This is a genomic window from Shinella sp. AETb1-6 (assembly GCF_009826875.1).
GTDB lineage: Bacteria > Pseudomonadota > Alphaproteobacteria > Rhizobiales > Rhizobiaceae > Shinella > Shinella sumterensis.
Genome location: NZ_WUMM01000001.1, coordinates 57,271 through 112,003, shown reverse-complemented (window position 1 = coordinate 112,003; position 54,733 = coordinate 57,271). Strand labels below are relative to the sequence as shown.

Sequence of the window (54,733 nt, the reverse complement as noted above, 5' to 3'; positions counted from 1 at the left end):
ATGATCGTCGCCGATGCCATCCTGCGCGGCAATCGCGAGCGGCTGCTCGGCTTCGACGCGATCGAACATCCCGTGGCCTTGCAACTGGGCGGCAACAGTCCGGAAAAGCTGGCGGAGGCCGCGCGGATCGGCGAGGGTTTCGGCTATGCCGAAATCAACCTCAATGTCGGCTGTCCGTCGGACCGGGTGCAATCGGGCACCTTCGGCGCCTGCCTGATGCGCGAGCCGGATCTGGTGGCCGAGTGCGTGGCGGCGATGCGGGCGGCGGTGTCGATCCCGGTCACTGTCAAATGTCGCATCGGCGTTGACGACCAGGACCCGGAGGTGGCGCTGCGCGACCTCGTCTCCCGCGTGACGGCAGCCGGCACGGATGCGGTCTGGGTCCATGCGCGAAAGGCCTGGCTGCAGGGCCTGTCGCCGAAGGAGAACCGGGACATCCCGCCGCTCGACTACGGCCTCGTGTACCGGCTGAAGGCCGAAAACCCGAACCTTTTCATCGGTCTCAACGGCGGGCTTCAGACTTTGAATCAGGCCGTGGAGGCGATGGACGGGCTGGATGGGGTCATGCTCGGACGGGCTGCCTACCAGGATAGCGGTGTTCTCACGGGCGTGGACCGGTTTTTCCCGCATCCCCTGTCGGAAGGCCTGCCCTCCGGTGTCTTCTCCGGTCCGCAGGACCTGTCGGGCGAGGACTGGGAGGCGGTGCGCGATGCGATGGTCGCCTATGCCGGCGAGGTGATCGCGCGCGGCGGGCGCGTGGCGCATGTCACGCGGCACATGGTCGGCCTGTTCCAGGGCTTTGCGGGCGTGCGCCGCTACCGGCAGATCCTGTCCAACGACGCCACGAAGCCGGGGGCGGGGCCGCAGGTGATCGCCGATGCCTTCGCGGCGGTGCTGTCGGCACGGGGTGCTGCGCAGGATGCGGCGGAGTAGCGCTTTCTGTGCATCGGCCCCGGCATGACCACAATTTCGTCCCCTCGGGGTCGGAAAACGGCGTAAAAGAACCGACGACGCAATGAGAGACGAACAGGTGCCCGCGTGATCGATCCCTACGCCATGCTCGGACTGGAGCGCGATGCAGACGACAACGCGGTCAAGGCCGCCTATCGTAAGGCCGCCAAGGGCATGCATCCCGATTCGGGCGGCGATGCCGACCAGTTCGCCCGCCTGCAGGCCTGCTACGACCTGCTGCGCGACCCGGTGCGCCGCAAGGTCTTCGACGACACCGGCTTCGACCCGCAGCTCGCCGACCCGCGCGACCTCAAGGGCCTGATGCTGCTGGAACCGCTGGTCAACGACGTCATCCTCGACGAGCGCGAGCCGGGCAGCTTCGATCCGCTGGCGGCGATGCGCCGGAAACTCTCCGACGACATCGTCAAGAGCCGCTTCCACATCCTGGAGCTTGAACGCCACCGCAACCGGGTGCGCCAGCACATCGACCGCCTCGGCCGCAAGGGCGGCACGGATTTCCTCGGCTCCATGCTGCGCGCCCGCTCGCAGTCGATCACCGAGGCCATCCGCAATGCCGAGGGGCAGATCCAGGCGATCGAGCAGGCCTATACGATGCTGGAAGGCTATTCCTACGAACTGGCCGCCGCCCTCGACACCGCCGCGCTCGACGTGAAGGGCGAGGCGGCCGAATAGGCCGCGCCGCCGCCGTCATCCGCAATTCCCTACCAGCCCTTCGGCAGCGGCGGTTCCTCGCCGTCGTATTCGGCCGGCGGCTGCGCCGCGCGCATGGCTTCAAAGGCCCGGAACTCCCGCAGCGCCGCGCCGGATTTCACCGTGCGCGCCACCGCCATGCCGGCATCCTGGAGCGCGCGCGTGTCGCGATAGGGCGAGGCGAAGGTGAGCCGGCTGAAGAACCAGCTGTAATCGACGATGTCGCGTACCTCCTCCGCCACGGCGTCGAACTGCGCGCGTTGCCCGGCATCGAGGTTGCGCAGGCAGAAGGGCTGCTGCGTGTCGCGCGAGACCCAGCAGCACCGCCCGCGGCGACGGCAGCTGCGCAGGCGGCAGGCGCGCCAGGGCAAAGCCAGCATCTCGGCGATGCGGGCGAGCAGGAAGGGCGATAGCGGGGGAAGCTTGCTGCGGTCGAACATGAGGGCTCCTGTCGGTTGGGAAGGGCGCGGGCTGCGCGGCGCCGGGCCGCGACCGGCCGGGCGGACCGGCTCCGTTGCCGGTGGCGGCAGAGGACGGGGCGGCGGGTTTCGCAAGGCGGGCAGCCGCCCGCATCGCCGCGCGTGAGATCACGCCGGGTTGTGGGGCATCGGTATCGGACGGGGCGCTGAAAGCTGCCGCATCAGATAGTAAAAATGGCACCTTTCAGCGCCCCGTTCGGCGGTTTTTGCCCGCGACTCCGGTCTCTCTGCAAGGAACGGGTCCGGCGGCGCTTGCCGTCGGTTTCCGGGGTGGGCCCCGCCGGGGTTTTTCGCGCCAGATAGCGCTCACCTTCGAGCACCGTCCGGGCGGAAAGGCGTCACCGCCTTTCCCGGCAAGTCATCACTCCGGCGGACGATGCCGACGCACCCTCCGGCCCCGCTCCCCTTGTGTGCCGCACAGGCACGCCCGACGCGCCGTCCGGGGCATGAAACGGAGGAGCCGGTCCGACGCTCCGCCGCTTCCCCCGTGTCGCCGGAGGGAGACCATTTTCCGCGGACCCTCAAGATGCAGGCTTACGTCCGTCCCGCACCCCAAGCGCCGACCCCGCCTCGCCGCAACGCCTTGCGGTGTATCCGCGACGGGATGAGGGGATTATCGCATGGGTGGAGAGGGTGGGGAAAAACGGCCGAAAAATTTTTTCTGAGGCAACATTTTATGCGAACAGAAGCGCGATCAATTTCCCGCTGCACTCTAATCCTCAGTTGGATCAAAAAGCCCCGCAATACGATAAACCGTTAAAGCCGAAGCTAATACGAGAGAAAATGAATATACAAGCAGTAGATGCCCTACAAACGATCCTAAGTATTTCATCGGATGAAAAATATATAATAAATTAATGTTATGACGATTTGCTAAGTTAAACGCGTCAATAAGCCAAGTTCCGTCAAAAAGAAATGCCCAGGCGAGGCAAATGTTTTGAATAAATATGAAGTGAAGAAATGTAGCGTTTATCTCATTTAAAAATGGCGTTCCTCTAGGGTTTTTTAACGCTCGGAGCGCATTCTTTAGCCTGTTGTTCAGGAGGCTGAATAATATAGCATACGTTCCAAGGCTGAATCCTAGCAAGCTCGGGATTAGAGAGAGGCTTTGATCAACCCACTTGGGTTCGATCCAGTTTTTATAGCTCGCTAATGAAATGAAAAGTGAAATAAGAAAGAACGGGGAGGAAAGCATAACTCTCCAACCTCCATAGTCCGAAAAATATCGTGCTATGTTCCTTTTCAACCCTCGGAATTGTGAGCGATATAACACTATCCGTTGATCTCTGCTTCGTTGATAAGTTTTCGAAACGCCTGATCCTCGGTGGTTGTATCAGGATCATATTTGTCTTGAATTATGAGAGGACTGTCTTCCGTTGACATATGCACTGCATGTCCATTATCTCGGCCGTCAACTTTCACTGACCCGTTAGTAAGCGCTGCTCCTCCGAGCTTTTGTATGTCATCATTAGTGACTAGAGATTCACCGGGGTTTGCCTGATATGTTAGGGTAAGTTTCTTTGCATGAGACGCAAGAAGATGAGCCTCTATTTGCTCTTCAAAGTTGTCTACGAGAATATCTGCGTTTGGTTTTAGGATGCTTATAGTTATTCTATCTATTCTTTCGATGTTAAAGATTTTTTCCAGCGCCTTCTTGTCTTGGACTAATGTTATCGATGGGTAGTTGTATTTTTGTGTTATTTGTATCTGTTCTGATATTTCAGAAAATAATTTGAGCGCTTGCGGAGGCGTTAAAACTTTTCCTTTAGAGTAATTTTGAATATAAATCCTGTGTCGTTTGACATCAAAAATGAAATAGAACTGCGCTGAGTTTGGATGTAGGTTTTCGGGAATTTTTACTTCTGAAACTTGATTGTCTGTCGCCTCTTTTAGATTTTCTGTGTCAAACCAATTTCCGTCAATTTCTATATTAAGGAAAGTTGTAACTATTCCTCGAATAATACCTTCATCTGACCGCGTCATGTCGAGAAGAGACATCATTCCGTGCCGATCGCCGTGTAGACGTACAATTTTCTTTGTCCGATATATATCGCTGAAAAAATCTACGTATCTATCATCACTATGGGGGTGAAGCCTTATATTCAGGATGGATGATGCGATCTTTATTTTTTGGGCCATTAAAATTCTTCCCCCATCGGTAGAGTTGTTTGCAACTCTTACACGAGGAGTGTGGGGCTTGGAAGCATTTTAAACCATTGCCGCGCCGGTTGCGGCGTCAAAAAATGTTCCCCTTATGTTCTATAGCCAATAAGCTAAAAGGTAAAGAGCACCGACCTTTTCAAAGGTGCTACCGCCCAGGCCGCCCAGTCTTCCCCTTCGTCCGTCCCTTGCGCTTCGCCTCCGCCGGATCCTCATAGCTTCCGACGCCGATCTTCCCCCGCCGAACCGGTTTCGCGTCGTCGGCGCCGGTGGCGCGTTCGGGTTGGCCTTCCAGCAGGGGGGAATGGCGCTTCTTGGTGGAGAGGGTTTCCGGCGGGCGTTGGGGCAGGTCGCCGGTGACGGGTTTTTCGGTGCGGCCGACGGTCATTTCGTCGAGGCTGTTCTTGCGGAACAGTGATTTGCCTGATGGCGTGGCGACGTCGCGGCCCATCTCATCCAGCTTCGGCTTTCGGAAGAGGGGGCGTTCGATGTCGGTGCCCGGGCCCATGTCGTCGAGCGAGGGTTTCTGGAAGAGGGATTTCGAGGTGTCTGCGTCCGCCGCTGTGGATCCTCGGGTCGAGCCCGAGGATGACGGAGGAGTGATGGTGCCGGGGGCACCCCCCTCTGTCCTGCCGACGTTCGTCGCTGCAATCGATTCACTGGATCGATTGCTCCGCTGCGCGGACCGCTCTTCACCCCCCACAAGGGGGGAGATCGACTCGTGGCTGGCGCCGGTTTTCTTCCCGTTGCCGCCTTGTGTCTTTGCAGCGCTTTTTGGCTTGCCGCTGCCACCTTCCTGACTTCTCGCTTCTTCGCGCGCCATCGGGTCGTCCATGACGGCGAGTTCGGCGGCCTTGAGACGCTTGATCTCGTCGCGCAGGCGGGCGGCCTTTTCGAAGTCGAGATCGGCGGCGGCGTCGCGCATGGCTTTTTCCAGCGCGTTGAGATGGGCCTGGAGGTTGTTGCCGACGAGGTTGCCGCCGTCCGCAAAGCCCTTGCCGGCGACGCCGGAGATATCGGCACGGACGTGATCGCGCTCGTAGACGCTGTCGAGGATGTCGGAAATCCTGGCCTTCACGGATTCCGGGGTGATGCCGTGCGCCTCGTTATAGGCGACCTGCTTTTCGCGGCGGCGGGTCGTCTCGTCCATGGCGCGCTGCATGGAGCCGGTGATCTGGTCGGCATAGAGGATGACCTTGCCGTCGACGTTTCGCGCCGCGCGGCCGATGGTCTGCACGAGGGACGTCTCCGAGCGCAAGAAACCTTCCTTGTCGGCATCGAGGATGGCGACAAAGCCGCATTCGGGAATGTCGAGGCCTTCGCGCAGCAGGTTGATGCCGACGAGCACGTCGAAGGCGCCGAGACGCAGGTCGCGGATGATCTCGATGCGCTCCAGCGTGTCGATGTCCGAGTGCATGTAGCGCACGCGAATCCCCTGTTCGTGCAGGTATTCGGTGAGGTCTTCGGCCATGCGCTTGGTGAGCACGGTGACGAGCGTGCGGTAGCCGGCCTGCGTGGTCTCGCGGATTTCGCCCAGCACGTCGTCCACCTGGCTTTTCGCCGGGCGCACCTCGACGGGCGGGTCGATCAGGCCGGTCGGGCGGATGACCTGCTCGGCGAAGACGCCGCCGGACTGCTCCATCTCCCAGGCGCCGGGCGTGGCCGAGACGGCGATCGTGTCCGGCCGCATGGCATCCCATTCCTCGAAGCGCAGCGGGCGGTTGTCCATGCAGGAGGGCAGGCGGAAGCCATATTCGGCCAGCGTCGCCTTGCGGCGGAAGTCGCCGCGATACATGCCGCCGATCTGCGGGATCGTGACGTGGCTTTCGTCGATGAAGATCAGCGCGTTGTCGGGAATGTATTCGAACAGGGTCGGCGGCGGCTCGCCGGGCTTGCGGCCCGTGAGATAGCGCGAATAGTTCTCGATGCCGGCGCAGGAGCCGGTGGCTTCCAGCATCTCGATATCGTAGCGCGTGCGCTGCTCCAGGCGCTGCGCTTCCAAGAGGCGGCCGGCCTTTTCCAGCTCGGCGAGGCGCAGCTTCAGCTCCTCGCGGATCGCCTTGATGGCGCCGTTCAGCGTGGGGCGCGGCGTGACATAGTGGCTGTTGGCGTAGATTTTTACCGATTTCAGGTCGCCGGTCTTCTGACCGGTCAGCGGGTCGAACTCGGTGATGGCGTCGATCTCGTCGCCGAACATCGAGATGCGCCAGGCGGCATCCTCAAGGTGGGCCGGGAAGATCTCGATCGTATCGCCGCGCACGCGAAAACTGCCGCGCTGGAAATCCATCTCGCGGCGCTTGTATTGCTGGGCGACGAGGTCGGCGAGCAGCTGGCGCTGGTCGAGCCTCTCGCCGACCTCCATCTGGAAGGTCATGGCGGTGTAGGTCTCGACGGAGCCGATACCGTAGATGCAGGAGACCGAGGCGACGATGATGCAGTCGTCGCGCTCCAGCAGCGAGCGCGTCGCGGAGTGGCGCATGCGGTCGATCTGCTCGTTGATCGAACTTTCCTTCTCGATGAAGGTGTCGGAGCGTGGGACGTAGGCTTCCGGCTGGTAATAATCGTAGTAGGAGACGAAATATTCGACCGCGTTTTCCGGGAAGAAGTTCTTGAACTCGCTGTAGAGCTGGGCGGCGAGCGTTTTGTTGGGCGCGAGGATGACGGCGGGGCGCTGCGTCTCCTCGATCACCTTTGCCATCGTGAAGGTCTTGCCCGAGCCGGTGACGCCGAGCAGCACCTGGCTGCGCTCGCCTGCGGACAGGCCCTCCACGAGGTCGCGGATGGCGGTCGGCTGGTCGCCGGCGGGCTGGTATTCGCTGATCATGCGGATCGGGATGCCGCCTTCCGACTTCGCCGGGCGGGCCGGGCGGTGCGGCGTCCAGAGCTTGCCGTCCTTGAACAGCGGGTTGCCGCTCTCGATGAGCGCCGAAAGCGCCTCCACAGTAGCGGTCACGGCCGTGCCGGCATTGAGCGAGGCGGCGTCCTCCAGCGAGACATCCATGCCCGACACCGGGTTGAGGCCGGCGGCGGCGCGCGTCCTGGGGTCGGACGAGCCGCCGATCGAGACGCCGCGGGAGGTCTTGCTGGCGGTGACGTTTTCCGTGTGGCGGCGGGCGGCGTTCTCCACCGACTTGCGGTGCTTGCCGGCCTTCGACGCCACCTCGCGGCGGCTTTCGACGCTTCCCGCCTCGGCTTCCGCCTCGAGCTGCTTCACCCAGTCGGAGACGCTGCCGGACAGGGGTTCGCCCTCGAAAGGCGACTGCGGGGCTTCCTCGAAACCGGGGTTCGAGGGCGGGGATTTTTTCGGGGTTCTGGCCATGCGGGGAATATGGAGAGAGTCATCGCGAAAAGAAAGGGGCGGCGAGTACAAAAGGGAAACGAATTTGCGTCGTTCCCGCCGGCGGCGGGTCAGGCCGGATGGCCGGCGAAGACGTCGCGCACGATATCCGCGACGTGGCGCACGGCGCGGTCCGTGTCGCGGCGGCGACACCAGGCGAGGTGGAGCGGAAAGCCCTCCACCGGCAGCGGCGGCGCGGCGATATGCAAGTTGCCGGCGGCGCCGGCGGGCACCGTATGGGCCGGCATCATGGCCAGGAGGTCGCTGTCCTCCAGCAACGGCGGAACCATCAGGAAGCTCGGCACGACGATGCCGATGCGGCGCGACCGGCCCAGCACGGCGAGCTGGTCGTCGAGGCCGCTGCGCGTATCGCCGCGCCCGGAGACGAGGACATGCGGGTAGGCGAGCCAGCGCTCCAGCGTGAAATCGGCGGCGGCCGGGTGGTCGCGCCGCATGGCCACGACATAGTGCTCGTGCAGCAGCGTCTCGCGATGGAAGGCCGTCTCGTCGATGGCGGGAAAGACGGAGATCGCGATGTCGCCCGTGCCGCGCGCGAGGGATTCGAGCGCCGCCGATGCGCTCTGCCACGGCTGGATGACGAGGTCGATGCCGGGCGCGGAGCGGGCCAGCGCGCGTTGCAGCGGGCCGGCGATGAGGATGCCGGGATGGTCGGCCGTGATGATGCGCACGGTCTGGCGGATCGCGGCCAGGGGCTCCTCGGGCGCGTCGACCACGGCCGCGATGCCGGCGAGCAGGTTCTTCAGGGGATCGCGCAGCGCCTGCGCCCGCGCCGTCAGCCGCATGCCGCCTTTGCCGCGTTCCAGCAGGGGATCGCCGAAGAGGTGGCGGCAGCGGTCGAGCGCGCTCGATGTCGCCGGCTGCGAAAGGTTCAGCCGGGCGGCGGCGCGCGACACGTGGGCCTCGTCAAGCAGGGCGTCGAGGATGACGAGGAGGTTGAGGTCAATGGATCTTAAATTCATCAGATCGATAATAGCATATACAAATCATCCATTGGAATGATTTCATTCGTCCCGGCATTGTCTGCCTGTCAACACAGGAGACGATGCCATGAGCAAGACCTTGATCCTTCTCTTTCACCCCGATCTTAGCCGTTCCCGCGCCAATGCCGCGCTCGCGACCGCGGCGGCGCGCCTGCCCGATGTCGAGGTCGTGGACATGCATGCCGTCTACGCGGATGGGCGGATCGATGCCGACCGGGAGGTTGCCCGGCTGCTTGCCGCCGACCGGATCGTGCTGCAGTTCCCCATCCAGTGGTATTCGACGCCGCCGCTGCTCAAGGCCTGGCAGGACGCCGTGCTGACGCGCATGGTCTACATGGCGTACGAGACCGAGGGGCGCCTGCTGGAGGGCAAGCCGCTTCTGGTCGCGGCGACGGCCGGCAATGTGCCGGAGGCCTATGCGCCTGCCGGCGCCAACCGGTTCACCATGGCCGAGCTGCTGCGCCCGCTGGAGGCGACCGCGCACCGCTGCGGCCTGCCATGGCAGCCGCCGTTCCTGCTGTTCCGGGCAGACAAGCTGGACGATCTGGCGCTGCATGGCGCAGCCAGGGATTATGCCGCTCGGATCGAAACGTGGCGCAGGGACGACGAGCGCCGCTATCTCGCGGAAGCCTGGGGCTGAGCCATGGCGCCGTGCGCGCCTCTCGTGGGGAGCGGCCGGTAAGCAGGCGCCGACATTGCCGTCAGCTCGCGTCCGGCGCCGGCTGGCGGGCGAACCGTTCGGCGTGCTGTGCGAGCCAGCCGGGAATGGTGGCCGCTTCCATCGGCCGGGCGTAGTGATAGCCCTGGGCTTGGCGGCAACCGAGGCTTTGCAGCATGCGCGCCTCGGCTTCGTTCTCCACACCCTCCACGACGATGTCGATGGACAGGGCTTTGCCGATGCCGATGAGGGCGGAGATGAGGGTCTGGTTCTGCCGGCTCGTCTCGATGCCGCGCACGAAGCTGCGGTCGATCTTCAGCCGGTCGATATGCAGGCTGACGATGTAGGCGAGGGAAGAATGCCCCATGCCGAAATCGTCGACGGCGAGGCGGAAACCGGCGGCTTCCAGCCGGGCAAGCTCGGCGCCGGCGGCCTCCGTGTCGAGCGTCGCTTCCTCGGTGATCTCGATTTCCATGCGCGACGGCGGGACGTCGTGCTGCTGGGTGATGTCGATGAGGAGACGCGAGAGCGTGTCGCCGGAAAACTCACGGGGCGAGACGTTGATGGCGACGGCGGCATCCGGCAGGCCGTAGCCGGGCAATGCCTGGAGCAGGCGCGCGGCGCGCGTCGCGACATAGGCGGTGAGGGCCGTCGACATGTGCAGGGCCTGCGCGGCGCGCACGATATCCGGCGGGCTCACCGCACCAAGGGTGTCATGGGGCCAGCGCAACAGCGCCTCGAAGCCCGTCACGCGGCCGCCGTCCAGTTCCACCTGCGGCTGGAAGAACACCTGCAACATCTGCTTCTCAAGGGCTTCGGCAAGCGTCGCCTCGATGAGGCGCTGGCGTTCGATGCGCGCTTTCAGCAGGGGGTTGAAGAGGCTGAGCTTGCGGCGGCCGCCGGCCTTGGCGGCATAAAGCGCGATGTCGGCGCTGGCGAAGAGCGCCTCGGCGCTCTCGCCGTGGGCGGGATAGAGCGCCAGGCCCGCGCTGGCGCCGACGGTGACCGAACGCTCGCCCACGATGATGGGCTCGCCGGCAATCCGGATGATTTCCTTGCCGATCAGGCGGGCGCGCGCCTCCGCGCCGGTGCCTTCTATGATCACGGCGAACTCATCACCGCCGAGCCGCGCCACCATGTCTTTCTCGCCGGTCAGGCCGGTGAGACGGCTGGCGATTTCGGTGAGGACCGCATCGCCCACGCCATGGCCCATCGTATCGTTGATCGCCTTGAAGCGATCGAGGTCGATTGTCAGCAGGGCCAGCGTATCGGCCGAACGGCTGGCGGCGAAGGCGTCGCGCAGCCGGTTGTTGAAGAGGGTGCGGTTGGCGAGGCCCGTCAGAGGGTCCGTGTTCACGAGAGCGGAAAGCTGCTGATTGGACTGGTTGATTTCCGCATTGGCATCCGACAGCGATGCGGCGAGCGCAATGGCATTCAGGCGGTCCATCTGGCTGCGGACGAACTCCCTTTCGTTGACCTGGCTCGTGCGGAACATCACGAGGCCGAACAGCGCCGTATCGGCGGCGATGACCAGCGAAGAGGGCGTGCCGATCGCCAACAGGGTTACAAAGGTCGCGAGGATGGGCGGGACGGCGAACATCATCGTCGTCTGGCTGTAGGCCGCACTCTGCATCATGGCGCCGGCGCAGATGCCGCAGATGATGAACACCACGTAGGGGTTGAGCCCGCCTTCGCCGATCACCGTGCCGAGAAATGGCGTCAGGGCCCATGTCAGGCCGCCGGCGAGCGCGCCGAGCGACAGGATCCTGAGCGCTCGCTTCGGCCTCTCGATCGCGATGTTCTGGCGCCTGACGACCCGTACCGTGATGTAGCGGGCGAGGTTGACGGCGAAGATCGCGGCCAGCCAGTAGAGCACGCTCGTATTCGGCGCATCGAGCCACAGGACGGCGACGATCGTGACGGCGATGAAGCAACTGGCCGGCAGGGTCAGGACGATGCCGTCCAGCACGGACACGGCCTGTGCGGACAGAATCTGGTGTCTCGTGGGTTCGTCGATCGGCGTCGGCCGGCTCGCATGCGTCATTCTCGGTCCCGGCCAACAGGCACTTCGTCGCGCCGGGATGGTGCGGCTCGCCCCATAAGATTGTCTTAACGCCAGACCGTCAGAATCAGCAAGTGGTGTCTCAGTCGATCAGGTCGAAGGCGCGGAAGATCCAGCTCAGCTGATAGGCGATGGCGGCGGTGACGAAGACGGCGTGGAAGCGGCGGTTCGCCGTCCAGGCCGCGATCAGGCACAGCGTGATGAAAGTGACGTTGCGGATGGGATATTCGTATCCGAAGGACTCGAAGTAATCGATCCCCTTCAGCGCCGTGTCGAGCAGATCGACCGCGAAGACCATCGTGAACACGCCGAAGAACCATTTGCGCCGCGAGAAGAAATAATCCTCGTAATCCCTGTAGTCGTCGAGCGTCGTCGGAAACAGCAGCACCGCCAGCATGAAGAACAGGCAGCAATAGCTGACGACGAAGAGGTAGACGCCGAAATCGATGGGCGTCAGCACCTGAAGACGGAACTCCCACCACCAGAAATGCAGCAGGTAGAGGATCAGGAAGCCCGCCCATGCGAGGTGGACCGGATAGACCTTCGTCTTGCCGGGATGCTGGATGAAGATGGCGATGCCGCTCAGGACGCGCGCGAGGCTGAGACTGACGACCATGCCGATGACCACGCGGACATGCGTGAACACGGTGGGATCCGGCGGCATGTTATGGTCCATCCTGCCCCTCCCAAGGCTGTCTAGTCGCCGGGAACCGGCGTCGGCTGGCCCTGGCTGTCGAGCGCGACCATGACGAAGGTCGCGGCCGTCACCTTTTCCAGCCGCGTGGTGAGATAACGCTGCGCCCAGGCTTCGACCGACAGGGTGATGGAGGTGCGTCCGACGCGGGCGATATCCGTGTAGATGCTGAGCGTGTCGCCGATCTTGACCGGCAGTTCGAAGGCCATCTCCCTGACCGCCGCGGTGACGACGCGGCCGCGGGCGCGTTCTGCGGCGCGGATGCCGCAGGCAAGGTCCATCTGCGCCATGACCCAGCCGCCGAAGATGTCGCCGGCCGCGTTGGCATCGCCGGGCATGGCGAGCGTGCGAAGGGTGAGCTGGCCGTTCGGGGTCTGCGTGTCGGTCATACGGGCTCCTCTGCGTCTGCCTTCCGGTCTAACCCATTGCGCGCGTGTCCGAAAGAGGGATGGCGGGCCTGCCGGGCGCCGCGCGCAGCGCAACCTTGCGTCGACAAGCTTTCCTTTACCATGTTGCGCGAAAATCCCCTGGAAATGCAGGCTCGTCGGCTTGCAAGCCGGTTTTGCGGGGACGGTGTCCGAATGTGGACAAACGCCGCCTGCACCATCGCCGGACAAGAATGTGCGTAACCGGGACCGCATCCTGCGACGCCGGGTGCCGGGCGGAAGTGACAATGGGTATTGCGTTCGTATCTCGTTTCCGCAGGCCGGTGGGGCTGCTTCTGATCCCGGCGTTTCTTGCCGCCTGTTCGGGTGGACTGACGCCGCCCGACGATGTCGACAGCGTCGGCGCCATCACGCCTGCCGCGGAGATCGGCGATACCGGCAATAGCGGCGACACTTCGTCTACCTACGGCATGGAAACGCCTGATACGGTCGTGGCCGCGCCCGAGCGCCAGACGCGCCGCCTGCCGAAGATCGACAGCGACGAGGCCATGGGCATCGGCGAACCGGTGCAGGCCTCGTCGGGCATGCTGACCGTGCCCGAGGGCGGGGTGAGCATGGACGAGGGGCTGGGCGTGGGCCGCGTCGAGGGGCTCGCCGAGGCGCAGGCCAACGAGATCGCGGAGGGCAATGCCAGCCAGGTCGTCGTCGGCGGCATCGGCACGGATACCCCGCAGCAGATGGGCGAGCCCGAGGTGATCCCGATGTCGGACGCCGGCATGGAGGCCGAAAGCGACGGCTATCTGCGCGTGCCCGACAAGGCGACGACGCGCCAGCGCCAGTCCCAGCAACAGTCCATACAGGGCGAACAGGTCGCCTTCCTGCCGCGGCTCAACAATCCCATGCAGATCCCCGAGACGATGGGCGGCATGCCGGCCTCGGAAAAGGCCTGCCGGCAGCGCCTCCAGAAGCTCGGCGTCAAATTCCGCGACGTGCCGCGCATCTCGCGCGGGCGCTCCTGCGGCATCGAATGGCCGGTCGAACTGTCGGGCCTTTCCGGCGGCATCCAGATCAAGCCGGCCGCACAGGTGAACTGCCAGATCACCGAAGCCTTCGCGCGGTGGGTGAAGGCCGAGCTCGTGCCGTCGGCGCGCATGCGCTACCTCTCGGGCGTCTCGGCCATCCACCAGATGTCGTCCTATTCCTGCCGCACGATGAATTCGCGTCGCGGCGCCGCCATGTCGGAACACGCGCGCGGCAATGCCATCGATGTCGGCAGGATCGTGCTGAAGAGCGGCAAGTCCATCGCCATCGAGCCGAAGGGCTTCTTCGCCTTCCGCGAGAAGGGACTGCTGAAGTCGGTGCGCGGCGACAGCTGCAAGTATTTCTCCACCGTGCTCGGCCCCGGCAGCGACCGCTATCACAAGGACCATTTCCACTTCGACCTGAGGGTGCGCAAATCGGGCTACAGGCATTGCAGCCTGTAGGCGCACAGCAGACGGAAACGGCGATCGAAGCGCTGCGCGGCGTCTTCGGCGACGGACTGCTGGCGGTGTATCTGCACGGCTCGGCGGTAAGCGGCGGCTTGCAGCCGCAGAGTGACATCGACCTGATGACTGTGGTGGACGGCGCCATGGACACGCAGCAGCGCGGCGCGCTGCTGTCGGCTCTGCTGCGCATTTCCGCCCGTTACCCGGCGCCGGTTGGCGGGCCGCGCTGCTTGGAGGTGATGGTGCTGCAGCGGGCCGATCTCGTTGTGCCGGCCTATCCGGCCCGGGCCGAATTTCTTTACGGCGAATGGCTGCGCGACGCCTTCGACGACGGCGAGCTGCCGATGCCGGTTTGCGACCCCGAGATCACGCTGGTGCTGGCGCAGGCACGGCAGGCGGCGATCGCACTCGCTGGCTCTCAGCCGGAAGATGTTCTCCCTGCCATTCCGTCCGATCAGATACGGTGCGCGATGGCCGACCTGCTGCCGTCACTCGTCGCCGGTCTTGAGGGTGATGAGCGCAACGGCATGCTGACGCTGGCACGCATGTGGCGGACGGCTGCCAGGGGAGACTTCGTGTCGAAGGATGAGGCCGCGACATGGGCGGCGGCAAGAATGCCCGAGCCCGAGTCGAAGACCCTGCTGGAGGCGCGCGACGCCTATCTGGGCCGCGGCGAGGACGCCTGGTGGGACCGCCCGCAGGCCGTGCGCGCGGTGACGGATTGCCTGCGGGTACGGGTAGAAGCGCTTTTGAAGCGGGGCTAAAGCCTGAAACGCACAAAAAAAAGACCGGCGGGGCGCCGGTCTGAAAGGAATGTCACATTTTAATCGCCAGCGCCGGGGGCGGCGAGGGCGCATGCGGGCTTCCACAGGGGAAGCGGGCGGCCGGACCGCCGAAAGCTCCCTCAGGGCCGGGAGCGAGGCCTCTGTCTGACAGTGGGAGCGGTGGGGGTGCGGGGTGCTGACCGTTCCCGTGGCCTCGTGCAGACCATGGTTGAAATCGGTCACGGTTTGATGACAGTTGGCGCATCTCCGCCGCGATTGTTTCGCGAGTCGTCCCTTTTATCCCGCCGGGAGAATTGCATGCCCCCCATCGCCGATCTTGCCCTGTTCGCGCTGGCGCTTGCCGCGGCGGGCGTCGTGTCCGGCCTGCTCGCCGGCATTTTCGGCATTGGCGGCGGGGCGATCCTGGTGCCGGTCTTCTACCAGGTGTTCGGCTATCTCGATGTGCCGGAAGCGGTGCGCATGCACCTGTCCGTCGGCACCTCGATCGCCATCATCGTGCCGACGTCGCTGAGGTCGTTTACGGCGCATCGCAAGCGCAGCGCCGTCGACATGGACCTGCTGAAGAGCTGGATCGTGGCGCTGCCGCTCGGCGCGATCCTCGCATCCGTCATCGCCGCCTTCATCTCCAGCGCCGGCCTGCGCCTCGTCTTCGTCGGCATCGCGCTGCTCGTTGCGCTGCGCATGCTGTTCAACCGCGAGACCTGGCGGATCGGCGACACGCTGCCCGGCGGCATCTCCCGGCAGATCGCCGGTGTCGTCATCGGCACGCTGTCGGGCCTGATGGGCATTGGCGGCGGCGTGCTCAACAACACCTACATGACCTCCTTCGGCCGGCCGATCCATCAGGCGGTCGCGACCTCCTCGGGCGTCGGCGTGCTCATCTCCATCCCCGGCATCTTCGGCTATATCTGGGCCGGCTGGGGCGAGCCCGGCCTGCCGCCCGGATCGACCGGCTTCATCAACTGGATCGCCGTCGCGCTGATCGTGCCCATCGCGCTCGTCGTCACGCCATGGGGCGTGCGGCTGGCGCATGCCATGAGCAAGCGGCAGTTGGAGATCGGCTTCGGCATCTTCCTCATCCTCGTGGCGCTGCGCTTCCTCTACAGCATCTACGGCTGAGAGATTTTTTTCGCCAGGCCGGATGAAAACCGGCAAGGGATACGCCATATAGGGTGTCCTTCCGCATGAATTTTCCCTTCTCCGGACCATCCCATGGCGCCCATCGTTTCCATTCGCAATCTCACCAAGAGCTATGCTTCGGGGTTCCAGGCGCTGAAAGGCGTCGATCTCGACATCGAGGAAGGCGAGATCCTCGCGCTGCTCGGGCCGAACGGCGCGGGCAAGACGACGATGATCTCGATCATCTGCGGCATCGTCACGCCGAGCGGCGGCACCGTCACGGTCGGGGGCCACGACATCCTGCGCGATTTCCGCCAGACGCGCTCCATCATCGGCCTGGTGCCGCAGGAGCTGACGCTCGATTCCTTCGAGACGGTCTGGAACACCGTGGCCTTCTCGCGCGGCCTGCACGGGTGCAAACCCGACCCGGCGCTGATCGAGCGCATCCTGAAGGACCTCTCGCTCTACGACAAGAAGGACACGATGCTGCGCCATCTCTCGGGCGGCATGCGGCGCCGCGTGCTGATCGCCAAGGCGCTGTCCTACGAGCCGAAGGTGCTGTTCCTCGACGAACCCACCGCCGGCGTCGACGTGTCCCTGCGCAAGGACATGTGGCACCTCGTCGAGCGGCTGCGCGCCTCCGGCGTCACCATCATCCTGACGACGCACTATATCGAGGAGGCCGAGGAGATCGCCGACCGCATCGGCGTGATCAATCACGGCCAGATCCTGCTCGTGGAGGAGAAGAAGGCGCTGATGGCCAAGCTCGGCCGCAAGCAGATGACGGTGGAGCTCGCCGAACCGGTCACCGCCATTCCCGACGCGCTGTCGCCGTTCGGGCTGACGCTTGCAGGCGAGGGCACGCGCCTCGTCTATGAATTCGATTCCGCCGGCGAGCGGACCGGCATTTCCTCGCTGCTGTCGGCCCTCTCGCATTGCGGGCTGAGGGTCAAGGACATCTCCACCGAGCAGAGTTCGCTGGAAGACATCTTCGTGGAGCTGGTGGGAGAGGGCAAATGAACTTCGAGGCGATCAAGTCCATCTATGCGTTCGAGATGGCGCGCACGCGCCGCACGCTGCTCCAGAGCATCGTCTCGCCCGTCATCACCACGTCGCTCTACTTCATCGTGTTCGGCGCGGCGATCGGATCGCGCATGCAGGAGGTGCAGGGCGTGTCCTACGGCGCCTTCATCGCGCCGGGCCTCATCATGCTGACGCTGCTCAACCAGTGCATCGGCAACGGCTCCTTCGGCATCTACTTCCCGAAATTCACCGGCACGATCTACGAGATCCTGTCCTCGCCGATCTCGATGATCGAGATCGTCATCGGCTATGTCGGTGCCGCGGCCACGAAGGGGCTGATCGTCGGTACGATCATTCTCGTCACCGCCTCGTTCTTCGTCGACATCTCGATACGGCATCCGTTCATGATGGTGCTGTTCTTCGTGCTGACGGCGGTCACGTTCAGCCTGTTCGGTTTCATGATCGGCATCTGGGCGAAGGATTTCGAGCAGCTGAACCTTTTCCCCATGCTGATCGTGCCGCCGCTTGTCTTCCTCGGCGGCAGCTTCTATTCGATCGACATGCTGCCGCCCTTCTGGCAGACGGTCAGCCACTTCAATCCGGTTCTCTACCTCGTCTCCGGCTTCCGCTGGAGCTTCTACGAGATCGCCGATGTCAGCCCGCTCATCAGCCTCGTGACGGTGCTGGGATTCCTGATCGTGTGCCTTTCGATCACGGCCTGGATCTTCAAGACGGGCTACAAGCTGAAGAACTGAGCCATGCAGAATGCGCCGCGACCGGTTGACCGGATCGCGGCGCATCCCTATCGCTTTCGCCAGCATTTTCCGCAGCGCGAGCGCCCCATGACGTCCAGACCGGTAAACGCCATCCCCAGAACAGTCTGGATACTGGGTATCGTCAGCCTGCTGATGGATGTTTCCTCGGAGATGGTGCAGACGCTGCTGCCCTTCTACCTCGTCAGCGGACTGGGCGCCTCGGCGGTCTTCGTCGGCTTCGTCGAGGGCCTGTCGGTCGCCATCGCCACCGTTACCAAGCTGTTCTCCGGCATTCTCGCCGACCGCATGGCGCAGCGAAAGCCGCTCGCCGTTCTCGGTTACGGGCTCGGCGCGGTTTCCAAGCTGCTGTTTCCGCTCGCCACCTCCACGGGCTGGATCGTCGCGGCCAAGGCCGTCGACCGTGTCGGCAAGGGCATTCGCGGCACGCCGCGCGATGCCCTGATCGCCGATGTCACGCCGCCAGAACTGCGCGGGGCGAGCTTCGGGTTGCGGAAATCACTGGATACGGTGGGCGGGTTCGTCGGGCCGCTGGTGGCCATCGGACTTATGATCCTGTTTGCCGGCGACGTTCTCACGATCTACTGGATCGCCGTCATCCCGGCGTTTCTGGCCGTCCTGTTGCTGATCGTCGGCGTGCGCGAGCCGAAGGCGCCATTCGCGGCAAAGGGCGGCGGGCTGCCGCGCCTGGCCGATGTCGTGCGGCTGAACGGGGCGGTGTGGATGGTCATCGGCGCGGCCGCGCTGCTGACGCTCGCCCGTTTCAGCGAGGCCTTCCTGCTTCTCAAGTCGCAGGAGGCGGGCTTCGCACCCGCCTGGATTCCCCTCACCATGGTGATCATGCACGCGGTCTACGGTCTGACGGCGTACCCGGTCGGCCGCCTGTCGGACCGTATCGGACGCTCGGGTCTGCTGGTCGCCAGCCTGTTCGTGCTCGTCTTCGCCTACGGAACGCTTGCCTATGCCGCAACGGTGCCGCTGTTCATCGCGGGCATCGTGCTGTGGGGGCTGCATATGGGGCTGTCGCAGGGGTTGCTTGCCACGCTGATCGCCGATACCGCGCCGAAACAACTCAAGGGCACCGCCTTCGGCGTCTTCAACCTCATGACCGGCATCGTCGTGCTCTTCGGCAATGTCGCCGCCGGTTGGATCTGGGACAATCACGGCTCCGGGGCGACCTTCCTGACCGGTGCCGTGCTTTCGGCAGCAACGATCCTAGTCGCCGCGCCCATGCTGATGCGGATCAAACACGCGGGCAAATGAGCTGTTTCCTTTGGCCCGTGGCCGGGCTAAGGTCCGCGCCGTAGGCACCGTCCTGCTCAGCCAAACAACAACGGGCAAACTTTCGACCGGCACCGTCCGGCGGGACGCGCACCGTTGCAAGCGGAGGTTCTGCGATGAATGACATCGCCGATCACGGTGTCCGGTTCGGACGAATAGCGGCCATGCTGCCGGTCAAGGACATGGCCAGGGCAGAGGCGTTCTATACCAATGTCCTCGGTTTCAGAAAAGTCTTCGAGAACGGGGCTCCCGTCGGCTTCATGATCATGAAGCGGGATGCGGGCGAGGTGCATCTCACCTTGCAGCCCACCTACAAGGCGCCCGCCTTCAACGTGGCGCATCTGATGGTGGATGATGTGGACGCGCTGCATACGCTTTGCCAGGAACACGGCCTGCGCATCATCAAGCGCCTTCAGGACAAGGACTACGGGCTGCGCGCCTTTGTTTTCGAGGATCCGGACGGCAACCGCATCGATGTCGGGCAGCCGATCTGACAAAAATGGAAACGGGGCGGGCGATGTCTGTTCCGTTGCCTCTTTGTGGAAAATCAGTCCTTCAGCCGCAGCTCGTCGCGGGTGATCTCGATGGAGCCCAGCGTTTCGAGGAAGCTCATGCCGAGCAGGCTCTGTTCCAGACGGCCTTCCTGGGCGACCATGCCGCGGATCGTGCCGCGCTGGATGGGGCCGATGGCGACCTGGCGCAGCGTGACGGGGGCGGCGAGCGCGCGGCCGTTGGCGGTCGACACGTCGATGGAGAAGACGAGGTTGTCCGGGTTGATGCCGAGGCGCATGGCATCCGCATAGGACAGCACGACCGAACTTGCGCCTGTATCGACCATCATGCGCAGCGGCGTGCCATCGATGGTGACATCGGTTTCGAAATGGCCCGACAGGCCCTTCTGGATGACGAGGATCTGTTCGCCGCTGGCATTGGTCGTGACGACCGCGCGGCCGGGAATGAGGCCTGCCGTCAGACGGTTGCCGACGTCCTGCAGGTCGAAGCGGTAGAGATAGGCCGTCGCGAGCGCCAGGATGAGCACGAGCCAGATGGCGGCCTGGCGCAGGCTTTCGCCCCATTGGCGACGCCCGGCCAGAATGCCGGCCGCCATCATCGTGCCGATCGCCGAGAGCGTCACGAGGCGACCGAAATCGTCATTGGCGATGCCGAGCGTGCGGCCGCTGTCATGGTTGAGGATCAGAAGCGCAAGGCCGCCAGCGAGAATGGCCAGAAGGACATAAAATCTCATGCGTCGCCACGCTCCCTTGCCATGCGGGCGCGGCGGGTCTCACGCCGCGGCTTGCGCTCGACGGTCTCAAGCCGCGCCGGAAGGGCGGCCATGATCGCGCGGCGCTCGTCGGACGTATAGAGCGTCCAGGCGCCGATTTCCTCGCGCGTGCGACCGCAACCGAAGCAGTAGCCGGTCACCATGTCGATCGAACAGACGAGTATGCAGGGCGATTCCATCGAAACTCCAGATATGTCCGCTCCTATATCGGCAGCTCAAAGCGCCAAGGCAAGGGCGAAAAGCACTGACATTTCCGCGAGCTGTTGGGTGGCGCCGATCGTATCGCCGGTGTGGCCGCCGATCTTGCGCAGGGCGATGCGGTTGAAGACGAGGACGCAGAGCGCTGCGGCGGCAAGCGCCAGAAGCCAGGACAGGACGGTGCCGTGCGGCAGCAGGAGCAGTGCCGCAAGCAGGACGCCGGAGACGAGCGCGACCGTGGTGGCGCCCTGGTCCGGCTCGCCGACCGAAGCGGCGACGCCATCGCGGCGGGCGGGCGGCAGGAGCGACCAGTGCCAGACCATGGCGGTGCGGCTGGCGGCCGCGACGGCGAGCAACGCCATGCCGAGGCCGGAGGGCGTGAGGACGGTCGCGAGCGCGGCGATGGCGGCCGCGCGCAGGCCGAAGGAGAGGACGAGGGCGACGACGCCGTAGGAGCCGACGCGGCTGTCCTTCATGATGGCGAGCGCACCGTCGCGGTCACGCCCGCCGCCGATGCCGTCGGCGCTGTCGGACAGGCCGTCCTCATGCAGCGCGCCCGTCACCAGCACCTGAAGGCCGAGCACGGCGAAGGCGAGCAGGAGCGGCGGGGCGTGCAGGGCCGAGAGGACGGCAGCGAGTGCGGCGGCCGGAAGCACGATCAGCACGCCGGCCAGCGGAAAGGCCTGCACGGCGCGCGACAGGCGGCCGTCATGATCCGTGAAATGACGCTGCGGCACCGGCACGCGCGACAGGAAGGCGACGGAGCGTGCGGTGTCGTCGATGAAGTCGCGGATGTTCATGTGGAAAAGCCCCTCCCGGCGAAAGCGCGATGGCAACAGCCGCAAATGCGGTTGTCGGATTCGCGCCCGGCCTCTATTAGGAGACACCAAAACCCCGCCTTTGAAAGCCCAAAGCAAGGAATTCCCCAAGATGAGTGCCAGCGGCCTGCCGTTCGATGATTTCCGTGAATTGCTGCGCAATCTGCCCGGTCCCGATTCGGCCGCGCTGGTGGCCGCACGCACGCGGGATTCGCAGCTGACCAAGCCGCCGGGTGCGCTGGGCCGGCTGGAGGAGATCGCCTTCTGGTTGGCCGCCTGGACGGGGCGTCCGCCTGCCGTCACGCGGCCGCTCGTCGCCATCTTCGCCGGCAATCACGGCGTGACGAAGCAGGGCATCACGCCCTATCCGTCGTCGGTCACGGCGCAGATGGTGGAGAATTTCGCAGCCGGCGGCGCGGCGATCAACCAGATCTGCGTGACGCACGACCTCGGCCTCAAGGTCTTCGACCTGGCGCTCGACTATCCGACCGCCGACATCACGGAGGAGGCCGCCCTTTCCGAGCGCGATTGCGCCGCGACCATGGCCTTCGGCATGGAAGCCGTTGCCGGCGGCACCGATCTCCTGTGCATCGGCGAGATGGGCATCGGCAACACCACGATCGCGGCGGCGATCAACATGGCGCTCTATGGTGGCACGGCAGAGGAGTGGGTCGGGCCGGGCACCGGGTCCGAGGGCGAGGTGCTGCAGCGCAAGGTCGCGGCCGTCAAGAAGGCGGTCGACCTGCACCGTGCGCATCTCAACGATCCGCTGGAGGTGCTGCGCCGCCTCGGCGGCCGCGAGATCGCGGCGATGGCGGGCGCCATCCTTGCCGCGCGTATGCAGAAGATCCCGGTCATCCTCGACGGCTATGTCGCGACAGCGGCCGGCGCCATCCTGCGCGCTGCGAACCCGGCCGCGCTCGACCATTGCCTGATCGGCCACGTCTCGGCCGAGCCGGGGCACATGAAGTCCATCGAGAAGCTCGGCAAGACGCCGCTTCTGGCGCTCGGCATGCGGCTTGGCGAAGGCACCGGCGCGGCGCTCGCGGCCGGCATCGTCAAGGCGGCGGCGGCGTGCCATTCCGGCATGGCGACCTTCGTTCAGGCGGGTGTCAGCAACCGTTCGTAGCGGCGTGATCGGCAAAAGCCAAAATGACGTGGATTGGACCCGTGGGGCGTCGCTCAACGGGTCCGGCAGCAGGGGATGACACATGGGTCAGGGACCAATCACCAAAAAGACGGGCTTCAGCCACCTCCTGGCGGCCGCGACCTATTCGGCCGACGGCGCACGCCGCCTGCTCGGCGAATCCGCCTTCCGCCACGAGCTGATCGCCTTCGTTGTCGCCATGGCGCTGTTCGTCTTCGTCGGTGCCACACTGTTCGAATTCGTGGCGATGACCATCCTCTTCCTGCTGATGATCGCCTTCGAGGCGCTGAACACCGCAATCGAGGAGATCGTCGATCGCGTGTCGCCGGAAATCTCCGAAATGGGCAAGCACTCGAAGGACCTCGGTTCCTTCGCCGTCTTCTGCCTCATCATCGCCAATGCCGCCTGTGCGGGCTATGTGGTGATATCGAAGTTCATCTGAGGATCACGCAAAGCTCTTGCGGCGCGGGGCGACCGCATGGGTCTCGCTAACGGCGGGCAGGCTTTCCAGCACGCGCTTGGCCGGCAGGATGGCGATGGCTTCGGTGCCTTCGCGCAGCTTCGATTTCAGGATGAATTCGCCGTTGTGCTTGGCGAGGATCGCCTGGACGATCGGCAGGCCGAGCCCGGTGCCCTGTTCGGCGCTCTTGATGGCGATCGAGCCCTGTCCGAAGGCCGAGAGCACGACGGGGATTTCCTCTTCGGGAATGCCGGGGCCGTTGTCCTTGATGGAGACATACTGCCCGCCGCCGGCCGTCCAGCCGGCCTTGACGACGACCTCGCCGCCCTGGGGCGTGAATTTCACGGCATTGGAGAGCAGGTTGAGGATGACCTGACGCAGCGCCTTCTCATCCGCCCAGACCGCCGGCATGCCGCTTTCCACCTGCTCGGAAATGGTGATGTTCTTGGCGCGGGCGCGCAGCTGCACCATGCCGATGCAATCCTCGGCGATATCGACGAGATGCACGGAATCTTCCGCCAGGTCGTATTTGCCGGCCTCGATGCGCGACAGGTCGAGGATTTCGTTGATGAGATTGAGGAGATGCTGGCCGGAACGGTGGATGTCGGAGGTGTATTCCTTGTAGATCGGGTTGTTCAGCGGCCCGAGCACTTCCGTCGACATGACCTCGGAGAAGCCGAGGATGGCGTTGAGCGGCGTGCGCAGCTCATGCGACATGGAGGCGAGGAAACGCGACTTGGCGAGATTGGCCTCTTCCGCCCGGCGGCGGGCCTCGTCGGACATGGATTTTGCAACCTCCAGCTCGGCGATCAGGTCGTCCTTTTCCGATTGCGAGGAGAGGAGCTGGGCGCTCGTGTAGCGCAGGCGGTGCGTCATGAAGACGAGGAAGAGCATGGCCGCCGTGATGATCGCCGCCATGCCGACGGTGCCGGGTGCCGGCGCGAGCACGGCCAGGACGATGAGCACGGCCACGGTGGGCAGGAAGGCGCAGAGAATGGCGTGGCGCAGCATCAGCGTGCTCATCGCCGTCACGGCGAGCGCGACGAGCAGCGCGGAGCCCTTGTAGAAGTCGAACGTCACGCCGGTGCAGCTGCCGCAGGTCTGCAGCGAGAAGGCGACCCAGGCGAGCCCCATGAAGACCTGCGCGACGAGGAAGCCGCGTTGCCAGCGCCGCACGTTCTCGGCCGTGATCTCGCGCGCGCGCGCGCGATGCGCGACGATCATGCCGATGGCATGCATGGTGAGCGCCAGCACCGCCCAGGCAACGAGGCCGATTTCCTGCGTGAGATAGACGCCGCCGGCGGCAATCAGCATGACGACGACGGGAATGGCGAGCGCGCTCTGCGCCACTGAGCCGACATGCAGCTGCATCATCTCGCGTTCGAAACCCGGCGAGACGCCCGTGGCGATCTGCAGGCGATCACGAGTCGCGCGAACGGTCCGCGAAACAGCCTTGTTTCGATGGCTGCGCGACTTGTCGACAATGATCTTGTCGGTCGAGGTGCTGACGCCGGTACTCATGATGACTGCAACTGTTACGGACAGCGTTGCAGTCTAGGTGGCAATCCTTAAGAAGATGCTGCCGCGCATAAACCATTTGCGAACCATTCCGGCATTTTTCGTGACGTGAAATGCGGTGCCATTCGTCTTATGACGCTTGGGCAGATTCGAAATCGGGAAATGAGTTCCATGAGTTTTTCCAGGCGCATGCGCGATGTCGGCGTGGCGGTCGCCATGATGGTGCTGATCGTGCTGATCATCGTGCGTCTTAGCGACGGCAGCGTCGAGACGATCGGCGGCGCGGCGCGGGCGAAGGACGGCGATTCCATCACGCTGGACGGCCGCCGCGTCCGGCTCATCGGCATGGACGCGCCGGAAATGTCGCAGATCTGCAAGAGGGACGACGGGGAATGGCGCTGCGGCGTGGCGGCGCGCTCGCGGCTGGCCGAGCTGATGCGCGCGGGCCCCGTGACATGCCGCGTCCAGGGCAAGGACAAGTACGACCGGCTGCTGTCGCGCTGCGAGGCCAACGGCATCGACCTTGGCGAGCGCATGGTGCGCGAGGGGCTTGCTGTCGCCTATGGCGACTACGAGCACGAAGAGCAGCTGGCCAAGGCCGAGCGCAAGGGACTGTGGGGCAGCACGTTCGATCGGCCGCAGGACTGGCGGCGGATGAACGGCCGCCAGTCGGAGGGCGTTCACACGGCGGAACCCGGCCTTGTGGGGCGCATTCTGGGTTTGCTGGGGCTGGATTGACGGAACGGGCAATGGACAAGGCCGCAAACCGCGACGATCTGGCTGCCCTGCGCGTTGCGATCGCCGCCTGCCGGCTCTGTCGCGAGGCGCCGGCAAAGGCGGGTGACGTGCTGCCGCACGAACCGCGCCCCGTGGCCGTCATCTCCTCCACGGCGCGTATCCTGATTGCCGGGCAGGCGCCGGGGTTGCGGGTGCACGAAAGCGGACTTCCGTTCAACGATGCATCGGGCGACAGGCTTCGTACGTGGCTCGGCGTCGATCGCGCCGCGTTCTACGATCCAAACCGTTTCGCCATCGTTCCCATGGGCCTGTGTTTTCCCGGCTACGACGCCCATGGCAGCGACCTGCCGCCGCGCCGTGAATGCGCGCCGTTCTGGCGCGCACGCATCATGGCGACGATGCCGCAGGTCGAGCTGGTGCTGGCGATCGGGCAATATGCGCAGGCATGGCATCTGGGTGCCGCGAAGGCGGCGAGCATGACCGAGACGGTTCGCGACTGGCGCCGCCATCTCGGCCGCAATGAAGCGCCGGCCGTGCTGCCGCTGCCGCACCCGTCCTGGCGCAACACCGGCTGGTTGAAGCGCAATCCGTGGTTTGAGGCCGAGATTCTGCCGGAACTGCGAAGCCGGGTGAAACGTCTAACGACTGAAATATAATTCTTCCTATTCGCCGCAAAGTCGGTATATAGGGGAATTAATTTTCGTAGGGGAAATCAATGGACCGTCTGGACCGCAAAATCCTTCGCCTCTTGCAGGAGGATTCCACGCTTGCAGTTGCCGATCTCGCAAAGAAGGTGGGCTTGTCGACAACACCCTGCTGGCGCCGCATCCAGAAGATGGAAGAAGACGGCGTGATCCGCAAGCGTGTCGCGCTGCTCGATCCGGTGAAGATCAACACCAAGGTCACGGTCTTCGTCTCGATCCGCACCAATTCCCATTCGACCGAATGGCTGAAGCGCTTCTCCGAGGTGATCGTCGAGTTCCCTGAAGTCGTCGAATTCTACCGCATGAGCGGGGAGGTGGATTACCTCCTGCGCGTCGTCGTGCCCGATATCGCCGCCTATGACGCCTTCTACAAGCGCATGATCGCCCGTATCGAGATCCGCGACGTATCGTCGGCCTTCGCGATGGAGCAGATCAAGTACACGACCGAGCTTCCGCTCGACTACATGGTCGTGGACAACCAGAAGAGCGGAGAGGACTGAGCGCCTTCAGAGATCCGGCGCATTGAACGTGACGACGATCGTCTTCCACGCGTCATAGGATGCGCGCCCCGCCAACTCCGTATACGGGGCACAGCGAACGACTGCACGAACGGCACTTGCGGCGAAGGCCTTCGTCGCGGGATCGCCGGCGACGGGACCGTCTATCGATGGTGATCCGTCCAGTTCGCCCGACCGTGTCAGCGAAAACTTCACGCGAACCGGCTTGACGGTGTCGGGAAGGTCCGGCGGGACCGCCCAGCAGCTCGCGATCTTCGCGTGCAGCCCGGCGAGAAGCGCCTGCCTCGCCGCATCGTCGTCCGCGTCAGCCCTTGCGGTGGATGACACGAGGAGGAGGGCGACGGCGGCGGCGCGAAGGATCATCTACTTGCGCTCCAGCCGGGCAAGCAGCGAGGACGTGTCCCAGCGGTTGCCGCCCATTTCCTGCACGTCGCCGTAGAACTGGTCGACCAGCGCGGTGACAGGCAGTTTGGCGCCGTTGCGGCGGGCTTCGGACAGCACGATATCGAGGTCCTTGCGCATCCAGTCGATGGCGAAGCCGAAATCGTACTTGCCTGCGATCATCGTCTTGTGGCGGTTCTCCATCTGCCAGGAGCCGGCAGCCCCCTTGGAGATGACGTCGATGACGGCTTCCATGTCGAGCCCCGCCTTCTTGCCGAAATGCACGCCTTCGGCGAGGCCCTGCACGAGGCCGGCGATGCAGATCTGGTTGACCATCTTGGTCAGCTGACCGGCACCCGCCGGGCCCATCAGGCCGACCATGCGGGCATAGGCGTCGATAACAGGCTTTGCCGTCGCGAAGGTCGCCTCGTCGCCGCCGCACATGACGGTGAGCACGCCGTTCTCGGCACCGGCCTGTCCGCCGGACACCGGCGCGTCGATGAAGGCGAAGCCGCGCTCCCTGGCGGCCGCGTCGAGTTCGCGGGCGACTTCGGCGGACGCGGTGGTATTGTCGATGAGGATGGCGCCGGGCTTCATGCCGTCGAACACGCCGTCCTTGCCGGTCGTGACGGCGCGCAGGTCGTCGTCATTGCCGACGCAGGTGAAGACGAAATCGGCATCCTTCGCGGCCTCGGCCGGGGTGCGGAAGGCCGCGCCGCCGAATTCGGCCGCCCATTTTTCCGCCTTGGCGAAGGTGCGGTTATAGACCGCGACCTCGTGACCGCCCTTGACCTTGAGGTGGCCGGCCATGGGATAGCCCATGACGCCGAGACCGATGAACGCAACCTTTGCCATGCCGTCTTCTCCTGCAATCGCTGGCAGGACGTTTAGCGGATCACGGGCCGGGGTGAAAGTCTTTCGCGTCAGCCGCGATACCGGGCGATGACCAGATGGCCGGCAATCGGTTCGCCTTCTTCCATGCGCACGGTGATGTCGGACATCTCCACGACGTCGAAGCCGGTCTCGTCGAGCCGCTGGCGGACATAGGATCCGGCATGGGCGAAACGCTGGTGCGGGCCGACCATGAAGGGACGGCCGGCAAAGCTGTCGTCCGGCAGCGTTTCCGACGAGAAGGCAAACAGGCCGCCGGGCACGAGATTTTCGGCCGCGCCGAAGAACAGCGCCTCGAGCGCACCGAGATAGGGCAGCACATCGGTTGCGGCGATGAGGTCGAAGGGCTCGTCGTCGTTGTCATCGAGGAAATCGACCGCCTCGGCGACATAGAGGGTCTCGTAGAGATCCTTCTCATGCGCGATCTCGACCATGTTTTCCGAGAGATCGACGCCGGTGATGTCCTCGGCCATGTCGCGCAGCGCACCGCCGGTCAGGCCCGTGCCGCAGCCGAGATCGAGCACGCGGTCGAACGGGCCGAGTTCCAGCGCCTGGAAGCGCTGGCGCACCAGAAGCGGCACGCAGTAGCCGAGCTGGTCGACGAGCACGTTGTCGAAGACTTCGGCATGCTGGTCGAACAGCGTGGCCACATAGGCGTCGGGCGCCTTCTCAGGGGTCTCGCCGCGGCCCATGGAGGCAAGGCGGACGGCCGCGCCGCCATGGTCCTCCGGATCGAGCGCCAGCACTTCGGCATAGGCCTTGGCGGCGGCATCGAAATCGCCGGACTTCTCCAGCGAGAGGGCGCGGTTATAGGCTTCCGCGAGCGCGTCTTCGTCGATCTTCTTCATGCCGCGTCTCTTAGGCCCGCCCGCCGGGCTTGGCAAGCAGGCCGCAGGACGTCAGTTGATGATGAACTCGCCCTTCAGCGCGCGCCACTCGCTGGCCGAAATCAGGTGGCGGTGCACGTAGCGGATCGAGTGCAGCGGGCCGTCGAGTTTCTCCTGCCAGAACTTCAGGAAGCGCTTCATTTCCGGAAAGTCCGGCGCGAGATCGTAATGCTGCCAGATATAGGTCTGCAGGAATGTCGGATGGTCGGGCATGCGATAGAGAATCTGGGCCGTCGTCATGCCGTAGCCCTTGAGCTGCATTGCCATGTCGTTCGTCATCGGGACCTCTCATTTCACAGGAATGATGGTCCTTATGATTGAAGCGCCGCCATGGTTAAGCAAGTGTTGATTTTTGCCCGTGAAAACAAATAATCCTTTGGATTCAAATTGTTGGCAGCATCGATAGGCGAGTGCTGCCAACCATCTTACCGTTTCAGGTGACGGATGAGGCGCGCTTCCAGCCAGGCCCAGACATTGCGCAGCAGCTCCACGATGATGAGGTAGAGCAGCGCTGCCCACAGATAGGCCTGGTAATCGAAGGTGCGCGAGAAGGCGCGGCGGGTTTCGCCCATCAGGTCGAAGACGGTGATGATGGCGACGATGGCCGAGCCCTTGATCATCAGGATGATCTCGTTGCCATAGGGGCGAAGGGCCACGATCAGCGCCTGCGGCAGGATGACCTTGAAGAAGGCGATCTTCTTAGGCAGGCCGAGGGCCGCGGCACCCTCGTGCTGGCCGCGCGGCACGCTCTCGATCGCGCCGCGCAGGATTTCGGCCTGGTAGGCGGCGGTGTTGAGCGTGAAGGTCAGGAGGGCGCAGTTCCACGCATCGCGGAAGAACCACCAAAGGCCCCAGGCCTTCAGTTCGGCCGAGAAGCTGCCGAGACCGTAATAGATGAGGAAGAGCTGGGTCAGCAGCGGCGTGCCGCGGAAGAAGTAGACGTAGCCGTAGGAAAACCACGAGAAGACCGGGTTCTTCGACATGCGGGCAAAGGCAAGCGGCAGCGACAGGACGGCGCCCAGCACGACCGAGAGGCCGACGAGCGTGAGGGTCACGCCGAGGCCGGAGAGGTAGTTCGGCCCGTAGCGGGTGAACTTTTCCGGATCCCAGCCCTCGACCAGCATCAGGAAGATGCCGATGGTCAGCGCGAGCCAGACGCCCATGAAGACGTTTCCGAAGAACCGGCCGGCGGTAAAGGGGCGGGGCGGGGCCGGCGGCGGTTCCTGCGGCGGAATGAGGCTGGTGGAAACGTGGCTCATCGTGCCGCCTCCGAACGCTTGGCCCAGCGCTCGATGCTGGAGAAGATCAGCGAGGAGAGGAAGGCGAGGATGAGGAACAGCAGACAGGCGATGGCGTAGAATTCGAAGGCCTGCTTGGTGACGCGGGCGGCGACGCCCGTCTGGCGCAGGATATCCGGCAGGCCGATGACCGAGACCAAGGCGGTATCCTTGAGCAGCGCCATCCAGAGGTTGCCGAGGCCGGGCAGGGCGATGCGGACGAGCTGCGGCAGGATGATGCGCTGCATCGTGCGGCCGCGATGCAGGCCGAGCGCATGGCCGGCCTCGTACTGGCCGCGGGGAATGGCCTTGAAGGCCGACAGCAGAACTTCGGAACAATAGGCCGAGAAGACGACGCCGAGCGCGATCATGCCGGCGAAGAAGGCGTTGATCTCGACGGTGCCCTGGTAGCCGATGGCGGTCGCGGCATTCTGCACGAGGATCTGCAGGCCGTAATAGACGATGAAGAGCGTCAGCAGTTCGGGCAGGCCCCGGAACAGCGTCGTGTAGATATTGGCCGACAGGCGCAGCGACCGTTCCTCGGACTGCTTGGCCAGCGCGATGAAGAAGCCGAACAGCAGGCCGACCGGCAGCGTCGCGAGCGCCAGGCTGCCCGTGACCAGGAAGCCGAGCGCGATCTCGTCGCCCCAACCGGTATCGCCGCAGGCCAGAAGCGTGTCGCCTGCAAACAGCGTGAAGATGCCGACCGGCCCGCAGAGCGGATCCACGATCCCCAGTGCTGCGGTTACCGCCTCGACGATGGCGGTAAAGAACCCGCTCATGCCAAACCCCCGATGCGCGTTTCGCGCTTGTTGTCAGACGCTGTGCGCGCCTTTCATTTTGTCGTCAAGTTCTCAAGCAAAAGAAGCGGGAGGGCAAGCCCTCCCGCTTCTGCAATCCGGTGATGGGGTCAGAAAAAACCGGCATCAACCCGATACGTCCGGGTCTCAGTCGCCGTAGACGTCGAACGGGAAGTACTTGGCGTTGATTTCCTGGTATTTGCCGCTCTTGCGGATGGCCGCGATCGCCGCGGTGAACTTGTCGGCGAGCGGATCGCCCTTGCGCACCGCAATGCCGGCGCCTTCGCCGTTGATGACCGGGTCCAGCGGCAGGGTGCCGAGCAGCTTGCAGCAGGCGCCGTCAGCCGTCTTGAGCCATTCCGACAGCACCACCACGTCGTCGATGACGGCGTCGATGCGGCCGTTTGCGATATCGAGCTTGTACTCGTCGGCCGTCGGGTAGAGCTTGACCTCACTGTCCTTCATATGCGCTTCGGCATAGTTGGAATGGGTCGTGGAGCCCTGCGCGCCGAGGGTCTTGCCCGCGAGCGCTTCAGCTGTCGCTTCCTTGATGTCGGAATCCTTCGGCACGACGATGGCCGGCGGCGTGTTGTAGTACTTCTTGGAGAAGTCCACCTGCTGCTTGCGCTCGGCGGTGATCGACATGGACGCGACGATGGCGTCGAACTTCTTGGCGATCAGGGCGGGAATGATGCCGTCCCAGTCCTGCGTGACGAAGGTGCACTCGGCCTTCATTTCCTCGCAGAGCGCCTTGGCGATATCGACGTCGAAGCCGGTCAGCGTGCCGTCCGACTCGAGGTTGTTGAAGGGCGGGTAGGCGCCTTCCGTGCCGATCACGATCTTCTCGCCCTCAGCCATCGCGGAGGAGGCGAAGAGGGCGATGACCGCAGCCGAGGCTGCGAGCGTGAAACGTTTGGAAATACGCATGTTGATCCTCTCTGTTGAAGGCTCTCGGGTTTTTCTTGTTGTCCGGGCCTTGATGTAAAGCAGGCGGGGTGCCCGCTTGGATGGATAATCGGCCTGTTTGCGCGTAAAAATCAACTCCTTTTGCGCCGTCATTCCGCCCCCTTTCAACGACAATTTCCGCGCACCTCTGGTCTTGGCGGCGGCGCGACCTATCTCGTCGCTCACCGCTGGCCGTTCAGCCACGGTTCAGGCAGGCATGACTAGGCCTTTAGAGGAAGACGGGCGACTCGCCGATCGGCAACAAAGAATGCCGGCGGCAGGCTCCCGACACTAACAAGACGGGACACCGTGAGGACAAAACGATGACTTTCCGCTCAAAACTTTTCGCAACCGTGGCGTTCCCGGTGCTTTCCGCGTCGCTGATCGCGACGCCGGCACTCGCCGATGCCCTCATGAAGCCGTTCGAAGTCGCCCAGGACAGCGGCGAGCAGGCCCAGCCGTCCGAAGAAGAGCTGCTGCAGCAGCGCCAGGCCGAAGAACAGCGCGCCGCCGAGGAAGAGGCGCAGCGCCAGGCCGAGGAGCAGCAGCGCGCCGCCGAGGAAGAAGCCCAGCGTGCGGCGGAGGAGCAGCAGAAGGCTGCCGAGCAGGAAGCCCAGCGCCAGGCTGAGGAACAGCAGAAGGCCGCTGAGGAAGAGGCGCAGCGCCAGGCCGAGGAGCAGCAGCGCGCCGCCGAGGAAGAAGCCCAGCGCGCGGCCGAGGAGCAGCAGAAGGCCGCCGACGAGGAAGCCCAGCGCGCGGCCGCCGAGCAGCAGAAGGCTGCCGACGAGGAGGCGCAGCGTCAGGCCGAGGAACAGCAGAAGGCTGCTGACGAGGAAGCCCAGCGTGCCGCCGCCGAGCAGCAGAAGGCTGCCGACGAGGAGGCGCAGCGTCAGGCCGAGGAACAGCAGAAGGCCGCCGACGAGGAAGCCCAGCGTGCCGCCGCCGAGCAGCAGAAGGCCGCGGACGAGGAGGCCCAGCGTCAGGCTGAAGAACAGCGGAAGGCCGCCGAGGAACAGCAGCAGCAGACCGAGCAGCAGCAGCCGGCGGAAGAACAGCCCGTCGAGCAGCAGCCGGCTATCGTGACCGACGAGCAGCAGCAGCAGCCCGCCGACGGCAGCACGGCGGAGCAGCCCGCTGAAGGCGGCACCGAGCAGCCGGCGACGGCCGAGACCGGTGAAACGCCTGCCGGCGAGCCGGTTCCGGAAGTCGTCGACACGCTTTCGCCTGAGGAAAAGCAGGCCATCGCCGAAGACCCGGGCAAGACGGACGAAACGGTCGTGCTGCCGGTCGAAAACGGTGCTGCCGTGCTCGACAGCGACAAGGACGCCGACAATACCGGTGGCCGCATGAGCCGCGAGGAGCGCCGCAAGCAGCGCGAGGAGCTGCGGGCCCAGGAAGAGGTTCCGCTGCCGGTTTCCGACGATTCGGCGCAGGCCGAAATTCCGCAGGAGGTCCGCGAGGCCGTTCCGCAGAAGATCGAGGCCGCCATCAAGGAAGAGGGCCAGCGTGTCGACGCCGCGCCGGTCTTCGCGGTGCCGGAGACGACCAACATCGTCAACAACACCGTGATCAACAACACGGTCATCAACAACAACACCGTGAACAACAACACGGTGAACAACAACGTGACGCAGGTGAACGTGGTCGAGACGATCGACAACCGCACCGTTCTGTCGGTCGGAAACCAGCTGATCGTGCGTGGCGACGACCGTCCGCGCCTGCGCCGGGATTCCGAGGAAGTCTATTACGACGAGCTCGCCCGGGGCCGCACGCGCGAAACGATCGTTCGTCCCGGCGGCGTGCAGATCATCACGATCTACAACCGCTATGGCGACGTCATCCAGCGCTCGCGCATCGGCCGCGACGGCCGCGAGTATATCCTCGTCTATGCGCCGGAACTGGAAGATGATGCACCGCGCCCCGACCTCGTGGACGTCGGCTACGAGCTGCCGCCGATGCGCCTGCGCATTCCGCTGCGCGACTATATCGTCGACACATCGAGCGACCCGGACCGCGACTACTACGAGTTCCTCTCCGAGCCGCCGGTGGAGCGGGTGGAGCGCGTCTACACGATCAACGAGGTGAAGCAGTCCGCCCGCCTGCGTGACAAGGTCCGCCGTATCGACCTGGATACCGTGACCTTTGCCACCGGCAGCGCGGAAGTGCCGATGTCGCAGGCACGCACGCTGCGCAAGGTCGCAGAGGCGATGTCGAAGATCCTCGACAAGGATCCGGGCGAGACCTTCCTCATCGAAGGCCATACGGACGCCGTCGGTTCGGACAAGTCGAACCTCGTCCTGTCGGACCGCCGCGCCGACTCCGTCGCCAGCCTGCTCACCGAGGTCTACGGCATCCCGCCGGAAAACCTCCAGACGCAAGGTTACGGCGAGCGCTTCCTGAAGGTACGCACGCAGTCTGCCGAACAGCAGAACCGCCGCGTGACCATCCGCCGTGTGACCACGCTGGTCCGCCCGGTCGCCAGCGCCAACTGATCCGGCCTCACGCCGCTTTGCAAAACGAAAAACCCGCCGGTGGAAGCCGGCGGGTTTTTCTTTGGTCCTTCGAGTTGTTCAGGCCATGCGGGGCCGCGTTGCGTCAGGCGGCGTGATGCCGGCCGAGGCCGTCCTCGCGGATCAGGTCGAGATCACGCGTCTTGAAGTGATCGATCTTCTCGTTGAGAATCTGCACGCGGCGGCGCAGGCCGTGGATTTCGGCGGTGTTCTCCTCGACCATGGTCGCGTTCTGCTGCGTGATCAGCTCGACCTGATGCACGGCCTGGTTCACCTCGTTGATGCCCTCGTATTGGGCGGCGGCGGCATGCTCGATCTTGCTTACCAGCGAGTGGATGGACGAGATGTGCTGGTTGATGACGGTGAGGGCTTCGCCCGTCTCGGTGACGAGGGACACGCCGTTGCGCACCTGTGCGGAGCTGTCTGAGATAAGGCCCTTGATCTCCCGGGCGGCACCTGCGCAACGCTGGGCGAGTTCACGCACCTCCTGCGCCACGACCGCGAAACCGCGGCCGGCCTCGCCGGCGCGGGCCGCCTCGACGCCGGCATTGAGCGCCAGAAGGTTCGTCTGGAAGGCGATCTCGTCGATGACGCTGATGATGGTGCTGATCTTCTCCGAGGACTTGTTGATCTGGTCCATGGCGTCGACGGCCTTGGCCACGACGTCGCCGGAGCGGCGGGCGTAGCTCTGGGTCTCATCGACGGAGACGGCGGTCTGCTGCGCGCTTTCGGCCGTCGAGCGGACGATATCGGTGAGTTGGCGCAGCGCCCGCGAGCTTTCCTCCAGGGCGGCGGCCTGCTGCTCCGTGCGGCGGGCGAGGTCGTCGGCGGAGGTGGCGAGGTTGCCGGTGCCGCTGTTGATCTCCACCGTCGTGGCGCGAACGTCCGACAGCGTGACGCGCAGCGCCTCCACGGCATTGTTGTAGGTGCGCGCCATGGCGACATATTCGGCAGCAAGCGCCTCCGTCATGCTTTCCTCAAGGTTGCCGGCGGCGAGCTGGCCGAGCACGTTGGAAAGCGCCGTCAGCGCCTCGGTCTGCTCCGCCTCGATGCGGGCACGCTCGCTGGCGCGGCGGGCCTGTTCCTCGGCCGTCAGCTGGCGCTGGGCTTCGGCTTCCTGTTCCAGGCGGATGTTTTCGAGCGCGGCGTCGCGGAAGACGGCGACCGAGCGCACCATGTCGCCGATCTCGTCGCCACGGTTGCGGCCGTCGATGGAGATGTCGAGGTCGCCGGAGGCGAGGCGCGACATGGCTTCCGTCACGCGCTTGAGCGGGCCGCGCAACGTTTCCACGAGCATCAGGCCGCCGATGATGGCCAGGAGCGTGCCGGCGACCATCGCGATGATCGAAACATTGGCCGAACGCTGGCTGTCCTGCTTGCCGGCTTCCTGCGCGCTGGAGACGAATTGTTCGAGCGTCTGGCTGGCATCGGCGACGGAGACATAGGCGCTGGCGCGGGCGGCCTGCCAGGTCTCGCCGACGGCAATCAGGTTCTGCGTGCCTTTCTCGACGCGCTCCAGCGACGGCGCGAGCTTCTGGGAGAGATCGCGCAGGGCGGCGTTCTTGGCGCCGAGCTTGGCGAGTTCGGCCGCGCTGGCGGAGACGTTCTTCACGTCGGCCAGCACCGCGTCGCGGCTCGTCTGATCGAGCTTGCGGTGGAGTTCGCTGATATGCAGACGGGTCTCGCCGATCGCCTTGAACGTATCGTTCATCAGGGAGATCAGCGTCTTCAGCGTCGCGATTTCGGCATCCATGCCGACGAAGCGCTTGGCGGCAGTGTCGGAATTGGCGCCGGCGGCCTTGGTGAAGTCCGCCTCGTACTTGGCGAGCTTGCCGAGGACGGGCACGAATTTCAGCTTCTTGCCTTCGGCATCGTCGCTGCCGGCGAGGATCGCCTTCACGGCCTCGATTTCAGCCTCGAACGGCTTGATCTGGCCGAGCGCCTTCTCCGAGGCGATCGCCTTGGATTCGCCCAGCTGCTTGACGAGCTGCGGCAGGTAGGTCTCGGCGGCCTTTACCTTGTCCTCGGCCTTCATCGCCAGCGCGACGGGCTTGCGGAACTTGCCGATGCGTTCGGCAAGGCCCTGATAGGCCGCGGCGTCGAACAGCAGGGCCTTGGCGAAGGCTTCCTTTTCGCCCGATTCGCCGCGGATGACGTCGATCTGCTTTTCGGCGAACTCGCCGTCCTTGGTCATCGCTGCCAACGCACCCTCGAGGTCGGCCGTCACGGCGTTGCGTTCCTGGTCGATGGCCCAGAGGTTTTCCGTCTGGCCGCGCATGGTGGTGGCGAGCGCGACGACCGAGGCGATCTTGGCCTTCTCCGCTTCGTCGGGAAGGAGGGCTTGGAGATCCTGGATGCCGGCCTCCTGCTCGTCGATGCGCGCGGCGAGCGCATCGCGCGTCGCCTGGCTCGGCCTGTCGGAAAAGTCCTGCAGGGCGGTGCGCAGGTTCTGGAAGTGCGACAGGCTGTTGATCGTCTCGCGCGTGACCGTCATGTGGCCGTTCAGCGTGCTCGCAGTGAAATATCCCACGAGGCCGATACCCGCGATCAGCGCGATGAGAGGGATAACGAACAGCAGCACCTTGGTGACGATGCGGCGCTGTTGCAGCAGGCGATCGATGAAGGACATGGCTTCCCCGGCATGTTTATGACGATCAACATTCCCGGGGGTGATCACAAAAAACGGAAAGGGCCACTCATGCCCTTGCGTGGGCGCGGCCTGCCTTCCGTCGTTCCGTGGCATTACCGGTCGTTCATCCACCGGCATGCCTTCACCCGTCGCATCATGCGATCGTTCATTGGGGTGCGGTAACGATAGGCGCGGAAGTTTAATGAAATACTTCCCACAAGCGGCTGAAATTCAGGCTTTTCCAGACAATTGTACCGGTTCCGTGCCCAAGACGGCAGCAAAAGCCCGTTCTTTGGTCAAAGCAATGCTTCATTGAGCGGAATCGGGGATGCAAGCGGCGAGTATCCGGCTTATGACTGACGCGGATATGCATGGAATCATTCTTCATGAGCTTTACCGCAAATACCAGGGGGGCGCTCTTCATGGTCGTCGCCATGGCCGGCTTCACCTGTAACGACGCGCTCGTCAAATCCGTCACCCACAGCATGAATGCGGGGCAGATCCTGTTCATACGCGGGCTGATGACGAGCGTGCTCGTTCTGGGCATCGCGGCCTGGATGGGAGCGATCTGTTCCTGGCGCGTGCTCGTGCAGCCGGCGGTGCTGCTGCGTCTGGTGGCGGAGATCGTCGCTTCGCTTGCCTATGTTTCGGCGCTCGGGGCCATGCCGCTTGCCAACACGTCGGCCATCCTCCAGTCGCTGCCGCTTGCGGTGACGCTTGGGGCGGCCCTTTTCCTTGGAGAAACCGTGGGATGGCGGCGCTGGGCGGCGATCCTTGCCGGCTTCGTCGGCGTGCTGATCGTCATCCGGCCGGGCCCGGAAGGATTTTCGCTGGCCGCGATCTATGTCGTCGCGTCGGTCATCGGGGCGGCCGCGCGCGATCTTTCCACCCGCCGGATAAGCCGCGACGTGCCGTCGATCTTCATCAGCGGCGCGACCGCCATCGCCATCACCCTGGTCGGCGGCGCGCTGGTCGTGCCGCTCGGCGGCTGGCAGCCGATGACGCTGGAGACGCTCGCACGCCTGGCGGGGGCAAGCGTGCTGCTTCTCGTCGGCTACCAGACCATCGTCAACGCCATGCGCATTGGGGAAATCTCGTTCATCGCGCCATTCCGCTACACGTCGCTGATCTGGGCGATGACCATCGGCTTCCTGGCCTTCGGCGAGGTCCCGGATTTCTGGATGGCGGTCGGCGTGGCGATCATCGTGGCGTCGGGGCTCTATGCCTTCTCGCGCGAGAATATCCGCAAGCAGGTGCCGCTCGCGCAGCAATCGAAGCCTGAATCGCCATGACGGAAGCGTAGGAGGAGCGGATGATATGGCGGATATGATACCCGGTATCGTGCTTGCCGGCGGCCTGTCGTCGCGCATGGGGCGGGACAAGGCCGGCATCCGGCTTGGCGGGATTTCGCTGCTCGATCACGCGATCCGGCAACTGCGGCCGCAGGTTTCCACCGTCGCCATCAACGCGAACGGGCCGGTCGTGAGCGCGGAAGGCGAGGGGCTGGCGGTCTTTCCCGATCTCGATGCCACGCGCTCCGGTCCGCTCGGTGGTGTGGCGGCGGGGCTCGACCACGCGCGCCGCCATCATCCGGACGCCCGCCATGTCGCGACGGTGCCGACGGACAGCCCGTTCTTTCCCGCCGATCTCGTCGCGCGCCTGCATGAGGCTGCCGATGCGCCGGACCGGATCGTCGTTGCCCGGTCGGCGGATGGCCTGCATCCGGTCTTCGCGCTCTGGCCCGTCGCTGTTGTCGACGACCTTGCCGCATGGCTCGCAAGCGGTGCCGTCCTGCGGGTGCGCAGCTTCCTCGATCGCCACGACGCGCGGGAAGTGACCTTCCAACCGGTCGAGACTCCTGCGGGGCCGCTCGATCCCTTCTTCAACATCAACACGCCGGACGATCTCGACGCGGCGGAACGTTGGCTTGAGGTGCTGAAACGATGACACGACCGAAGATCTTCGGCATTGCCGGCTGGAAGAACTCCGGCAAGACGGGGCTTGCGGTGCGCCTCGTGACGGAACTGGTCGGGCGCGGCTACCGGGTCTCCACCATCAAACACGCCCATCACGACTTCGATATCGACAAGGTGGGCGCCGATAGCTACCGGCACCGGCAGGCGGGCGCGCATGAGGTGACGATCGTTTCGGGCACGCGCTACGCCATCATGCACGAGTTGCGCGGCGCGCCCGAGCCCTCGTTCGAGGAAATCCTCGGCCGGCTGGCGCCGTGCGATCTGGTGCTGATCGAAGGCTACAAGCGCGAGCCGATCCCGAAGATCGAGGCGCGGCGGCTGGAATCGGCCAACCGCGAACCGCTTGCGCCCACCGATCCGCATATCGTGGCCATCGCGGCCGACCATGCCGTGGCGGATACGGCGCTGCCGGTCTTCGACCTCGACGATACGAAGACGATCGCGGATTTCGTGGTGGCGGTGACGGGTCTCGACGGCTGACGGCGTCAGCCGCCGGTCACGCTCATGTGGCGCGCGACGGCGGGGCGGTTACGACGGTCGATGATGAAGTCGTGTCCCTTGGGCTTGCGCCCGATGGCCTCGTCGATGGCCTGCGAGAGCAGGGCGTCGTCATCGGAGGCGCGCAGCGGCAGGCGCAGGTCGGCGGCGTCGTTCTGGCCGAGGCACATATAGAGCGTGCCGGTGCAGGTGAGGCGCACGCGATTGCAGCTTTCGCAGAAATTGTGCGTCATCGGCGTGATGAAGCCGAGACGTCCGCCGGTCTCCTCGACCGTCACGTAACGTGCCGGACCGCCGGTGCGGTAGGCATTCTCGGTGAGCGTGAATTCCTCGGCGAGGCGGGCACGCATCTCCGACAGGGGCAGGTAACGGTCGGTGCGGTCTTCCTCGATCTCGCCCATCGGCATGGTCTCGATGAGGGTGAGGTCCATGCCGCGACCATGGGCCCAGCGCATCAGGTCGGGGATTTCGCGGTCGTTGAAGCCGTTCAGCGCCACCGCGTTGATCTTGATCTTGAGGCCGGCGGCCTGGGCGGCATCGATGCCCTCCATGACCTTGGAGAGATCGCCCCAGCGGGTGATGGTCTTGAATTTCTCCGCATCGAGCGTGTCGAGCGAGACATTGATGCGGCGCACGCCGCAATCGGCAAGCTCCGCCGCATGTTTGGCGAGCTGCGAGCCGTTCGTGGTCAGCGTGAGTTCGTCGAGCGTGCCGGCATGGACGTGGCGGCCGAGTTCGCGCACCAGATGCATGATGTTCTTGCGCACCAGCGGCTCGCCGCCGGTCAGCCGCAGTTTGCGCACACCCTTGGCGATGAAGGCGCAACAGAGCCGGTTCAGCTCTTCGAGCGTGAGGAGGTCCTTCTTGGGCAGGAAGGTCATGTTCTCCGCCATGCAATAGGTGCAGCGGAAATCGCAGCGGTCGGTGACCGAGACGCGCAGATAGGTGACGGCCCGGCCGAAGGGATCGATCATCGGGGCGGCGGATTGCGCGACGGGGTCGGCGCCAGTCCAGGGGCCAATATGCGAATTCAAGACACGTCCTCCATGACCGTCATGTCGTGCGCCAGGGGCGCATCGTCAAGCCGGTGCGGCGATTATGACAGCATTTTGCGCCTTGCGCATCCCCGGCTTGCGGCATAGTCCTTCGCGAAAGCGTGAAGAAAGGAATGGACATGGGCGATCTCTGGCCGACCGAACTGCGTGTCTCCAAGGACCGCCAGCGCCTTGTCGTCACCTTCAACGACGGCGCAAGCTTCGACCTTTCCGCCGAGCTGCTGCGCGTGCTTTCGCCCTCGGCCGAGGTGCAGGGCCATGGACCGGGCCAGAAGGTGACGGTTCCGGGCAAGCGCAATGTCGCCATCCTGTCCATGACGCCGACGGGCAATTATGCCGTGCGCATCGGTTTCGACGACCGTCACGATACCGGCATCTACACCTGGTCCTATCTGCGGGAACTCGGGGAAAACGGGGCCGATCTCTTCGCCGACTACGAGCGCGAGCTTGCGGAGAAGGGCATGAGCCGCGATATATCGGAAAAGCCGCGATAACCGGACAGCCCGTCGGGGGCGGTGTCCAGCCAGCCCGGACGGGAGATGCCCTTGGCCGCAGAAGCGAATGCAAACGATCTGACGCAGGTCGTCGTCCTCCTTGCGGCGGGCGTCGCGGCGGTTCCCATCTTCAAGAAGATCGGCCTCGGCTCGGTACTCGGCTATCTCGCAGCCGGCCTCGTGGTCGGACCGTTCGGCTTCGGCTTCTTTGCCGATCCGCAGGCGATCATCCATGTCGCCGAACTCGGCGTGGTGATGTTCCTCTTCATCATCGGCCTGGAGATGCAGCCGTCGCGATTGTGGGGCATGCGCAAGGATATCTTCGGGCTCGGGGCGGTTCAGGTGATCGGCGCGATCGCCGCGCTGACCTGTATCGGCCTGTCCTTCGGCTTTCCGCTCATTCCCTCCTTCGTGGCCGGCACCGGCTTCGTGATGACCTCGACTGCCATCGTCATGCAGATGCTGCAGGAACGGGGAACGATGTCCACGCTCAAGGGGCAGCGCATCATCGCCATCCTGCTCTTCGAGGATCTCGCCATCGTGCCGCTGCTCGCCATCGTCGCCCTCCTGGGCACGGGGGCTTCGGCCGCGGACGCGTCCGACCGCTGGATTTCCGTCGGCATCGCCATCGGCGCCGTCGTCGCGCTGGTGCTGGCGGGGCGTTATCTGCTCAATCCGCTGTTCCGGGTGCTGGCATCGTCAGGCGCGCGCGAGGTGATGACCGCTGCGGCGCTGCTCGTCGTGCTCGGCTCGGCGCTCGCCATGCAGGTATCGGGCCTCTCCATGGCCATGGGGGCGTTCCTCGCCGGCGTGCTGCTCTCCGAATCCGCCTTCCGCCATCAGTTGGAGGCCGATATCGAGCCGTTCCGCGGCATCCTGCTCGGCCTGTTCTTCCTGGGCGTCGGCATGGCGATCGATCTCTCGGTCATCGCGGCCAACTGGCAGCTCGTGGCGGCGAGCGTCGTCGGCTACATGGTCGCCAAGATGCTGCTGATCTACGTTGTGGCCCGGTTGCTCGGCACCTGCCACGCCGAAAGCCTCGAGCGCGCGGTGCTGATGGCGCAGGGCGGCGAATTCGCCTTCGTCCTCTATGCGGCGGCCGTGTCGGCCGGCATTTTCGACGCGCAGTCCAACGCGATCCTGACGGCGACGATCATCATCTCGATGATCCTGACGCCGCTGATGGTGATCGCCCACGACCGGCTGGTGCCGAAAAAGGCGCCGTCGACCGAAGGACTGACGCTGCCGGAAAATGTCGAGGGCACGGTCCTCATCATCGGCTTCGGCCGGTTCGGCCAGATCGTCAGCCAGCCGCTGCTGGCACGCGGCTACACGCTGTCGCTGATCGACAGGGACGCCGAATTCGTGCGCGATGCCTCCGAGTTCGGCTTCAAGGTCTATTACGGCGACGGGGCGCGCATCGATATCCTGCACGCGGCCGGCGCCGGAACCGCCAAGGCGATCCTGATCTGCGTGGACGACAAGGAGGCCGCGCTCAAGATCGCCGAGGTGGTGAAGGGGGAGTTTCCGCTCGTGCCGCTCCTGGCGCGCGCCTTCGACCGCGGCCATGCGCTGGACCTCGTGCATGCCGGCGTCGACTTCCAGATCCGGGAAACCTTCGAATCGGCGGTGGCCTTCAGCCGCGAAACGCTGAAGGCGCTCGGTGAAGACGACGACGTCGCCGAGGATGTGGTGGAAGACTTTCGCGACGTGGACCGCGAACGCTTCGCGATGGAGACGGTCGGCGGCATCTATGCCGGCCGCCAGCTCATTCGCGGCAATGCGCAGCCCGCCGACATCATCGCGGCGCGTACCGGCCGTGCACGCGCGGCCGCGGAAGAGGAGCGACATCGCCGCGAGGAAGAACAGGAAAATTGACGTTTCACAAACGTCTCTAGCGACTCACCAAAATATGCGTCATGTCTAATTAAAATCGACATGAGGCGCTCATGAACAAGGGTAGGCTCGAGGCATTCAGCGATGGCGTCATCGCCATCATCATCACCATCATGGTTCTTCAGCTGGCCGTGCCGAAAGAGCCGACATTGGCGGCTCTCGTGCCGATGGTGCCGATCTTCCTCGGCTACCTCCTGAGCTTCGTCTATGTGGCGATCTACTGGAACAATCATCACCACCTGCTCACTGTCTGCGGAAACGCCAGCGGCGGCGTGCTGTGGGCGAACATGCACCTGTTGTTCTGGATGTCGCTCATTCCCTTCGTCACGGCCTGGATGGGCAACAATCCGTCGGCGCCGATCCCGACGGCCCTTTACGGCGTCATCCTGCTTCTGACGGCCGTCGCCTACGAGATCCTGCAGATACGGATCGTGGCCGTCCATCCCGACAAGTCGCGCATACGCAGCGCGCTGGGGCGTGATTTCAAGGGGCGGTTTTCGCCCGTGTTCTATTTTGCCGCCATCGTGCTGGCCTTTGTCTCACCCGTGATTTCCCACGTGCTCTATGCAGCGGTCGCGCTCCTGTGGATCGTGCCCGACCGCCGCCTCGAACAGCTCTACCAGAAGGACGCGCCATGACGGCAAGCGAGGACCAGCGTTTCATCCATTCCGCCTGCCTGCGTGTCCGCGGCACGGCGAGCGAGGGCAAGGTCGCCTTCGCCGAGCTCTTCTTCGATCTCGTCTTCGTCCTGACGATCATCCAGCTCTCCCATTCGCTGGCCGCGCACTATTCACCGCTCGGTCTCGTCGAGGCGGCGCTGCTGATGCTGGCGATCTGGTGGGTGTGGATCTACACGACCTGGGCGACGAACTGGCTGGATCCGGACAAGTCGCCGGTGCGCCTGCTGCTGTTCGTGCTGATGTTCCTGGGGCTTCTGCTTTCCATTGCGATTCCTACGGCCTTCGGGTCCGGCGGGCTGCTCTTCGCGCTGACCTATGTCGCCATGCAGGTCGGCCGCTCCGCCTTCACCGCCCACGCCATGCGCCGCGACTGGCCGGAGAACAGCCGGAACTTCACACGCATCACCGTCTGGACGATCTTCTCGGCGGTGTTCTGGATTGCCGGCGCCCTCGTCGAGCATGAGGCGCGGCTGGCGCTCTGGCTCGTTGCGCTTGCCATCGAATATGCGTCGCCGGCGCTCGGTTTCGCCGTGCCGGGACTTGGCCGCTCGTCCGTCAGCGACTGGCAGGTCTCCGGCGAGCACATGGCGGAACGCTGCGCGCTCTTCGTCATCATCTGCCTTGGCGAGACCATCCTCGTCACGGGGCGCACGGTCGCGGGCATGGAACTGCTCGACGGCTTCACCATCTTCCTGCTGCTCATCGCCTTCGTCTCGACGGCGACCATGTGGTGGATCTACTTCCGGTTCGGCCATGGCGAGGCGGCGCATCTGATCGAGCATTCGCCGACGCCCGGCCGCATCGCCCGCATGGCCTTCACCTATGCGCATATTCCGATCGTCGCGGGGATCATCCTGTCGGCGGTGGCCGAGGAATTCGCGCTCGCCCATCCGCTGGGCCACCTCGATGCGAAGACGGCAAGCGCCATCATCGGCGGACCCGTGGTCTTCCTGCTCGGCAATATCTGGTTCAAGGCGACGATCCGCGGGCGCTCGCCGCTCTCGCACATCGTCGGCGTCGCCGCGCTCCTAGCGCTTTCCGTCATCGTGCCGTTCGTCGAGCCCTACCAATTGTTCATGGCGGCAGGGATCGTGCTCTTCGGCGTGGCGCTTTGGGAATTCTTCTCGCTGAAATCCACCCCGGCGGACGCGCTCACGCAGGCCTAACCGTCATCGGCATCGTCCGCGGGCTCCATCGTCTGGAGGATGCGGATGATGTCCTCCATGGCGTCGGCGACCTGCAGGCAGCGATCCTCCGGCGTGCGGGACAGGGTGCGCTCGATGAGGCCGGTCTGGATCGCCATGGCCTGCATCGTCAGGTCTCGGCCGCTCCCTGTCAGCGAAAGACGCAGGATGCGCTTGTCCTTCGCATCGGGCCGGCGCTCGATGAGGCCGCGCTTTTCAAGCTGCGGCAGAAGCATGCTCATGTTCGAACGGCCGACCAGCAGCTTGCGGGCAAGCTCCTGCTGCGAGATGCCGTCGAAGCGATAGAGGTTGATCAGGATGTCGAGATGCGGCGTCTTGATATCGAGGTCCGCGATCGCGCGCGTCATCGCCTGCTGCATGAGCTGGCAGGCCCGCGCCACGCCGATCCAGCTGCGAAAGCGCGGATGATCCCAGGGAAAGGCTTGATTTTCGTTCATCGTTGTACTTTATTGTTCAGCATTGAACATTTTTATGGTTTCCCACTATGGCATCCTTTGGCTTGAAGGTCATCCGGCTCGCGCTGTCGGGCGTGGCCGCCGTCTCACCCGATGCGGCCGGCCGCGCGGCTTTCCGGATTTTTGCCACGACGCCGGGACGCCGGCCGCGCACCGCCAAGGAAAAGGAGCTTTTCGCGCGCTCCGAAGGCTGGATGCGGCAGGCACAGCGCGTGACGCTCGCATTCGACGGACGGGTGGCGGTCGCCCACCGTTTCGCCGCCCGGCCATGCGTGGCCTTCGCCGGGCGGGTTCTGGTCGTGCATGGATGGGGTTCGCGGGCGGCCTATCTTTCCGCGCTGACGGAGGAACTGGTCGCGGCCGGCCATGAGGTCGTGGCGCTCGACCTGCCGGGGCACGGTGCCGCGCGCGGGCGCACGCTCACCCTGCCGATGGCGGTGCGGGCGATCGATGCGGCCTGGCAGCGCTTCGGCGGCTTCGACTATTTCTGCGGCCATTCCTTCGGCGGTGCGGCCCTTGCCTGCGCGGCGAGCGGCCTCGTGCCCGCCGTTCCGGCGCACCGGCCGCGCCGGCTCGTGACCATCGGTTCGCCGAGCGAGATGACCTGGCTTTTCAAGGATCTCGGGCGCTACCTGAAGCTCGGGCCGCGGGCGCAGACCGCGCTGGAAAGCCATGTCGAAAGCATTGCCGGCGCGCCGCTGTCGGCCTTCGATGCGGCAAGCGCGGCGGGCGGGCTGGACACGCCCATGCTCGTGCTGCATGCCGAAGACGACAAGGAGGTTCCCGCCCACCATGCGCGCCGCTACGCGGCCGCCGGACCCAACGTCACGCTGGAATGGGCGAACGGCTTCGGCCACCGGCGCATCGTTTCGGCGGCGCCCGTCATCGACCGCATTGTCGGCTTCTTTGCGGAGGATCGGCAGCGGATAGCCGCCTGAGGGGCTTTTCGTCACGCCACTGTCATGGAAAGGTGCGATCCGCCCGGTTTGGACAGAGCATGGAGAAGCACATGACCGTCGTGACGTCAGTCGAACAGTTGAACGCCCTTTATGGAGCGCCGGGCGAGTCATCGCTCGTCAAGGTCACGGACCATGTCCTGCCGGAACATCGCACCATGATCGAGGCCTCGCCGTTCATGGCGCTGGCGACCGTCGGGCCGGAAGGGCTCGATTGCTCGCCGCGCGGCGATGCCGACGCCGTCATCCATATCGAGGACGACCGCACGCTGATGCTGCCGGACTGGCGCGGCAACAACCGGATCGATTCGCTCTCCAACATCGTGCGCGATCCGCGTGTCGCATTGCTGTTTCTTATCCCCGGCTCCAACACCACGATGCGCGTGAACGGCCGCGCGGTGGTTCGCATCGACGAGGCGATCACGCAACGGTTCGTGATGGACGGGCGCCATCCGCGTTCGGTCGTGGTGATTGCGGTCGAGGAGGTCTATTCCCAGTGCGCCCGCGCGGTTTTGCGGGCCGACCTCTGGAACCCCGACAAATTCCGCGACACGGCGCAACTGCCGACCGTCGGGCAGATGCTTGCTTCCGCCAAGAAGGGGTTCGACGGCGAAGCCTATGATCGCGAATGGCCGGGCAGGGCCGCGAAGACGATGTGGTAGGCGCCGGCGAATATGGCGCCACGCAGAATCGTCTTATCCCTGATCGTGAATGGCTTTAGCCGAAATCTGGAGTTGGAAATGCGGACAGGACTTTTTGCGGCAGCACTTGCCGGCATGTTTGTGGCCTCAATGGGGGTTGCCCGGGCGGATGAACTGATCGAGAGCTACAATGCCTATATCGGCCAGGACGATCTCTACAATTCCAGCAATGAGCGCCTGACGCAGCCCTGGCAGGTGATCCGCCAGGACCGGGCGAACGTGCACCGCTTCGGCATCCGCCAGCCGGGCGATGAGACGGACGGCTTCTTCGCCTCGGCACGCAACCGCGAACTGGCCGAGCGCATGCTCAGCCACGGCCGCATCGACAGCGGTGCCGCGCGTCTGCTGCTGGAAGGCGATGTGCGCATCAATGTCCAGATCTGGCGCGGCGCCCACGGCGACTACATCAACATCAATGTCGACTAAGCGCCTTCTTGCGGGCGTGACTGCCGTTTTCCTCGCCGCCTGCCCGGCGGGGGCGGCGGAACCGGATCTCGCGGTCCGTCTCAAGCTTCTGGTGGAAGCCTACCCGGAAAGCCTCTCCGGCGTGGAGGGCAACGCGCTCATCTTCAAGGACGGCGGCCCGCCGCTCGAGATAGACGACGGCAAGGTCAAGGATCATCCGACGATGCTTGCCTCCGGCGATGTCGAGGACAGCCTGCGGCAGATCTATCCGCTCGGGCCCTGCGAGCGGAAGCCGGAGGTCAATTTCGATCCCGGCCGCATCCGCAGCGATGCGCTGATGATGCGGCTCTTCGGTGCATCGGCCAAGGCGGTCGGGGCTGATCTCGTGCCCGTCGCGTGGTTCGGCGAGACGGTGCGCGTGACGAAGCGGCAGGGCGCGGCGGCGGCGCTGGAGAAGGTGCGCGATGCGCTTGCGGCGAAGCCCGAGCTGAAGCGGTATCTGTCGCCTTCGGCGGGCGTGTTCAACTGGCGCAAGGTCTCCGGCGCGAAGAACATGTCGGTGCACAGTTTCGGCGCCGCAATCGATCTCAACACGAAATTTGCGGATTACTGGATCTGGTCCGGCGGAAAGCCGGGCAGGGTGCCGACATATGCCAACAAGTATCCGCTGGAGATCGTGGAGATTTTTGAACAGCACGGCTTCATCTGGGGTGGCCGCTGGTATCACTACGACACGATGCATTTCGAGTACCGGCCCGAACTGATCGCCATCGCAAAAGCGGCGGGCGCTTCAGCCTGTCGCTGAGTTTGGTTCAATCGCGCACGATGACGGTGGCGCCGGCGGAGACCTGCGCGTAGAGGTGCTCGACATCCTCGTTTGCCATGCGGATGCAGCCCGAGGATTGCGCCTTGCCGAGCGATGACGGCTGGTTGGTGCCGTGGATGCGGTAGATGGTCGAGCCGAGATAGATGGCGCGCGAGCCGAGCGGATTGTCGAGGCCGCCCTTCATCGAGACGGGCAAGACCTTGCCCTTCCTGGCTTCACGGTCGCGCATCTCTTGCGGCGGTGTCCAGGTCGGCCATTCGGCCTTGCGCGTCACCTTTTCCGTCCCGGTCCAGATGAAACCCGCACGACCGACGCTGACGGCATATTTCATCGCAAGGCCGGAGCCGAGGACGTGATAGAGGCGACGCTCCGAGTTGACGACGATGATGGTGCCGGGCGCGACCTTCTCGTTGAAAGCGACGAGTTCGCGGGCGATGGGAGCACGCGAGACCGCGGCGATCTTCTTGTCCGAGGCGATTGGCTTGCCGCTCGACAGCACCTGAAGTCAGCCGGCCTTATGTGTTGCGGACGAGAGCGAGGATACCTCGATCGGATCTGTGGATTGACCGGCGGCGAAGGCGCCGGAGGTGGAAACAAGCCCTGCGATGAGGGCGATAGCGAGCGTTTTCATGATCCTGTCCCTGTCGGAGCATCCGGCCTCGCCGGCTTTTCGATGGGACTGTTCTAGGATCGCGGCAGCGCCCGCGCTGTTCCTCGCGGAACAGAGCCGCATGCGCGGCCGATCAGAAGGGCTGTATCCAGACCAGGCTGCTCAGCATCAGGGCGGCGATCATCGTCATTTCGAAAAATCCGGTTTGCATGGCGCTTGTCTCCTTGCTTGCCACACAAACGCACGATTTCCGTCCCGGTTCCGCCGGATATGCGGCGCGCCGAAAAATTCCTTGCCGAAACGTAAAAACGGCGCCGCAAGGGCGCCGTTTCGAACCGAGCGCCGTCGCTATCGCCTGTAGATCAGCCAGTTCTTGGCGAAATCCTTCTTCATGCCGTCCTCGAAGGGCATCGTGCGGTTTCGGCCGCCGTTCTTGGCGCAGTAAAGCGCGATGTCGGCCTTCGAATAGAGTTCGCCGGGGCCTTCCGCCGATGAGGCCATGCACAGGCCGAGCGATATGGTGATGGGACCGTAATTGACGCCGGTCTTGGAGTTCTTGAAGGGCGTGTGCTCCAGCGCGACGCGGACGCGCTCGGCGATAGCGATCACCTCTTCCTCGTTGTTGCCCTCGATAATCATGGCGAATTCCTCGCCGCCCGTGCGCGCGACCAGGATGTCCTTGCGGACATTCGCGCGGATCACGCTGCCGACGGAGGCGAGGATCTTGTCGCCGACGGGATGGCCGTAGGTATCGTTGATCTTCTTGAAATGATCGATATCGGCGAGAATGAGCCCGGTGACATTGTGTGCCATCGTGGAGTTGTAGATGGCCGACAGCTTGTCGTCGAAGGCGCGGCGATTGGCGAGTTGGGTCAGCGAGTCGGTGGAGGCGATGCGCTTGTACTCGTCGAGTTCCTTGCGCACGCTCTCCATTTCGAGCGATTTCTGCGCGACATTCTCCACCATCACCTTGCCCTGGCTGATGGTGTCGCCGGTCGCCTCGGTCAGCACGCCGATGACGCTTCTGATGAGGTCCATGCTGGTGGCGTTCTTGCCGGTGATGCGCACGACCGTCTCGTCGAGGAGCCGGTTGTAGCTTTCCAGCGACGTCTGCTCCTGCCTGAGCAGGCGGAGCAGCCCTTCGAGTTCGCCGACAATGCGCGTATGCACGCCGTCCATGGCGGTGACGCCGTGGTGATGGCCGAAATACTGCGAGCCGATCTCGTCCAGCTCTTCCTGCGTGGCCTTGCTGCCGAGGGCCGCAAGTTCGCGGGTCAGCTTCGGATTCGAGCCGATATAGGCCTCGTAGAACAGCTCGTAATTTCGTGGAATGGGCGAGATGCCCATAATGCGCATGGCATAGGTGACCTGCGCCGCGATGTCCGGCACCTGGACCTTCTGCGCGACTGCCGTGTTCATGGCACCTGCCCCCGAGCGGTTTGATACAGGCCCGTAAAATAAAGGGAAAATGCTTTGGGAATGATTAACGTTTTTCGTTTTCCGCTCGGGGAGGCAGATAAAAAAAGGCCGCAGATCGTTGAATCTGCGGCCTTTTGTCGGAGCGTGCCGTTTGGCGTCAGCCGGGCATGATCATCTTTTCGGGGCGAACGACCGCGTCGAATTCCTCGTTGGTGACGTAACCGCCGCCGACGGCTTCCTCACGCAGCGTGGTGCCGTTCTTGTGGGCCGTCTTGGCGATCTTGGCGGCATTATCGTAGCCGATCTTCGGGGCGAGCGCGGTCACGAGCATCAGCGAGCGGTCGAGTGCGGCCTTGATGTTGTCCTCGCGCGCCTCGATGCCGACGACGCAATTGTCGGTAAACGAGATCGCCGCATCCGACAGCAGCTGCACGGACTGCAGGAAGTTGTAGGCCATCAGCGGATTGAAGACGTTCAGCTCGAAATGGCCCTGGCTGCCGGCGAAGGTCAGCGAGGCATGGTTGCCGAAAACCTGCGCGCAGACCTGGGTGAGGGCTTCGCACTGGGTGGGGTTGACCTTGCCCGGCATGATCGACGAGCCGGGCTCGTTTTCCGGCAGGGCGAGTTCGCCGAGGCCCGAGCGCGGGCCGGAGCCGAGGAAGCGGATGTCGTTGGCGATCTTGAAGAGCGCGGCGGCGGCCGCATTGATCGCGCCATGCGAGAACACCATGGAATCATGGGCGGCGAGCGCCTCGAACTTGTTCGGCGCGGTCTTGAAGGCGATGCCGGTGATCTCGGCGATATGATCGGCGACCTTCTCGGCGAAACCGATCGGCGCGTTGAGGCCGGTGCCGACGGCGGTGCCGCCCTGGGCGAGTTCGCACAGGCCCGGCAGCGTCAGTTCGATGCGCTTGATGGAGGAGGCGACCTGCGCGGCATAGCCGGAGAATTCCTGGCCGAGCGTCAGCGGGGTGGCGTCCTGCGTGTGCGTGCGGCCGATCTTGATGATGTGGTCGAACGCCTTGACCTTGGCTTCCAGCGCCGCATGCAGGTGCTTCAGCGCCGGCAGCAGGTCGTGGACGATGCGTTCGGCGCAGGCGATGTGCATGGCCGTCGGATAGGTGTCGTTGGACGACTGGCTCATGTTGACGTGGTCGTTGGGGTGCACCGGCTTCTTGGAGCCCATGACGCCGCCGAGCATTTCGATGGCCCGGTTGGAGATGACCTCATTGGCGTTCATATTGGACTGGGTGCCCGAGCCGGTCTGCCAGACGACGAGCGGGAAGTGATCGTTGAGCTTGCCGTCGATGACTTCCTGCGCGGCTTCGACGATTGCCTTGCCGATGGCCGGATCGAGACGATCCAGCTCCATGTTGGCGCGGGCGGCCGCCTGCTTGACGATGCCGAGCGCACGAACGACGGAGAGCGGCTGCTTTTCCCAGCCGATCTTGAAGTTGCCGAGCGAGCGCTGGGCCTGCGCGCCCCAATAGCGGCTGTTGTCCACTTCGATGGGGCCGAATGTATCCGTTTCCGTGCGCGTCGATGTCATAGTGCTTCCCGCTTCTCCGAGCCCATGCGATGAGGTCTGCCGCCGGCGTTGCCGCCGCATGGGGCGCGGCAGGCCGGGCGAGCGCGGGCCGGGAACGGCGGGCGCGCTGGCGCGAAAAAATCGCGCAAATCTCTGGCCCATCTGCGACCCAGTTGCAAGGGGCGGCCGGCTCCCGCGGTGGAAGACTTTCGGCTAAAATCGATTAGGCCGCGTCGCGACGATGAAGCGTCGCTCAAAGGCGCGTTTCGGCTGTGCCTTTTGCATCACAACCCGCCAGCGATTTTTTTTGCCCGCCGTGCGCCACCGTGTCCCGTGCAGGGCTGCGAACGCAAAAATGCGAGCCGGTTCAAATTTTTATGCCGTCCCAACCGTTCCCTGCGCAAGTGATCGGCATAACGGTTTTGTGAGGGCGGTAAGGGCATATGGGGTGAGGGCGTTTCCTTTTCATTCACCATCCTTTCCTATAACTTACCGGCCTGCTGGTTCGGGCGCCACCAGAGGCCGCGAAGCGCGGTTTAAGACGGGGAATGGAAAACACATGAAGCTTACGAAAACCGCCGTGCTGGCAGCCGCGCTGGCCCTTTCCTGTGCCACCGTCACGCTCCACGCAGCGCCCGCCAATGCAATGACATTCATGGAGTGGCTGCAGAAGCGCAAGGAAAAGAAGCAGGCCGAGGCCGTCGGATTGCCCGGCGTGAAGACGACCTCCGCGCTGCCGGGCGCCGCCGCCGAGGTGAAGCAGGAAGCCAAGCCGCTGCCGCGCGTCACCGGCCCGCGCTACTACACCTACAAGGCCGACGCCCTGAAGCGTGTCGGCGTCGACAAGCTGGCCGATCCGGTCGTCACGAGCTCGATTTCGGCCGATATCGCGCCGGCAGGCGATGCGGGCATCCGTGCGGCCTTCGCGAATGTCGACGTGCGCACCAATCCGGATGCCGCGAAGGCTGTCGAGACCTTCTATAGCGATTACCACAAATTCGTCTGGATCGACGGCACCGGCATCAACGACAAGGCGAAGGCCGCGATCGCGGTGCTGGCGGATGCCGCATCCGTCGGGCTCGATCCGTGGGATTATGCCGTGAAGATCCCGGCCGAGACTTTCGACGGCGCTGACATGAACGCGCGCTATGCCGAGCTCGCCACCTTCGAGATCGCGCTGTCCTCGGCCGTCGCCAGCTACGTGCAGGACGCCGTGCGCGGCCGCATCGATCCCAATCGCATCTCCGGCTACCACGACTTCAAGCGCAAGGACGTCAACCTCGTCGCGGCGCTGAAGAACGTCTCGATGAGCAGCAACGTCAAGGGATATCTCGAAAGCCGCTCGCCGCAGAGCGCCGACTTCCAGGCGCTGAAGGACGAGCTTGCCCGCCTCAAGGCCGAGACGGGCGGTGAAGACCGTGTCGTCATCGCCGATGGTACTTTGCTGAAGCCCGGCCAGAGCAATCCGGAACTCGCCAATATCGTGAAGGGCATCGTCAAGCACGGGTCCGACGCGCTGAAGACCGACCATTCCGTGACGATCGCCACCTATGCCGGCACGCCCGAATACACGCCGGAACTGGTGTCGCTCGTCGAGGCCTTCCAGAAGGAGCATGGCCTGAAGCCCGACGGCATCGTCGGCAAGGCGTCCATCCGTCTGCTGACCGGCGGTGATTCGGTTGCCGACAAGATCGCCAAGGTGGAGGTTGCGCTGGAGCAGGCGCGCTGGCTGCCGGTCGATCTCGGTGCGCGGCACGTCTTCATCAACCAGCCGGCTTTCCAGGTCTATTACTACGAAGGCGGTTCGGAAAAGTTCTCGATGCGCACGGTCGTCGGCTCCAAGTCGAACCAGACCTACTTCTTCGAAGACAAGGTGCAGACCGTCGAGGTCAATCCCTATTGGGGCGTGCCGCAGTCGATCATCATCAACGAGATGCTGCCGAAGCTGCGCAACGACCCGAACTATCTCGACCGCATGGGCTATGAAGTGGCCGTCGGCGGGCGGGCGGTTCCTTCGTCATCGGTCAACTGGTACGGCTCGACGTCGGGCATTTCCGTTCGCCAGCCGCCGAGCGGTGACAATGCGCTCGGCGAACTGAAGATCCTCTTCCCGAACAGCCACGCCATCTACATGCACGACACACCGTCGAAGAGCTTCTTCAAAAAGGACATGCGTGCGCTGAGCCATGGCTGCGTGCGCCTTGCCGAGCCCCGCAAGATGGCGGCCGCCGTGCTGGGCGTGAGCGAGGAAGAGGTTGGCAAGGAGATCGCCGCCGGCCGCAACAAGGCGCTCAACGTCAAGGCGGACATCCCGATCTACATCGCCTACTTCACCGCCTGGCCGAACAAGGACGGCGTGGTCGAGTATTTCGACGACGTCTACGGGCGCGACGACTATATGCGCAAGGCCTTCGCGGCGACGCAGAAGGCGCGTCAGGCCGGCGCCTGAGCGTCACGCCTCGATCGAAACAGAAAGGCGCCTGCAAGGGCGCCTTTTTCGTTGAACTGGATGGTTTTCTGCGGGCTCAGCGCGCCAGAAGCTGTTCCACGAGCGCGGGCGTCAGCTCGTCGAAATGAGCGATGACATGGGTCGGCTCAAGCGTGGCCACCGGCACATCGGAATAGCCGAAGGGCACGCCGATGGAGGGCACGCGGGCGTTGCGGGCGACGAGGATGTCGTTGAGGCTGTCGCCGATCATGACGGTGCGCGCCGGATCGCCGCCGGCCTGGCGCACCGTGCCCAGCAGGTGCTCGGCTTCCGGCTTGCGCACGGCAAACGTGTCGCCGCCGGTGATGGCCGCGAAGCGGTCCGTGAGGCCGAGGCCGTCGAGCAGGCGGCGCGCAAGGCCTTCCATCTTGTTCGTGCAGACGGCGAGCCGGTGGCCGGCATCCGCCAGGCGATCCATTGCCTCGACCAGGCCGGGATAGGGCGCGGAGACGCCCGGCATGGCATTGCCGTAATGATCGACGAAGACGCCAAGCATCTCCTGCAACTCGTCATCGGAAACGGCTCGACCGCGAAGCGCGAAGGCGCGCTTGATCATCACCACGCCGCCATGGCCGACGAGATGGGTCAGGTCGTCATAGGTGACGGGATCGAGCCCCCTCAGGCCGATCGTGTGGTTGAGGCTGGCCACGAGGTCGTGCGCGGTGTGGATGAGCGTACCGTCGAGATCGAAGACAACGAGAGAAGAGGTCATGGCAAGCCTTGCGGGACAGAGCGGACGAGGTCTTTCCGGTAAGCGAGGGGAGGCGCTTTTGCAATCGCCTTTTCGGTCCGGGACTTGCGGCGTTTTTGACTTTCGTTTGCCGGGCGGGGCGTGTAAGTGTCTCACCGGAATTCCGGTGCCGCGCGCGCGCCGGCGTGCAACGTTCAGGGAGTTGGGGGGCATGGACGCCCGTGAAATGAAGATCAA

Annotated in this window: 56 protein-coding genes (2 of these 56 running past the window's edge); 30 read left to right on the top strand and 26 right to left on the bottom strand. The window is 64.4% G+C overall.

Annotated features, from left to right (window positions below; all coding sequences use genetic code 11):
* Together dusA and GR158_RS00505 are read left to right on the top strand one after the other, a co-directional pair.
* Positions 1-933 carry the 3' portion of a tRNA dihydrouridine(20/20a) synthase DusA gene (gene dusA / locus GR158_RS00510; protein WP_160869268.1) on the top strand. Its footprint begins 144 nt before the window's first position, so the window shows 933 of its 1,077 coding nt (coding positions 145-1,077); the start codon falls outside the window, past its left edge; its stop codon occupies positions 931-933.
* A 123-nt stretch (positions 934-1,056) separates the two neighbouring features.
* Entirely contained in the window at positions 1,057-1,644 is a 588-nt protein-coding gene (locus GR158_RS00505) for a J domain-containing protein (protein ID WP_134650074.1), read from the top strand.
* A 29-nt stretch (positions 1,645-1,673) separates the two neighbouring features.
* Here the strand turns inward: GR158_RS00505 and GR158_RS00500 are convergent, their stop codons facing one another.
* The 4 genes from GR158_RS00500 to GR158_RS00485 form a co-directional block, all read right to left on the bottom strand.
* Entirely contained in the window at positions 1,674-2,102 is a 429-nt protein-coding gene (locus GR158_RS00500) for a hypothetical protein (RefSeq protein ID WP_160869264.1), read from the bottom strand.
* Positions 2,103-3,413: 1,311 nt separating this feature from the next.
* Entirely contained in the window at positions 3,414-4,280 is an 867-nt protein-coding gene (locus GR158_RS00495) for a DUF4747 family protein (RefSeq protein WP_160869262.1), read from the bottom strand.
* A gap of 169 nt (positions 4,281-4,449) precedes the next feature.
* Complete coding sequence (gene uvrB, locus GR158_RS00490; RefSeq protein ID WP_160869260.1) at positions 4,450-7,620, bottom strand: excinuclease ABC subunit UvrB; 3,171 nt, start codon at positions 7,618-7,620, stop codon at positions 4,450-4,452.
* Positions 7,621-7,709: 89 nt separating this feature from the next.
* Positions 7,710-8,618, bottom strand: a complete 909-nt coding sequence (locus GR158_RS00485) for a LysR family transcriptional regulator (RefSeq protein WP_160869258.1) — start codon at positions 8,616-8,618, stop codon at positions 7,710-7,712.
* An 88-nt stretch (positions 8,619-8,706) separates the two neighbouring features.
* On the opposite strand from GR158_RS00485, the gene GR158_RS00480 reads away from it, so the two are divergent.
* The gene (locus GR158_RS00480) at positions 8,707-9,279 is read left to right on the top strand and encodes an NAD(P)H-dependent oxidoreductase (protein ID WP_160869256.1); all 573 of its coding nucleotides are present in this window, start codon (positions 8,707-8,709) and stop codon (positions 9,277-9,279) included.
* Between the two features lie 61 nt (positions 9,280-9,340).
* Here GR158_RS00480 and GR158_RS00475 read toward each other — a convergent pair whose 3' ends face one another.
* From GR158_RS00475 to GR158_RS00465, 3 genes are all read right to left on the bottom strand, one after another.
* On the bottom strand, positions 9,341-11,341 hold the full coding sequence (locus GR158_RS00475; RefSeq protein WP_160869254.1) for a bifunctional diguanylate cyclase/phosphodiesterase: 2,001 nt from the start codon (positions 11,339-11,341) through the stop codon (positions 9,341-9,343).
* Between the two features lie 100 nt (positions 11,342-11,441).
* Positions 11,442-12,035: a hypothetical protein gene (locus GR158_RS00470; RefSeq protein WP_160869252.1), complete on the bottom strand. Its 594-nt coding sequence runs from the start codon at positions 12,033-12,035 to the stop codon at positions 11,442-11,444.
* 20 nt (positions 12,036-12,055) lie between these two features.
* A complete protein-coding gene (locus GR158_RS00465; protein ID WP_134650024.1) occupies positions 12,056-12,442 on the bottom strand; it encodes an acyl-CoA thioesterase in 387 nt (128 codons plus the stop codon).
* Positions 12,443-12,732: 290 nt separating this feature from the next.
* Between GR158_RS00465 and GR158_RS00460 the strand changes: the two genes are divergently transcribed.
* The 7 genes from GR158_RS00460 to GR158_RS00430 all read left to right on the top strand — a co-directional run bounded on the left by GR158_RS00460 (position 12,733) and on the right by GR158_RS00430 (position 19,401).
* A complete protein-coding gene (locus GR158_RS00460) occupies positions 12,733-13,923 on the top strand; it encodes an extensin family protein (RefSeq protein ID WP_160869935.1) in 1,191 nt (396 codons plus the stop codon).
* A complete protein-coding gene (locus tag GR158_RS00455; RefSeq protein ID WP_202402091.1) occupies positions 13,911-14,690 on the top strand; it encodes an aminoglycoside adenylyltransferase domain-containing protein in 780 nt (259 codons plus the stop codon). Before GR158_RS00460 ends, GR158_RS00455 begins: the two co-directional genes overlap by 13 nt.
* A 318-nt stretch (positions 14,691-15,008) precedes the next feature.
* Positions 15,009-15,830, top strand: coding sequence for a sulfite exporter TauE/SafE family protein (locus GR158_RS00450; RefSeq protein WP_134650023.1), 822 nt, complete (start codon positions 15,009-15,011; stop codon positions 15,828-15,830).
* A gap of 93 nt (positions 15,831-15,923) precedes the next feature.
* Entirely contained in the window at positions 15,924-16,850 is a 927-nt protein-coding gene (locus GR158_RS00445; RefSeq protein ID WP_134650022.1) for an ABC transporter ATP-binding protein, read from the top strand.
* Positions 16,847-17,608, top strand: coding sequence for an ABC transporter permease (locus tag GR158_RS00440; protein WP_160869250.1), 762 nt, complete (start codon positions 16,847-16,849; stop codon positions 17,606-17,608). Before GR158_RS00445 ends, GR158_RS00440 begins: the two co-directional genes overlap by 4 nt.
* An 87-nt stretch (positions 17,609-17,695) precedes the next feature.
* Positions 17,696-18,889 (top strand): MFS transporter, encoded by a 1,194-nt coding sequence (locus GR158_RS00435; protein ID WP_160869248.1) that lies wholly within the window; start codon positions 17,696-17,698, stop codon positions 18,887-18,889.
* Between the two features lie 134 nt (positions 18,890-19,023).
* A complete protein-coding gene (locus GR158_RS00430) occupies positions 19,024-19,401 on the top strand; it encodes a VOC family protein (protein ID WP_160869246.1) in 378 nt (125 codons plus the stop codon).
* 53 nt (positions 19,402-19,454) lie between these two features.
* Here GR158_RS00430 and GR158_RS00425 read toward each other — a convergent pair whose 3' ends face one another.
* From GR158_RS00425 to GR158_RS00415, 3 genes are read right to left on the bottom strand one after another with little or no spacing between them, the layout of a single operon-like run.
* Positions 19,455-20,153 carry a TIGR02281 family clan AA aspartic protease gene (locus GR158_RS00425; protein WP_134650018.1) on the bottom strand — a complete coding sequence of 233 codons (699 nt, stop codon included), beginning with the start codon at positions 20,151-20,153 and terminating at the stop codon, positions 19,455-19,457.
* On the bottom strand, positions 20,150-20,371 hold the full coding sequence (locus tag GR158_RS00420) for a DUF1289 domain-containing protein (RefSeq protein ID WP_134650017.1): 222 nt from the start codon (positions 20,369-20,371) through the stop codon (positions 20,150-20,152). Before GR158_RS00420 ends, GR158_RS00425 begins: the two co-directional genes overlap by 4 nt.
* Before the next feature lie 36 nt (positions 20,372-20,407).
* The gene (locus tag GR158_RS00415) at positions 20,408-21,190 is read right to left on the bottom strand and encodes an adenosylcobinamide-GDP ribazoletransferase (RefSeq protein WP_160869244.1); all 783 of its coding nucleotides are present in this window, start codon (positions 21,188-21,190) and stop codon (positions 20,408-20,410) included.
* A gap of 130 nt (positions 21,191-21,320) precedes the next feature.
* Here GR158_RS00415 and cobT point away from each other — a divergent pair, with 130 nt between their 5' ends.
* A complete protein-coding gene (gene cobT / locus GR158_RS00410) occupies positions 21,321-22,337 on the top strand; it encodes a nicotinate-nucleotide--dimethylbenzimidazole phosphoribosyltransferase (protein WP_134650015.1) in 1,017 nt (338 codons plus the stop codon).
* A gap of 82 nt (positions 22,338-22,419) precedes the next feature.
* Positions 22,420-22,797: a diacylglycerol kinase gene (locus tag GR158_RS00405; RefSeq protein ID WP_160869242.1), complete on the top strand. Its 378-nt coding sequence runs from the start codon at positions 22,420-22,422 to the stop codon at positions 22,795-22,797.
* A 3-nt stretch (positions 22,798-22,800) separates the two neighbouring features.
* On the opposite strand, the gene GR158_RS00400 is transcribed toward GR158_RS00405, so the two are convergent.
* Complete coding sequence (locus GR158_RS00400; RefSeq protein ID WP_134650013.1) at positions 22,801-24,336, bottom strand: HAMP domain-containing sensor histidine kinase; 1,536 nt, start codon at positions 24,334-24,336, stop codon at positions 22,801-22,803.
* Between the two features lie 168 nt (positions 24,337-24,504).
* Between GR158_RS00400 and GR158_RS00395 the strand changes: the two genes are divergently transcribed.
* The 3 genes from GR158_RS00395 to GR158_RS00385 are packed head-to-tail and all read left to right on the top strand — an operon-like array spanning position 24,505 to position 26,275.
* The gene (locus GR158_RS00395; protein ID WP_160869240.1) at positions 24,505-25,071 is read left to right on the top strand and encodes a thermonuclease family protein; all 567 of its coding nucleotides are present in this window, start codon (positions 24,505-24,507) and stop codon (positions 25,069-25,071) included.
* A gap of 11 nt (positions 25,072-25,082) precedes the next feature.
* Entirely contained in the window at positions 25,083-25,727 is a 645-nt protein-coding gene (locus GR158_RS00390; RefSeq protein WP_160869238.1) for a uracil-DNA glycosylase family protein, read from the top strand.
* A gap of 59 nt (positions 25,728-25,786) precedes the next feature.
* Positions 25,787-26,275 carry an Lrp/AsnC family transcriptional regulator gene (locus GR158_RS00385; RefSeq protein WP_134650010.1) on the top strand — a complete coding sequence of 163 codons (489 nt, stop codon included), beginning with the start codon at positions 25,787-25,789 and terminating at the stop codon, positions 26,273-26,275.
* A 6-nt stretch (positions 26,276-26,281) separates the two neighbouring features.
* Here GR158_RS00385 and GR158_RS00380 read toward each other — a convergent pair whose 3' ends face one another.
* From GR158_RS00380 to GR158_RS00350, 7 genes are all read right to left on the bottom strand, one after another.
* Complete coding sequence (locus GR158_RS00380) at positions 26,282-26,656, bottom strand: cell envelope integrity protein TolA (RefSeq protein ID WP_160869236.1); 375 nt, start codon at positions 26,654-26,656, stop codon at positions 26,282-26,284.
* A complete protein-coding gene (locus GR158_RS00375; protein WP_134650008.1) occupies positions 26,657-27,529 on the bottom strand; it encodes an NAD(P)-dependent oxidoreductase in 873 nt (290 codons plus the stop codon).
* Positions 27,530-27,597: 68 nt separating this feature from the next.
* Complete coding sequence (locus tag GR158_RS00370) at positions 27,598-28,413, bottom strand: class I SAM-dependent methyltransferase (RefSeq protein WP_160869234.1); 816 nt, start codon at positions 28,411-28,413, stop codon at positions 27,598-27,600.
* A gap of 51 nt (positions 28,414-28,464) precedes the next feature.
* Positions 28,465-28,731, bottom strand: coding sequence for an usg protein (locus GR158_RS00365; RefSeq protein WP_134650006.1), 267 nt, complete (start codon positions 28,729-28,731; stop codon positions 28,465-28,467).
* A 146-nt stretch (positions 28,732-28,877) separates the two neighbouring features.
* The gene (locus tag GR158_RS00360) at positions 28,878-29,711 is read right to left on the bottom strand and encodes an ABC transporter permease (RefSeq protein WP_160869232.1); all 834 of its coding nucleotides are present in this window, start codon (positions 29,709-29,711) and stop codon (positions 28,878-28,880) included.
* Positions 29,708-30,511, bottom strand: coding sequence for an ABC transporter permease (locus tag GR158_RS00355; protein WP_134650004.1), 804 nt, complete (start codon positions 30,509-30,511; stop codon positions 29,708-29,710). The genes GR158_RS00360 and GR158_RS00355 overlap by 4 nt, the downstream gene beginning before the upstream one ends.
* 165 nt (positions 30,512-30,676) lie before the next feature.
* Entirely contained in the window at positions 30,677-31,456 is a 780-nt protein-coding gene (locus tag GR158_RS00350; RefSeq protein WP_160869230.1) for an ABC transporter substrate-binding protein, read from the bottom strand.
* Between the two features lie 341 nt (positions 31,457-31,797).
* Here GR158_RS00350 and GR158_RS00345 point away from each other — a divergent pair, with 341 nt between their 5' ends.
* Positions 31,798-33,966, top strand: a complete 2,169-nt coding sequence (locus GR158_RS00345; RefSeq protein WP_160869228.1) for an OmpA family protein — start codon at positions 31,798-31,800, stop codon at positions 33,964-33,966.
* A gap of 103 nt (positions 33,967-34,069) precedes the next feature.
* Here GR158_RS00345 and GR158_RS00340 read toward each other — a convergent pair whose 3' ends face one another.
* On the bottom strand, positions 34,070-36,613 hold the full coding sequence (locus tag GR158_RS00340) for a methyl-accepting chemotaxis protein (RefSeq protein ID WP_160869226.1): 2,544 nt from the start codon (positions 36,611-36,613) through the stop codon (positions 34,070-34,072).
* A 386-nt stretch (positions 36,614-36,999) separates the two neighbouring features.
* On the opposite strand from GR158_RS00340, the gene GR158_RS00335 reads away from it, so the two are divergent.
* Genes GR158_RS00335 through mobB form a run of 3 tightly spaced genes read left to right on the top strand, consistent with a single transcriptional unit; the run spans position 37,000 to position 39,069 of the window.
* The gene (locus tag GR158_RS00335; RefSeq protein ID WP_160869224.1) at positions 37,000-37,905 is read left to right on the top strand and encodes a DMT family transporter; all 906 of its coding nucleotides are present in this window, start codon (positions 37,000-37,002) and stop codon (positions 37,903-37,905) included.
* Between the two features lie 25 nt (positions 37,906-37,930).
* Positions 37,931-38,560: a molybdenum cofactor guanylyltransferase MobA gene (gene mobA / locus GR158_RS00330; RefSeq protein WP_160869222.1), complete on the top strand. Its 630-nt coding sequence runs from the start codon at positions 37,931-37,933 to the stop codon at positions 38,558-38,560.
* Entirely contained in the window at positions 38,557-39,069 is a 513-nt protein-coding gene (gene mobB / locus GR158_RS00325) for a molybdopterin-guanine dinucleotide biosynthesis protein B (protein WP_160869220.1), read from the top strand. Before mobA ends, mobB begins: the two co-directional genes overlap by 4 nt.
* Before the next feature lie 5 nt (positions 39,070-39,074).
* Here the strand turns inward: mobB and moaA are convergent, their stop codons facing one another.
* Positions 39,075-40,061 carry a GTP 3',8-cyclase MoaA gene (moaA, locus tag GR158_RS00320; protein ID WP_160869933.1) on the bottom strand — a complete coding sequence of 329 codons (987 nt, stop codon included), beginning with the start codon at positions 40,059-40,061 and terminating at the stop codon, positions 39,075-39,077.
* A gap of 200 nt (positions 40,062-40,261) precedes the next feature.
* Between moaA and GR158_RS00315 the strand changes: the two genes are divergently transcribed.
* The 4 genes from GR158_RS00315 (at position 40,262) to GR158_RS00300 (ending at position 44,378) form a co-directional block, all read left to right on the top strand.
* Positions 40,262-40,636: a gamma-butyrobetaine hydroxylase-like domain-containing protein gene (locus tag GR158_RS00315; protein ID WP_160869218.1), complete on the top strand. Its 375-nt coding sequence runs from the start codon at positions 40,262-40,264 to the stop codon at positions 40,634-40,636.
* A gap of 45 nt (positions 40,637-40,681) precedes the next feature.
* Positions 40,682-42,514, top strand: a complete 1,833-nt coding sequence (locus tag GR158_RS00310) for a monovalent cation:proton antiporter-2 (CPA2) family protein (protein ID WP_371731603.1) — start codon at positions 40,682-40,684, stop codon at positions 42,512-42,514.
* A gap of 71 nt (positions 42,515-42,585) precedes the next feature.
* Positions 42,586-43,170, top strand: a complete 585-nt coding sequence (locus tag GR158_RS00305; protein WP_134649994.1) for a TMEM175 family protein — start codon at positions 42,586-42,588, stop codon at positions 43,168-43,170.
* A complete protein-coding gene (locus GR158_RS00300; RefSeq protein ID WP_160869214.1) occupies positions 43,167-44,378 on the top strand; it encodes a low temperature requirement protein A in 1,212 nt (403 codons plus the stop codon). Before GR158_RS00305 ends, GR158_RS00300 begins: the two co-directional genes overlap by 4 nt.
* Here GR158_RS00300 and GR158_RS00295 read toward each other — a convergent pair.
* On the bottom strand, positions 44,375-44,854 hold the full coding sequence (locus GR158_RS00295; RefSeq protein ID WP_160869212.1) for a MarR family winged helix-turn-helix transcriptional regulator: 480 nt from the start codon (positions 44,852-44,854) through the stop codon (positions 44,375-44,377). The two genes, GR158_RS00300 and GR158_RS00295, sit on opposite strands and share 4 nt — an antisense overlap.
* 47 nt (positions 44,855-44,901) lie before the next feature.
* Here GR158_RS00295 and GR158_RS00290 point away from each other — a divergent pair, with 47 nt between their 5' ends.
* The 4 genes from GR158_RS00290 to GR158_RS00275 all read left to right on the top strand — a co-directional run bounded on the left by GR158_RS00290 (position 44,902) and on the right by GR158_RS00275 (position 47,739).
* A complete protein-coding gene (locus GR158_RS00290; RefSeq protein WP_160869210.1) occupies positions 44,902-45,810 on the top strand; it encodes an alpha/beta hydrolase in 909 nt (302 codons plus the stop codon).
* A 71-nt stretch (positions 45,811-45,881) separates the two neighbouring features.
* Positions 45,882-46,490, top strand: coding sequence for a pyridoxamine 5'-phosphate oxidase family protein (locus GR158_RS00285; RefSeq protein ID WP_134649990.1), 609 nt, complete (start codon positions 45,882-45,884; stop codon positions 46,488-46,490).
* Positions 46,491-46,568: 78 nt separating this feature from the next.
* The gene (locus GR158_RS00280) at positions 46,569-46,955 is read left to right on the top strand and encodes a hypothetical protein (RefSeq protein WP_160869208.1); all 387 of its coding nucleotides are present in this window, start codon (positions 46,569-46,571) and stop codon (positions 46,953-46,955) included.
* Positions 46,945-47,739, top strand: coding sequence for a M15 family metallopeptidase (locus tag GR158_RS00275; RefSeq protein ID WP_160869206.1), 795 nt, complete (start codon positions 46,945-46,947; stop codon positions 47,737-47,739). Before GR158_RS00280 ends, GR158_RS00275 begins: the two co-directional genes overlap by 11 nt.
* Before the next feature lie 7 nt (positions 47,740-47,746).
* Here GR158_RS00275 and GR158_RS00270 read toward each other — a convergent pair whose 3' ends face one another.
* Positions 47,747-48,259 (bottom strand): L,D-transpeptidase, encoded by a 513-nt coding sequence (locus GR158_RS00270; RefSeq protein WP_160869204.1) that lies wholly within the window; start codon positions 48,257-48,259, stop codon positions 47,747-47,749.
* Positions 48,260-48,265: 6 nt separating this feature from the next.
* Positions 48,266-48,391 carry a hypothetical protein gene (locus tag GR158_RS25480; protein ID WP_256365801.1) on the bottom strand — a complete coding sequence of 42 codons (126 nt, stop codon included), beginning with the start codon at positions 48,389-48,391 and terminating at the stop codon, positions 48,266-48,268.
* On the opposite strand from GR158_RS25480, the gene GR158_RS00265 reads away from it, so the two are divergent.
* Positions 48,390-48,731, top strand: coding sequence for a hypothetical protein (locus GR158_RS00265; RefSeq protein ID WP_160869202.1), 342 nt, complete (start codon positions 48,390-48,392; stop codon positions 48,729-48,731). The genes GR158_RS25480 and GR158_RS00265 overlap by 2 nt on opposite strands.
* Here the strand turns inward: GR158_RS00265 and GR158_RS00260 are convergent.
* Positions 48,719-49,789 carry a GGDEF domain-containing protein gene (locus GR158_RS00260; RefSeq protein WP_160869200.1) on the bottom strand — a complete coding sequence of 357 codons (1,071 nt, stop codon included), beginning with the start codon at positions 49,787-49,789 and terminating at the stop codon, positions 48,719-48,721. The genes GR158_RS00265 and GR158_RS00260 overlap by 13 nt on opposite strands.
* Before the next feature lie 157 nt (positions 49,790-49,946).
* Positions 49,947-51,398, bottom strand: coding sequence for a class II fumarate hydratase (fumC, locus tag GR158_RS00255; RefSeq protein ID WP_329959090.1), 1,452 nt, complete (start codon positions 51,396-51,398; stop codon positions 49,947-49,949).
* 478 nt (positions 51,399-51,876) lie between these two features.
* On the opposite strand from fumC, the gene GR158_RS00250 reads away from it, so the two are divergent.
* Complete coding sequence (locus GR158_RS00250; RefSeq protein ID WP_160869198.1) at positions 51,877-53,766, top strand: murein L,D-transpeptidase; 1,890 nt, start codon at positions 51,877-51,879, stop codon at positions 53,764-53,766.
* Between the two features lie 76 nt (positions 53,767-53,842).
* Here GR158_RS00250 and GR158_RS00245 read toward each other — a convergent pair whose 3' ends face one another.
* On the bottom strand, positions 53,843-54,517 hold the full coding sequence (locus tag GR158_RS00245; protein ID WP_160869196.1) for an HAD family hydrolase: 675 nt from the start codon (positions 54,515-54,517) through the stop codon (positions 53,843-53,845).
* A gap of 190 nt (positions 54,518-54,707) precedes the next feature.
* On the opposite strand from GR158_RS00245, the gene rpiA reads away from it, so the two are divergent.
* A protein-coding gene (rpiA, locus tag GR158_RS00240) for a ribose-5-phosphate isomerase RpiA (protein ID WP_160869194.1) crosses the window boundary here: on the top strand, positions 54,708-54,733 show its start. It continues 673 nt past the right edge of the window; the window shows 26 of its 699 coding nt (coding positions 1-26); it begins with the start codon at positions 54,708-54,710; the stop codon falls past the right edge of the window.

Coding starts and splice junctions, on each gene's coding strand:
- GR158_RS00355 (WP_134650004.1), bottom strand. CDS start 30,511: ATGAGCGGGTTCTTTACCGCCATCGTCGAGGCGGTAACCGCAGCACTG.
- GR158_RS00465 (WP_134650024.1), bottom strand. CDS start 12,442: ATGACCGACACGCAGACCCCGAACGGCCAGCTCACCCTTCGCACGCTC.
- moaA (WP_160869933.1), bottom strand. CDS start 40,061: ATGATCGATCCCTTCGGCCGGGCCGTCACCTATCTGCGCGTCTCGGTC.
- GR158_RS00390 (WP_160869238.1), top strand. CDS start 25,083: ATGGACAAGGCCGCAAACCGCGACGATCTGGCTGCCCTGCGCGTTGCG.
- GR158_RS00290 (WP_160869210.1), top strand. CDS start 44,902: ATGGCATCCTTTGGCTTGAAGGTCATCCGGCTCGCGCTGTCGGGCGTG.
- GR158_RS00425 (WP_134650018.1), bottom strand. CDS start 20,153: ATGAGATTTTATGTCCTTCTGGCCATTCTCGCTGGCGGCCTTGCGCTT.
- GR158_RS00470 (WP_160869252.1), bottom strand. CDS start 12,035: ATGGACCATAACATGCCGCCGGATCCCACCGTGTTCACGCATGTCCGC.
- GR158_RS00480 (WP_160869256.1), top strand. CDS start 8,707: ATGAGCAAGACCTTGATCCTTCTCTTTCACCCCGATCTTAGCCGTTCC.
- GR158_RS00245 (WP_160869196.1), bottom strand. CDS start 54,517: ATGACCTCTTCTCTCGTTGTCTTCGATCTCGACGGTACGCTCATCCAC.
- GR158_RS00415 (WP_160869244.1), bottom strand. CDS start 21,190: ATGAACATCCGCGACTTCATCGACGACACCGCACGCTCCGTCGCCTTC.
- GR158_RS00300 (WP_160869214.1), top strand. CDS start 43,167: ATGACGGCAAGCGAGGACCAGCGTTTCATCCATTCCGCCTGCCTGCGT.
- GR158_RS00395 (WP_160869240.1), top strand. CDS start 24,505: ATGAGTTTTTCCAGGCGCATGCGCGATGTCGGCGTGGCGGTCGCCATG.
- GR158_RS00400 (WP_134650013.1), bottom strand. CDS start 24,336: ATGAGTACCGGCGTCAGCACCTCGACCGACAAGATCATTGTCGACAAG.
- GR158_RS00260 (WP_160869200.1), bottom strand. CDS start 49,789: ATGAACACGGCAGTCGCGCAGAAGGTCCAGGTGCCGGACATCGCGGCG.
- GR158_RS00295 (WP_160869212.1), bottom strand. CDS start 44,854: ATGAACGAAAATCAAGCCTTTCCCTGGGATCATCCGCGCTTTCGCAGC.
- fumC (WP_329959090.1), bottom strand. CDS start 51,398: ATGCGGCGGCAACGCCGGCGGCAGACCTCATCGCATGGGCTCGGAGAA.
- cobT (WP_134650015.1), top strand. CDS start 21,321: ATGAGTGCCAGCGGCCTGCCGTTCGATGATTTCCGTGAATTGCTGCGC.
- GR158_RS00505 (WP_134650074.1), top strand. CDS start 1,057: ATGCTCGGACTGGAGCGCGATGCAGACGACAACGCGGTCAAGGCCGCC.
- GR158_RS00445 (WP_134650022.1), top strand. CDS start 15,924: ATGGCGCCCATCGTTTCCATTCGCAATCTCACCAAGAGCTATGCTTCG.
- GR158_RS00345 (WP_160869228.1), top strand. CDS start 31,798: ATGACTTTCCGCTCAAAACTTTTCGCAACCGTGGCGTTCCCGGTGCTT.
- GR158_RS00275 (WP_160869206.1), top strand. CDS start 46,945: ATGTCGACTAAGCGCCTTCTTGCGGGCGTGACTGCCGTTTTCCTCGCC.
- GR158_RS00340 (WP_160869226.1), bottom strand. CDS start 36,613: ATGTCCTTCATCGATCGCCTGCTGCAACAGCGCCGCATCGTCACCAAG.
- GR158_RS00495 (WP_160869262.1), bottom strand. CDS start 4,280: ATGGCCCAAAAAATAAAGATCGCATCATCCATCCTGAATATAAGGCTT.
- GR158_RS00420 (WP_134650017.1), bottom strand. CDS start 20,371: ATGGAATCGCCCTGCATACTCGTCTGTTCGATCGACATGGTGACCGGC.
- GR158_RS00335 (WP_160869224.1), top strand. CDS start 37,000: ATGAGCTTTACCGCAAATACCAGGGGGGCGCTCTTCATGGTCGTCGCC.
- GR158_RS00360 (WP_160869232.1), bottom strand. CDS start 29,711: ATGAGCCACGTTTCCACCAGCCTCATTCCGCCGCAGGAACCGCCGCCG.
- GR158_RS00350 (WP_160869230.1), bottom strand. CDS start 31,456: ATGCGTATTTCCAAACGTTTCACGCTCGCAGCCTCGGCTGCGGTCATC.
- uvrB (WP_160869260.1), bottom strand. CDS start 7,620: ATGGCCAGAACCCCGAAAAAATCCCCGCCCTCGAACCCCGGTTTCGAG.
- GR158_RS00285 (WP_134649990.1), top strand. CDS start 45,882: ATGACCGTCGTGACGTCAGTCGAACAGTTGAACGCCCTTTATGGAGCG.
- GR158_RS00475 (WP_160869254.1), bottom strand. CDS start 11,341: ATGACGCATGCGAGCCGGCCGACGCCGATCGACGAACCCACGAGACAC.
- GR158_RS00380 (WP_160869236.1), bottom strand. CDS start 26,656: ATGATCCTTCGCGCCGCCGCCGTCGCCCTCCTCCTCGTGTCATCCACC.
- GR158_RS00435 (WP_160869248.1), top strand. CDS start 17,696: ATGACGTCCAGACCGGTAAACGCCATCCCCAGAACAGTCTGGATACTG.
- GR158_RS00450 (WP_134650023.1), top strand. CDS start 15,009: ATGCCCCCCATCGCCGATCTTGCCCTGTTCGCGCTGGCGCTTGCCGCG.
- GR158_RS25480 (WP_256365801.1), bottom strand. CDS start 48,391: ATGAAAACGCTCGCTATCGCCCTCATCGCAGGGCTTGTTTCCACCTCC.
- GR158_RS00305 (WP_134649994.1), top strand. CDS start 42,586: ATGAACAAGGGTAGGCTCGAGGCATTCAGCGATGGCGTCATCGCCATC.
- GR158_RS00430 (WP_160869246.1), top strand. CDS start 19,024: ATGAATGACATCGCCGATCACGGTGTCCGGTTCGGACGAATAGCGGCC.
- GR158_RS00280 (WP_160869208.1), top strand. CDS start 46,569: ATGCGGACAGGACTTTTTGCGGCAGCACTTGCCGGCATGTTTGTGGCC.
- GR158_RS00310 (WP_371731603.1), top strand. CDS start 40,682: ATGCCCTTGGCCGCAGAAGCGAATGCAAACGATCTGACGCAGGTCGTC.
- GR158_RS00365 (WP_134650006.1), bottom strand. CDS start 28,731: ATGACGAACGACATGGCAATGCAGCTCAAGGGCTACGGCATGACGACG.
- mobB (WP_160869220.1), top strand. CDS start 38,557: ATGACACGACCGAAGATCTTCGGCATTGCCGGCTGGAAGAACTCCGGC.
- GR158_RS00315 (WP_160869218.1), top strand. CDS start 40,262: ATGGGCGATCTCTGGCCGACCGAACTGCGTGTCTCCAAGGACCGCCAG.
- GR158_RS00385 (WP_134650010.1), top strand. CDS start 25,787: ATGGACCGTCTGGACCGCAAAATCCTTCGCCTCTTGCAGGAGGATTCC.
- GR158_RS00265 (WP_160869202.1), top strand. CDS start 48,390: ATGATCCTGTCCCTGTCGGAGCATCCGGCCTCGCCGGCTTTTCGATGG.
- GR158_RS00375 (WP_134650008.1), bottom strand. CDS start 27,529: ATGGCAAAGGTTGCGTTCATCGGTCTCGGCGTCATGGGCTATCCCATG.
- GR158_RS00405 (WP_160869242.1), top strand. CDS start 22,420: ATGGGTCAGGGACCAATCACCAAAAAGACGGGCTTCAGCCACCTCCTG.
- GR158_RS00485 (WP_160869258.1), bottom strand. CDS start 8,618: ATGAATTTAAGATCCATTGACCTCAACCTCCTCGTCATCCTCGACGCC.
- mobA (WP_160869222.1), top strand. CDS start 37,931: ATGGCGGATATGATACCCGGTATCGTGCTTGCCGGCGGCCTGTCGTCG.
- GR158_RS00370 (WP_160869234.1), bottom strand. CDS start 28,413: ATGAAGAAGATCGACGAAGACGCGCTCGCGGAAGCCTATAACCGCGCC.
- GR158_RS00250 (WP_160869198.1), top strand. CDS start 51,877: ATGAAGCTTACGAAAACCGCCGTGCTGGCAGCCGCGCTGGCCCTTTCC.
- GR158_RS00440 (WP_160869250.1), top strand. CDS start 16,847: ATGAACTTCGAGGCGATCAAGTCCATCTATGCGTTCGAGATGGCGCGC.
- GR158_RS00500 (WP_160869264.1), bottom strand. CDS start 2,102: ATGTTCGACCGCAGCAAGCTTCCCCCGCTATCGCCCTTCCTGCTCGCC.